The organism is uncultured Thalassolituus sp. (genome assembly GCF_950066645.1).
Taxonomy (GTDB): domain Bacteria; phylum Pseudomonadota; class Gammaproteobacteria; order Pseudomonadales; family Oceanobacteraceae; genus Thalassolituus.
Genome location: NZ_CATMFB010000007.1, coordinates 115,343 through 173,013, shown reverse-complemented (window position 1 = coordinate 173,013; position 57,671 = coordinate 115,343). Strand labels below are relative to the sequence as shown.

The 57,671-nt window shown below is 53.3% G+C and carries 48 protein-coding genes (2 of these 48 running past the window's edge); 17 read left to right on the top strand and 31 right to left on the bottom strand.

Going from position 1 to position 57,671, the window contains the following annotated elements; genetic code table 11:
• Positions 1-155: the 3' portion of an NAD(P)/FAD-dependent oxidoreductase gene (locus Q1L85_RS08320; protein WP_300424842.1), read on the top strand. Its footprint begins 1,075 nt before the window's first position; only the last 155 of its 1,230 coding nucleotides appear in the window; its start codon lies off the left edge, out of view; the stop codon is at positions 153-155.
• A 234-nt stretch (positions 156-389) separates the two neighbouring features.
• Here Q1L85_RS08320 and Q1L85_RS08315 read toward each other — a convergent pair whose 3' ends face one another.
• The 5 genes from Q1L85_RS08315 to nirB all read right to left on the bottom strand — a co-directional run bounded on the left by Q1L85_RS08315 (position 390) and on the right by nirB (position 7,083).
• Entirely contained in the window at positions 390-740 is a 351-nt protein-coding gene (locus Q1L85_RS08315; RefSeq protein ID WP_300424844.1) for a VOC family protein, read from the bottom strand.
• A gap of 24 nt (positions 741-764) precedes the next feature.
• Complete coding sequence (locus Q1L85_RS08310; protein ID WP_300424846.1) at positions 765-2,522, bottom strand: bifunctional protein-serine/threonine kinase/phosphatase; 1,758 nt, start codon at positions 2,520-2,522, stop codon at positions 765-767.
• Positions 2,523-2,604: 82 nt separating this feature from the next.
• Positions 2,605-4,071 carry a NarK family nitrate/nitrite MFS transporter gene (locus Q1L85_RS08305; protein ID WP_300424848.1) on the bottom strand — a complete coding sequence of 489 codons (1,467 nt, stop codon included), beginning with the start codon at positions 4,069-4,071 and terminating at the stop codon, positions 2,605-2,607.
• Positions 4,072-4,131: 60 nt separating this feature from the next.
• Positions 4,132-4,464 (bottom strand): nitrite reductase small subunit NirD, encoded by a 333-nt coding sequence (gene nirD / locus Q1L85_RS08300; RefSeq protein WP_300424849.1) that lies wholly within the window; start codon positions 4,462-4,464, stop codon positions 4,132-4,134.
• Between the two features lie 57 nt (positions 4,465-4,521).
• On the bottom strand, positions 4,522-7,083 hold the full coding sequence (nirB, locus tag Q1L85_RS08295) for a nitrite reductase large subunit NirB (protein WP_300424851.1): 2,562 nt from the start codon (positions 7,081-7,083) through the stop codon (positions 4,522-4,524).
• Positions 7,084-7,602: 519 nt separating this feature from the next.
• Here nirB and Q1L85_RS08290 point away from each other — a divergent pair.
• Together Q1L85_RS08290 and cobA are read left to right on the top strand one after the other, a co-directional pair.
• Entirely contained in the window at positions 7,603-10,272 is a 2,670-nt protein-coding gene (locus Q1L85_RS08290; protein WP_300424853.1) for a nitrate reductase, read from the top strand.
• Between the two features lie 4 nt (positions 10,273-10,276).
• Entirely contained in the window at positions 10,277-11,050 is a 774-nt protein-coding gene (gene cobA, locus Q1L85_RS08285; protein ID WP_300424855.1) for a uroporphyrinogen-III C-methyltransferase, read from the top strand.
• 165 nt (positions 11,051-11,215) lie between these two features.
• On the opposite strand, the gene Q1L85_RS08280 is transcribed toward cobA, so the two are convergent.
• The 7 genes from Q1L85_RS08280 to Q1L85_RS08250 form a co-directional block, all read right to left on the bottom strand.
• Positions 11,216-11,731 carry a hypothetical protein gene (locus Q1L85_RS08280; RefSeq protein WP_300424857.1) on the bottom strand — a complete coding sequence of 172 codons (516 nt, stop codon included), beginning with the start codon at positions 11,729-11,731 and terminating at the stop codon, positions 11,216-11,218.
• Complete coding sequence (locus Q1L85_RS08275) at positions 11,697-12,083, bottom strand: hypothetical protein (protein ID WP_300424859.1); 387 nt, start codon at positions 12,081-12,083, stop codon at positions 11,697-11,699. The genes Q1L85_RS08280 and Q1L85_RS08275 overlap by 35 nt, the downstream gene beginning before the upstream one ends.
• Positions 12,080-12,382, bottom strand: a complete 303-nt coding sequence (locus Q1L85_RS08270) for a hypothetical protein (RefSeq protein ID WP_300424861.1) — start codon at positions 12,380-12,382, stop codon at positions 12,080-12,082. Before Q1L85_RS08270 ends, Q1L85_RS08275 begins: the two co-directional genes overlap by 4 nt.
• Positions 12,383-12,396: 14 nt before the next feature.
• Positions 12,397-13,335: a patatin-like phospholipase family protein gene (locus tag Q1L85_RS08265; RefSeq protein WP_300424863.1), complete on the bottom strand. Its 939-nt coding sequence runs from the start codon at positions 13,333-13,335 to the stop codon at positions 12,397-12,399.
• Positions 13,336-13,738: 403 nt separating this feature from the next.
• The gene (locus Q1L85_RS08260; protein WP_300432835.1) at positions 13,739-13,981 is read right to left on the bottom strand and encodes a hypothetical protein; all 243 of its coding nucleotides are present in this window, start codon (positions 13,979-13,981) and stop codon (positions 13,739-13,741) included.
• A gap of 32 nt (positions 13,982-14,013) precedes the next feature.
• Complete coding sequence (locus Q1L85_RS08255) at positions 14,014-14,595, bottom strand: DNA-3-methyladenine glycosylase I (RefSeq protein WP_300424864.1); 582 nt, start codon at positions 14,593-14,595, stop codon at positions 14,014-14,016.
• The gene (locus Q1L85_RS08250; protein ID WP_300424865.1) at positions 14,595-15,224 is read right to left on the bottom strand and encodes a DUF938 domain-containing protein; all 630 of its coding nucleotides are present in this window, start codon (positions 15,222-15,224) and stop codon (positions 14,595-14,597) included. Before Q1L85_RS08250 ends, Q1L85_RS08255 begins: the two co-directional genes overlap by 1 nt.
• Positions 15,225-15,460: 236 nt before the next feature.
• Here Q1L85_RS08250 and Q1L85_RS08245 point away from each other — a divergent pair, with 236 nt between their 5' ends.
• Positions 15,461-17,203: a proline--tRNA ligase gene (locus Q1L85_RS08245; protein WP_300424866.1), complete on the top strand. Its 1,743-nt coding sequence runs from the start codon at positions 15,461-15,463 to the stop codon at positions 17,201-17,203.
• 53 nt (positions 17,204-17,256) lie between these two features.
• Positions 17,257-17,817 (top strand): lytic transglycosylase domain-containing protein, encoded by a 561-nt coding sequence (locus Q1L85_RS08240; RefSeq protein WP_300424868.1) that lies wholly within the window; start codon positions 17,257-17,259, stop codon positions 17,815-17,817.
• Here Q1L85_RS08240 and Q1L85_RS08235 read toward each other — a convergent pair.
• The 7 genes from Q1L85_RS08235 to Q1L85_RS08205 form a co-directional block, all read right to left on the bottom strand.
• Positions 17,811-18,212, bottom strand: a complete 402-nt coding sequence (locus Q1L85_RS08235) for a hypothetical protein (RefSeq protein ID WP_300424870.1) — start codon at positions 18,210-18,212, stop codon at positions 17,811-17,813. The two genes, Q1L85_RS08240 and Q1L85_RS08235, sit on opposite strands and share 7 nt — an antisense overlap.
• Before the next feature lie 141 nt (positions 18,213-18,353).
• Entirely contained in the window at positions 18,354-18,779 is a 426-nt protein-coding gene (locus Q1L85_RS08230; protein WP_300424871.1) for a DUF5086 family protein, read from the bottom strand.
• Between the two features lie 118 nt (positions 18,780-18,897).
• Entirely contained in the window at positions 18,898-21,774 is a 2,877-nt protein-coding gene (locus Q1L85_RS08225) for a tectonin domain-containing protein (RefSeq protein ID WP_300424872.1), read from the bottom strand.
• Between the two features lie 142 nt (positions 21,775-21,916).
• Positions 21,917-22,348 carry a group II truncated hemoglobin gene (locus Q1L85_RS08220; protein WP_300424874.1) on the bottom strand — a complete coding sequence of 144 codons (432 nt, stop codon included), beginning with the start codon at positions 22,346-22,348 and terminating at the stop codon, positions 21,917-21,919.
• Positions 22,348-25,989: an ATP-binding protein gene (locus tag Q1L85_RS08215; RefSeq protein WP_300424876.1), complete on the bottom strand. Its 3,642-nt coding sequence runs from the start codon at positions 25,987-25,989 to the stop codon at positions 22,348-22,350. Before Q1L85_RS08215 ends, Q1L85_RS08220 begins: the two co-directional genes overlap by 1 nt.
• Before the next feature lie 5 nt (positions 25,990-25,994).
• Positions 25,995-26,939, bottom strand: coding sequence for a DUF4194 domain-containing protein (locus tag Q1L85_RS08210; protein WP_300424877.1), 945 nt, complete (start codon positions 26,937-26,939; stop codon positions 25,995-25,997).
• Positions 26,940-26,941: 2 nt separating this feature from the next.
• The gene (locus Q1L85_RS08205) at positions 26,942-28,402 is read right to left on the bottom strand and encodes a Wadjet anti-phage system protein JetA family protein (RefSeq protein WP_300424878.1); all 1,461 of its coding nucleotides are present in this window, start codon (positions 28,400-28,402) and stop codon (positions 26,942-26,944) included.
• Positions 28,403-28,562: 160 nt separating this feature from the next.
• Between Q1L85_RS08205 and Q1L85_RS08200 the strand changes: the two genes are divergently transcribed.
• Positions 28,563-29,078: a hypothetical protein gene (locus Q1L85_RS08200; protein ID WP_300424880.1), complete on the top strand. Its 516-nt coding sequence runs from the start codon at positions 28,563-28,565 to the stop codon at positions 29,076-29,078.
• Entirely contained in the window at positions 29,062-31,425 is a 2,364-nt protein-coding gene (locus Q1L85_RS08195; RefSeq protein ID WP_300424882.1) for a sensor histidine kinase, read from the top strand. The genes Q1L85_RS08200 and Q1L85_RS08195 overlap by 17 nt, the downstream gene beginning before the upstream one ends.
• A 2-nt stretch (positions 31,426-31,427) precedes the next feature.
• On the opposite strand, the gene Q1L85_RS08190 is transcribed toward Q1L85_RS08195, so the two are convergent.
• A complete protein-coding gene (locus Q1L85_RS08190) occupies positions 31,428-33,464 on the bottom strand; it encodes an NADPH-dependent 2,4-dienoyl-CoA reductase (protein ID WP_300424883.1) in 2,037 nt (678 codons plus the stop codon).
• A gap of 225 nt (positions 33,465-33,689) precedes the next feature.
• Here Q1L85_RS08190 and Q1L85_RS08185 point away from each other — a divergent pair, with 225 nt between their 5' ends.
• Positions 33,690-34,994 (top strand): PAS domain-containing methyl-accepting chemotaxis protein, encoded by a 1,305-nt coding sequence (locus Q1L85_RS08185; protein WP_300424885.1) that lies wholly within the window; start codon positions 33,690-33,692, stop codon positions 34,992-34,994.
• A 10-nt stretch (positions 34,995-35,004) separates the two neighbouring features.
• On the opposite strand, the gene apbC is transcribed toward Q1L85_RS08185, so the two are convergent.
• From apbC to Q1L85_RS08155, 6 genes are all read right to left on the bottom strand, one after another.
• The gene (gene apbC, locus Q1L85_RS08180; RefSeq protein ID WP_300424887.1) at positions 35,005-36,096 is read right to left on the bottom strand and encodes an iron-sulfur cluster carrier protein ApbC; all 1,092 of its coding nucleotides are present in this window, start codon (positions 36,094-36,096) and stop codon (positions 35,005-35,007) included.
• Positions 36,097-36,197: 101 nt separating this feature from the next.
• On the bottom strand, positions 36,198-37,640 hold the full coding sequence (locus Q1L85_RS08175) for a hypothetical protein (RefSeq protein ID WP_300424889.1): 1,443 nt from the start codon (positions 37,638-37,640) through the stop codon (positions 36,198-36,200).
• A gap of 123 nt (positions 37,641-37,763) precedes the next feature.
• Positions 37,764-39,350, bottom strand: coding sequence for an ABC transporter ATP-binding protein (locus tag Q1L85_RS08170; protein WP_300424890.1), 1,587 nt, complete (start codon positions 39,348-39,350; stop codon positions 37,764-37,766).
• Positions 39,347-40,729 carry an ABC transporter permease gene (locus Q1L85_RS08165; protein ID WP_300424892.1) on the bottom strand — a complete coding sequence of 461 codons (1,383 nt, stop codon included), beginning with the start codon at positions 40,727-40,729 and terminating at the stop codon, positions 39,347-39,349. The genes Q1L85_RS08170 and Q1L85_RS08165 overlap by 4 nt, the downstream gene beginning before the upstream one ends.
• On the bottom strand, positions 40,729-41,706 hold the full coding sequence (locus tag Q1L85_RS08160) for an ABC transporter permease (protein ID WP_300424893.1): 978 nt from the start codon (positions 41,704-41,706) through the stop codon (positions 40,729-40,731). The genes Q1L85_RS08165 and Q1L85_RS08160 overlap by 1 nt, the downstream gene beginning before the upstream one ends.
• A gap of 1 nt (position 41,707) precedes the next feature.
• Complete coding sequence (locus Q1L85_RS08155) at positions 41,708-43,888, bottom strand: ABC transporter substrate-binding protein (RefSeq protein WP_300424895.1); 2,181 nt, start codon at positions 43,886-43,888, stop codon at positions 41,708-41,710.
• 254 nt (positions 43,889-44,142) lie between these two features.
• Here Q1L85_RS08155 and rsxA point away from each other — a divergent pair, with 254 nt between their 5' ends.
• Genes rsxA through Q1L85_RS08125 form a run of 6 tightly spaced genes read left to right on the top strand, consistent with a single transcriptional unit; the run spans position 44,143 to position 49,944 of the window.
• Positions 44,143-44,724, top strand: coding sequence for an electron transport complex subunit RsxA (gene rsxA, locus Q1L85_RS08150; protein ID WP_300424897.1), 582 nt, complete (start codon positions 44,143-44,145; stop codon positions 44,722-44,724).
• A gap of 10 nt (positions 44,725-44,734) precedes the next feature.
• Entirely contained in the window at positions 44,735-45,331 is a 597-nt protein-coding gene (gene rsxB / locus Q1L85_RS08145; protein WP_300424899.1) for an electron transport complex subunit RsxB, read from the top strand.
• Positions 45,328-47,520, top strand: a complete 2,193-nt coding sequence (gene rsxC / locus Q1L85_RS08140; protein WP_300432826.1) for an electron transport complex subunit RsxC — start codon at positions 45,328-45,330, stop codon at positions 47,518-47,520. Before rsxB ends, rsxC begins: the two co-directional genes overlap by 4 nt.
• Positions 47,521-47,522: 2 nt before the next feature.
• On the top strand, positions 47,523-48,572 hold the full coding sequence (gene rsxD / locus Q1L85_RS08135) for an electron transport complex subunit RsxD (RefSeq protein ID WP_289083334.1): 1,050 nt from the start codon (positions 47,523-47,525) through the stop codon (positions 48,570-48,572).
• 3 nt (positions 48,573-48,575) lie between these two features.
• On the top strand, positions 48,576-49,241 hold the full coding sequence (gene rsxG / locus Q1L85_RS08130; RefSeq protein ID WP_289083335.1) for an electron transport complex subunit RsxG: 666 nt from the start codon (positions 48,576-48,578) through the stop codon (positions 49,239-49,241).
• Positions 49,231-49,944 carry an electron transport complex subunit E gene (locus Q1L85_RS08125; RefSeq protein WP_300428225.1) on the top strand — a complete coding sequence of 238 codons (714 nt, stop codon included), beginning with the start codon at positions 49,231-49,233 and terminating at the stop codon, positions 49,942-49,944. The genes rsxG and Q1L85_RS08125 overlap by 11 nt, the downstream gene beginning before the upstream one ends.
• A gap of 5 nt (positions 49,945-49,949) precedes the next feature.
• Here the strand turns inward: Q1L85_RS08125 and Q1L85_RS08120 are convergent, their stop codons facing one another.
• Positions 49,950-50,852 (bottom strand): hypothetical protein, encoded by a 903-nt coding sequence (locus Q1L85_RS08120; protein WP_289083337.1) that lies wholly within the window; start codon positions 50,850-50,852, stop codon positions 49,950-49,952.
• 216 nt (positions 50,853-51,068) lie between these two features.
• On the opposite strand from Q1L85_RS08120, the gene Q1L85_RS08115 reads away from it, so the two are divergent.
• Positions 51,069-52,076 carry a rhodanese-related sulfurtransferase gene (locus tag Q1L85_RS08115; protein WP_300428227.1) on the top strand — a complete coding sequence of 336 codons (1,008 nt, stop codon included), beginning with the start codon at positions 51,069-51,071 and terminating at the stop codon, positions 52,074-52,076.
• 38 nt (positions 52,077-52,114) lie between these two features.
• Here Q1L85_RS08115 and Q1L85_RS08110 read toward each other — a convergent pair whose 3' ends face one another.
• Positions 52,115-53,167: an MBL fold metallo-hydrolase gene (locus Q1L85_RS08110; RefSeq protein ID WP_300428229.1), complete on the bottom strand. Its 1,053-nt coding sequence runs from the start codon at positions 53,165-53,167 to the stop codon at positions 52,115-52,117.
• A 187-nt stretch (positions 53,168-53,354) separates the two neighbouring features.
• Here Q1L85_RS08110 and Q1L85_RS08105 point away from each other — a divergent pair, with 187 nt between their 5' ends.
• On the top strand, positions 53,355-54,752 hold the full coding sequence (locus Q1L85_RS08105) for a serine hydrolase (RefSeq protein WP_300432822.1): 1,398 nt from the start codon (positions 53,355-53,357) through the stop codon (positions 54,750-54,752).
• Here Q1L85_RS08105 and Q1L85_RS08100 read toward each other — a convergent pair.
• Positions 54,730-55,941 (bottom strand): oxygenase MpaB family protein, encoded by a 1,212-nt coding sequence (locus Q1L85_RS08100; protein ID WP_300428095.1) that lies wholly within the window; start codon positions 55,939-55,941, stop codon positions 54,730-54,732. The genes Q1L85_RS08105 and Q1L85_RS08100 overlap by 23 nt on opposite strands.
• 103 nt (positions 55,942-56,044) lie before the next feature.
• Here Q1L85_RS08100 and Q1L85_RS08095 point away from each other — a divergent pair, with 103 nt between their 5' ends.
• Entirely contained in the window at positions 56,045-56,635 is a 591-nt protein-coding gene (locus tag Q1L85_RS08095) for a TetR/AcrR family transcriptional regulator (RefSeq protein WP_300428096.1), read from the top strand.
• Between the two features lie 15 nt (positions 56,636-56,650).
• Here Q1L85_RS08095 and Q1L85_RS08090 read toward each other — a convergent pair whose 3' ends face one another.
• Together Q1L85_RS08090 and Q1L85_RS08085 are read right to left on the bottom strand one after the other, a co-directional pair.
• The gene (locus tag Q1L85_RS08090) at positions 56,651-57,229 is read right to left on the bottom strand and encodes a DUF3833 family protein (RefSeq protein ID WP_300428097.1); all 579 of its coding nucleotides are present in this window, start codon (positions 57,227-57,229) and stop codon (positions 56,651-56,653) included.
• A 74-nt stretch (positions 57,230-57,303) separates the two neighbouring features.
• A protein-coding gene (locus Q1L85_RS08085; protein WP_300428098.1) for a permease crosses the window boundary here: on the bottom strand, positions 57,304-57,671 show its final stretch. Its footprint extends 892 nt past the window's final position; 368 of the gene's 1,260 nt are visible here — the last part of the coding sequence; the start codon falls outside the window, past its right edge; it ends in the stop codon at positions 57,304-57,306.

The window sequence follows — 57,671 nt, the reverse complement described above, 5'->3', positions numbered from 1 at the left end:
TGTTGAGAGGCAACCGGATTATCGGGGTTCTCTGTGTCGGGGATGTTGCCGACAGTCACTGGTACTACGAGCTGATGCAGGCGAACACAGACATTTCCCCGTTCAGGGAGAGCGTATTAATGGGTAAGGCATTCTGTGAGCTTGGCGATCAATAAGTGATGGGCCGGTAGATCCCCGCGTTCGCGAGGATGACACAGCTAATAGCTCCTTCAGGATGACACACCCAATAGCACTTGCAGGATGACAACGTCTCTGTCATTTCCACGAACGTGGAAATCCAGCGTAATGAATGTGCTTTGTTATGGATCCCCGCGTTCGCGAAGATGACACAGCTAATAGCTCCTTCAGGGTGTCAGCAGTAATAACACTCTCAGGATGACGGCTGAAATTCAGTGATCTGACCAGACAGCAAATTCATTTCCACTGGGCTCGGCAAAGTGAAATCTGCGGCCTCCCGGGAAGGTAAAGACCGGACGTATCACCTCACCACCTGCAGCGATAATTTTTGCCATCGTACTTTCAAGATCGCGGCTGTAGAACACCAGCAGAGCACCACCCCGTTCTGATCTCGAGGTCAGCTCTGCCTGATAAAACCCACCATTCAACCCCTGATGATCAAACGCGGTATACGCCTCACCATAATCGGTAAACTTCCAGCGGAAGACCGTCGAAAAAAATACTTTTGTCGCCTCAATATCGCGTGCAGCAAACTCAACGTAATCCATTTTTTCATGCTGCATCCGATTCTCCCGGTGTTCGCAGTATCAGTTCTGTATTCCACTGTATACGATATATAAGGCTTCCATCAATGCGATTGCAGCCAGAGCAATCGCAGCGCCTTTCCAGAAATTCAGCCCCTGCCGAGCCAGCAAAGGCTTGCTTTCATACCGGCTGATAAGTGCGCTGTTGGGCTTTTTAAGATCTGCCCAGAATTCAGAATACGCCTGGTGCCGATCATTGAGATCCGGGTCACAGCCCTTCTCCAACGCGAGATCGACCCACTTTGGAATATCCGGCCGGTGTTCAGACAACGGGTGATATCGCCATTCAGAAGTCGAGCTCGCGCCTTTACGGTGCACCTTATCCATCCGGTATGGCTGATGCCCACTCAGCATTTCATAAACCATCACCGCGAGAGAAAAAAGATCACTGCGATTATCCGCGACCCGGTCAATGACATATTCTGGCGCAATGTAGTTAACTGAGCCGACCGGAATATCTTCTTCAAGCGATTTTGGCAGCTCAGCTAATCCACGGACATAGACAGTACCAAAATCAATAATTTTGACCTGGCCCTTACGATTAATCATGACATTCTCAGGCTTCATATCCCTGTGAACCATTCCCAGACGCTGCATAGCACGCAGCCCATGAATAATCTGTTCGGTAAGGTCACGTACTTCAGCCAGAGACGGTGAAGGATGATCATCGATCCATTGTCGTAGCGACTGACCTTCTATCAACTCACAGACATGGTAGAGAAAGCGCCCCCCAGCTAATGGAGGTTCAACCTTCATTACATTAGGATGATCAAGACGGTTACCAATCCACTGCTCGCGGACAAAACCTTCCAGATAGATCAGATCTTCTTCAAAGTTGAGTGAGGGGACCTTAAGAGCATATTGCTTCTGATTACGCAGATTGGTGACACGGTACAGATGACTGCGTGTTCCCGAAAAGATCACACCTTCAACTTCGTAATGATCAATTTTATCTCCGGGCTTCAGTACGGGAGGAATCGCCCGTGCTGTCAGGGCCCGGTGGGTTTCTTCGATATCGGGCTTGGGTACCGAGTTAATGCGGATAACAAGCGCAGTCAGGTTGTCATCCGATTGATTTTCTAATGCGGTATGGACCAGCTGAGTCGCAAGTTTTTCAACCTCATGCTGACCCGGTTTTTTTTCTGCCAGGGGCGCCAGCAATTCGTGTAACTGCTTATCCTGAACAAACCCGTGAACACCATCAGATGTCAGTAACAGAATATCTCCCGGTTCAAGGTCATCGTTCAGATAATCCATTTCCACCCGGATATCCATGCCAAGTGCACGACTGAGATACTCGCGGTTTTTTCCGATACGGTGCGTATGATCGCGTGTCAGGCATTCAAAATTGCCATTACGTAACCGGTAAATACGGCTGTCCCCGGCATGGAACAGATGCATAGTATTCGACTTGAAAATCAAGCCAGAAAACGTCGTCACCAGAGAGTTATGCCGGGCCGTGGCCTGTTGCCCCTGATGGTATAACCAGGAATTCAGAGAACTCAGAACTTTTCCTGCGGCCGTCTTCACATCCCACGAATCGGGGGTACTGTAATAGTCATTCAGAAAATGAGTCACCGCGGTGACACTGGCCTGCTGCGCGTTCTCACTGCAACTGACGCCATCTGCCAGACAGCATCCGATACCTTTGTACTGCGCGATCGCCGAGGTCGGTTGCCAGACAGCAAACGCATCCTGGTTTTCAGGTTTACGCCCTTCCGTACTGTAACCGCCGAAGGTGATATCCAATTGTTCTGCCATCAGGCTCTGCCCCGGTAATTATGTTTCAACTGTGCACAAAAAAAGTGGCCGTAGCCACTTTTTTTGTCAGACCCAGGAAAGATCAGCTCACACTGATCATTTCAACTGAGCCATCTTCATTAACTTCAACCATGTGACCTTTCGGCTCTTCCATAAACAGCAGAGCGATAAAGCCAACAACGGCAGTACCCGCAATCACCAGGAAGAAGGTTGAGTAATCAACAAATGAAAGTACAGTCAGGTAAGTTACCGCACCGACGTTGCCGTAGGCTCCGGTCATACCTGCGATCTGGCCTGTCAGGCGACGTTTAATCAGCGGCACAACTGCAAATACTGCACCTTCACCGGCCTGAACAAAGAACGAACACGCCATCGCAGCAACCACAGCAAGCCACAGCGGCCAGCTGCTACCCACCATCGACATAACGAAGTAACCAACAGCAAGACCAGCCGTAAGAATCAGGAGTGTTGATTTACGGCCGAAACGGTCAGAGATCCAACCGCCGCCAGGGCGCGACATCAGGTTCATAAATGCATAGGCAGAAGCCACCATACCCGCCATTACCGGATCAAGAGTGAACGTCTCTGCAAAGAAGAGTGGCAGCATAGATACCACAGCCAGCTCAGATCCGAATGTTGCAAAGTACAGAATATTCAGAACAGCCACCTGCTTGAATTTGTACTGGTGCATTTCAGGCACCGGCTTTTCAAAGATGCCTTTGTTCACTTTCCAGACATGGCTGACTTCGTAAACAAACAAGAGTGCCAGACCGATATAGCAGAACAGCGCCGTTGTTTCAGACAGAAGCTTTACACCTTCCGGAGACAGTTTCCAGGTCAGCAGGGCGAGCGCTGCATACATAGGAATTTTCATAATCAGCAGGAAGTAAAAATCACCTTTCGAGGTTACTTCCATAGCGCCGATATGTTTTGGCTTGAAGTAAGTAGAGCCCTTAGGTGTATCAGATACGTTCATGTAGTAGATAACACTGAACAGCAGGCTCAGAATACCAGTCACACCCACGGCATAACGCCAGCCATCATCGCCACCAAACCACAGAGCGACAACAGGCAGAGAAAAGGCCGCGGCAGCCGAACCAAAGTTACCCCAGCCGCCATAAATGCCTTCTGCGGTACCCAGCTCGTTGGCAGGGAACCATTCGCTGACCATACGGATACCGATAACAAAACCAGCACCGATAAAGCCAAGCATGAAGCGGGCAATCGCGGCCTGCTCAAAGCTATCTGCCATGGCAAACATAAAGCAAGGAACAGAACACACCGCCAGGAGTGACGAGTACACAATTCTTGGACCGAAGCGGTCGGTCAGCATGCCGATCACAACCCGGGCAGGAATGGTCAGTGCCACGTTCAGGATCAGAAGTGTCTTAACTTCGGAAGGTTCGAGCCCGAGGCTTTTGGCAATCGCCATCAGTAATGGTGCATGGTTAAACCAGACAACAAATGTAATGAAGAAGGCAATCCAGCTCAGGTGTAATACCTTCATTTTCCCTGTAAACGACAACAGGTTGAACTTTTCGGAAGACATAACGCGTCCTATCTTTTTCTTAGCTTATGTTTTATCAGAATCCGGGCGGCAGCCCTGCCCTCAGGCAGAAGCTGCGACTTCGACGACACCATTTTCAATACGGACCGCAAAACTTTCGATTGCTTTGTCCGCATCTTCAAGGCATTCGCCACTGCTCAGATCAAAGTGCTGTTTATACAGCGGGGAAGCCACCACAGGGCGCTCACCGATAGAGCCTACGATCCCCCGGGATAACACATTCGCTTTACCGAAAGGGTCGTAGTTACTGATGGCATACACTGTCTCACCCGCACCATAGCGGAATACAGCAACCTGTTTTCCACCCACCAGTGCACAGACACCAGTATCCGGAGTGAGATCAGTAAGAGGGCAAACAGAAGTCCAGTTAGTCATAACAATATCTCCAGTAATAATCTTTAAGCGTTAAATTAGCGTCTGATGCGGGCCGGGTTACTCGGCCACAGTCACGTCGGTAAGCGCAATACGCTCATCCTCTGTTGCAGGGCGACGCTGCCCACGCTCGCGGACATACAGGAGGTTGTTATCTTCCTGGTCTGCGTTAACGAAGTGCTTGAAGCGCTTCAGTTTCTCTGGGTTTTCAATAGTGGTTTTCCATTCACACTGGAAGGTAGAAACAATCTTCGTCATTTCATCTTCAAGCTCACTACAGATACCCAGTTTGTCGTTAATCACGACGTCTTTCAGGTAATCAAGACCACCTTCAAGGTTCTCAAGCCATACCGAAGTACGCTGCAGACGATCGGCGGTACGTACGTAGAACATCAGTACGCGGTCGATATACTTGATCAGTGTCTCGTCATCAAGATCGGTGGCAAACAGATCGGCATGACGTGGACGCATACCACCGTTACCACACACATACAGGTTCCAGCCGGTTTCTGTCGCAATAACACCGATGTCTTTTGACTGCGCTTCCGCACATTCGCGGGTACAGCCTGACACTGCAAATTTCAGTTTGTGTGGTGAACGCATGCCCTTGTAACGCTCTTCGATGGCCACTGCCATTGAGACAGAGTCGAGAACGCCATAACGGCACCAGGTGCTACCCACACAGGATTTTACGGTACGGACTGACTTACCGTAGGCCTGACCGGTTTCCAGACCAGCATCAATCAGCTTCTTCCAGATAGCCGGCAGCTCGTGCAGCTGCGCACCAAACAGGTCGATACGCTGGCCACCGGTAATTTTGGTGTACAGGTCATATTCTTTAGCAACTTCGCCGATCGCGATCAGTTTATCAGGAGTAATCTCACCACCCGGTACGCGCGGAACGATAGAGTAAGTACCGTCTTTCTGCATGTTACCCAGGAAGATATCGTTGGTATCCTGCAGTGGCATCAGATGATCTTTCAGAACGTATTCGTTCTGGTAGGACGCCAGAATAGAACCGATGGTTGGCTTACAGATCTCACAGCCGTGGCCCTTACCATGAGATTCCATGATCTCTTCGAACGTGGTGTAACCCTTAACGCGAACGATGTCGGCAAGTTCGGTACGGGTGTAGGCAAAGTGCTCACAGAGGCTGTGGTCAACTTCAACCCCCATGGCCTCAAGCTCTGCTTCCATCACCTGTTTTACCAGTGCGGCACAACCACCGCAGCCAGTCGAGGCTTTAGTCGCATCTTTAATATCACCCATAGTGCAGCAACCGCCCTGCACCGCACCTGAAATATCACCTTTGGTGACATCGAAGCACGAACAGATCTGAGCAGTTTCAGGCAGAGCACTTACGCCCAAACCCACTGGTTCAGCGTCCCCCATAGCCGGCAGAATAAGAGCGGCCGGATTGCCCGGAATATCCATGTCATTCAGCATCAGCTGGAGCAGCGTACCGTAACTTTCGGTGTCACCAACAAGAACAGCACCGATGAGTTTCTTGCCATCTGCAGAAACAATCAGGCGCTTATAAACTTCTTCGAGATCATCACTGAAGACGAAAGACTGCGCCCCAGCGGTGTGCCCGTGCGCATCACCAATCGAAGCAACATCAACACCCAACAGCTTCAGCTTGGTGCTCATGTCCGCTCCCTGGAAGGCCATCTTTGGCTCTTCGAGAGTCAGCAGAGTATTGACGATGTGATCAGCGGTCACTTTTGCCATCTGATAGCCCGGTGCTACCAGACCAAAAATTTTGTTATCCCATAGAGCACATTCACCGATGGCATAGATGTTTTCATCAGAGGTCTGACAGAAATCATTAATGACAATGCCGCCCCGCTCACCCAGATCAAGGCCAAACTGACGGGCCAGTTCATCCTGCGGGCGGATACCTGCAGAGAACAGAATCATGTCTGTTTCCAGGTAGGAGCCATCAGCGAAATTCATGCGGTAACGACATTCTTCACCAGCAACAATTTCTTTAGTGTTCTTTTCAGTATGAACAGAAACACCCAGTGATTCGATTTTGTGGCGCAGCAGCTTACCGCCGCCTTCATCCAGCTGCACAGCCATCAGGCGAGGGGCAAACTCAACAACATGAGTATCCAGACCGGCCGCTTTCAGAGCGTTGGCAGCTTCCAGACCCAGCAGACCACCACCGACAACAACACCTGTTTTAGACACGGCGGCAGAGGCATTAATCGCTTCGAGATCTTCAATAGTACGGTAGACCAGACAGTGGTCCTGATCCTTACCCGGAATCGGTGGAACAAATGGGTAAGAACCGGTAGCCAGAACCAGCTTGTCATAGCCCTCTACGCGGCCATTTGCTGTGGTAATGGTTTTATTATCTGCATCAATACCGACAACTTTATCGCTCATGATGTAGTTGACACCGAGGTCGTCGTATTCGGCAGTAGTCGTCAGTGCGAGATCTTCAGCGGTTGCGCCTGAAAAATACTTACTCAGCTGCACACGGTCGTATGCAAGACGTGGTTCTTCGGAAAAGGTGATCAGCTCCAGCTGGGAAGCGTAATCGGAAGTAGCGAGCGTGTTGATGAAGTTGTGGCCAACCATTCCGTTGCCGACAACGATGATGCGCTTTTTGCTCATGATGAACTCTCTCTATTAATTAATCATTAACCAGTTCTCCTAGTAGATGCGCCGTTGCCCTACCTCATCACTACGCCGTTGTAGTGAGAAATATCGAAATTACCTTAGCAATAGAAGTGCCAACTATTCAGACCCCAGTATTTACGCGGCTTTTCTCGCCTGTTTCGTTGTTAACAGTAAATAACCACGTTCAATGACGGGGCTTTTTGCACCATAAAAAGGCATCGTGACGCAAAATCGCACACCGTTAGCCCAATTTTTTTATTTTTGCCCATAGTATTTTCTTAGGTGCGATCATCCCTTACACTCCGCAACCTATGAATCGCAGGGGATTGAGGGCCATTCCAGAAAGTTGGCACTGATATTGAATATCAATCCTCAGACGTTGTGCATGGGCAGGAGCCCACTCATCGCTCTCAGGCACCAATGCTGGTGCCGTCGTTTTTGTGTTGTGTTTATGAGCATTGGCGCTCGCAGTTTTACTGCGGGCGTTTTTTTTTGGCTGAAAAGAGGTTTCTTATGACTCCAGTGACCACCCATACCACTTGCCCATACTGTGGCGTAGGCTGTGGCGTCGAGGTGAAATCACAGGACCTGGACGTCGCTCCCGTTGCAGGACTGCAAGCACATCCTGCGAATTTCGGCCGCCTGTGTGTTAAAGGCTCTGCCCTGCATGAAACAACAGATCACACTGACCGTCTGTTGCACCCTACGCTGAATGGTAAAGAAACCACGTGGGACAAAGCGATTGGGCTGGTCGCAGATAAAATGCGACAGGTCATTTCTACGCACGGCCCTGACGCCGTTGCTTTCTATGGTTCGGGTCAACTGCTGACCGAAGATTACTACGTTGCCAATAAGCTGATGAAGGGCTTTGTTGGCAGCGCCAATATGGATACAAACTCGCGACTGTGCATGGCGTCTGCTGTGGCAGCGTATAAACGGGCGCTCGGCTCCGATACCGTGCCCGGTAGTTACCAGGATCTGGAAGAAGCCGACCTCATGGTGATGGTCGGCAGTAACGCCGCCTGGGCGCACCCTATTCTGTTCCAGCGTATTACGGCAGCAAAGAAAGCTAACCCTGATATGAAAGTTGTGGTCATTGATCCACGCTTTACCGCGACCTGTGATATTGCAGATCTGCATCTGCCTGTCCGTCCGGGATCGGACACCACATTGTTCAACGCTCTGCTCACTTACATGCATGATCAGAACTGCCTGGACAACGACTTTATCGCGGAACACTGTGAGGGCATTACGGATGCTCTTGATGCTGCCCGCGCAGCAGCAGATGACTTTGCCGACCTCGAACAGAAGACAGGCGTTGACGCCAGCGAGCTCGAAACCTTTTTCAGCTGGTTCCGCGACACAGAGAAAACCGTCACTTTCTACTCTCAGGGCGTGAACCAGAGTGTTGACGGAACGGACAAGGCCAATGCGATTATCAACCTCCACCTGGCAACTGGACGCATCGGTAAGCCCGGCGCCTGCCCTTTCTCTATCACCGGACAACCTAACGCAATGGGCGGACGGGAAGTAGGAGGTCTGGCCAATCAGCTCGCAGCTCATATGGATTTCGCGGCGGAAGACAGAGAGCGCATAAAGCGCTTCTGGAACGCACCTTCGGTGGCTGAGAAGCCAGGCTATAAAGCGGTCGACCTGTTTAATGCGGTTAAAGACGGGAAAATCAAATTCCTCTGGATCATGTCCACCAATCCATTGGTCAGCATGCCGGATGCCGATGCTGTTAAGGAAGCCCTGAAGCAGTGTGAGCTGGTTGTCGTCTCAGACTGCATGGCCAATACAGACACGACTGCCGCCGCTCACGTGCTGCTCCCCGCCGCAAGCTGGGGCGAGAAAAACGGCACTGTCACTAACTCAGAGCGACGCATTTCGCGCCAGCGCGGTTTCCTGCCGCCTCCGGGAGACGCCCGCCCAGACTGGTGGATCATCACCCAGGTGGCGCGTCATATGGGGTTTGAAGACGCTTTCCCTTACGAACATCCCAGCGAAATTTTCGACGAACACGCCCGACTGTCAGCGTTCGAGAACAACGGTCGCCGCGACTTCGATCTCTCGGGTCTCACCGGTATGACCCGCGAACAATACGACGCCCTGGCGCCAGTCCAATGGCCGGTTAATGACACTTACCCTGAAGGGCGGGCTCGCTTCTTCGATGATGGCCGCTTTTATACACCGTCGGGCAAAGCCCGCTTTGTCCCGATCAATGCCCAGTTACCTGAGCAGGACGACGCCACCCTGATCATGAATACCGGTCGGGTTCGCGATCACTGGCATACGATGACGCGTACCGCTAAATCTTCCCGCCTGGCACGCCACATCGCCGAGCCCTATGCCGACTTCCATATCAGAGATGCTTCTCAGCGTGGCATCAGAGATGGCGCTCTCGTGGAACTGCATAACGACCGCGGACAGATCATTGTGCGGGCAAAAGTATCTGATGATAAACGCCAGCGCCCCGGCGAAGTGTTTGTTCCTATGCACTGGACCAGCCGCTATGCCAGCAGTGCGCGCATGGGCGTGCTGATTAATCAGGATAATGACCCGGTCTCTGGGCAGCCTGCGCTGAAGATTTCCAGAGTGGAAGCACGCCCCTTCGACATCGAATGGCAAGGCTTCGTCCTGAGCCGCACCGACCTTGGGCCATTAGACGCCGACTACTGGGCCTACAACCTGACCGATACAGGGCATATGTACGAAGTTGCGCACCGCGATAGCCCTGAAGCATTCCTGCAGAAGATCGAACAATCGGAAGGAGAAGGCAGCTGGTTACGCTTCAGCGACGAAGCCAACCATCACTATCGCCTGGCACGCGTTGTCGATGGCCGCCTGGACCTGGTGGTCTTTATACATCGCGATTACGACTTTGGCACACGCCAGTGGCTGATCGATCGCTTCGGTGACGAAGAGCTCGACAGAAATGATCGTCGTGCGCTGCTTGCAGGCCGCGCTCCGGGAGCACAGGTCGATAAAGGCGCCATCATCTGCTCCTGCTTCCAGGTTGGCGAAAACGCCATTAAAGAAGCCATTGCTCAGGGGGCAGATACGGCCGAAGCCCTGGGTAAGGCGCTCTTGTGCGGCACTAACTGTGGTTCCTGTATTCCGGAACTTAAAACCATCATTCAGAAAAGCAGCGTCGAATTTACAGATGCAGCTAAGGCAGGGTAACAAGATGTCCGAGCGTACATTGTCTTTAAAGAAAGAGCGTAACTACGGCAAAGTCTGGCTGGTTGGCGGTGGCCCCGGCGACCCGGAACTGCTCACCCTGAAAGCAATGCGGGTACTGAATGAAGCTGACATCGTGCTGTACGACAGCCTGATTTCAGAAGAAATACTGGCAATGCTGCCGCGTAAATGCACCCGTATTCACGTTGGCAAGCGTTGTGGTGCTCACAAGATGACCCAGGTGGATATTCAGAAGCTGCTGGTCACCAGTGCCTCCAGATATCAGCGCGTAGTCCGCCTGAAAGGTGGCGATCCGTTTATTTTCGGACGCGGTGGCGAAGAACTCGAATATCTGCAGAAATTCGGAATTGACGTCGAGATTATTCCAGGCATTACCGCGGCCGGCGGCTGCGCGGCAGCGGCCAGAATTCCCCTGACACACCGTCACTATGGTAATGCACTGATGCTTGATAGCGGTCATAGCCAGTTCGGTGAATATGAACCCAGTCAGAACCCGACCCGTGTTTTCTATATGGGCGTCAAACAGGCTGGAATGATTACCGCGCGCCTTCTCGGAGATGGCCTGCATGAATCAACGCCGGTGGCTCTGATCATTAATGGCACACTCCCGGATCAGGAAGTGCTGACCGGAGTTCTGATGGATCTGCCAAACATGGCACAGCGACATACGGGTTCGGGCCCAGCGCTGATGATAGTCGGTGAAGTGGCGAAGTTCGCTTCACGAAACCAGGTTCAGGCTCACAGCGAAGCTGTAGCGTGACACTCCCCGGAAGTTATCCGTCTGGACTACGGGTAATAACCGGGTTATCCCAAGTAAGCTGTTGGTCCGTTTCTGCATAAGGCCGAAAATTCTGGGAACATTCAGATATTTTCTATGCGATTGTTTGGACTGCCCCACACCCTTTTGGGTGTGGGGCTTTTTTTTTCAGAACGACGTACCAAATCTCAGCCAGGTAATCCCACCTGAAAGACCATACCCCGTATTCTCAATCAGCGCACCGGTTCCGTAACCAGCCAACCCAAATAAAGCCTTGTCGCCAAGATTGCCATCTGCAATAGCAACTGCCACTCCGGCGTACAGGAAAGGAATCAACTTCTGAGCGCGGGTCTGAAAGACAAATTTCTTAAAGTTGAGATTAATCTGCTCGTACTTAGCATTCAGTTCTCCCTGAAGCTCGCGGCTGAGAAGTATCTTCTCTTCCAGTGCTTCAGCATCGCTCAATGCTCTCTCGATATCAATTTCCTTTCTGTCGACCAGACTCTGAAGCCGGCTCAGCTCATCTCTCATGCGCAAACGATTGGATTCAAAATCGGTGGCGATGAACTCCAGGCTTTCACCATAGTCAATCAAGCGCGCGCCCAGAGCCTGAAAATCCTGCTCGGATTCATCGGCTCTCAGGGAGGAACTACTGATCAGTCCCAGCAGTAAGACGAAGACCAATACTCCTGAGAGTCTGACCGATTTCCAGGATTTTCTGTTCATTAGATACTCCTCTTGCGCTGATGTCAGCAATGTTTGATATCCCTGTCGTCAGTGCCTCATTCAACGCCTTCTGACTCTCAAGATTTTCCTTGAGTCCCTCAACAATATTAAGGTTCTCCTGGCTGATCTGATCAATCTGTTCCCGTAACTGGCGGGCCTCCTCCATCAGTCGCTCGTTCTCTGCAACCACGCCGGAATCACACATGCCGTATATTTCACATGGAAAATATCCGTTAAGAAATGCCGCGCCCGTTGAGCCTGAAAAGCCAATGGCGAGGGCCAGAACTGAGTATATGTAGCGTTTTTTCATACCGCCTCCACTGCGTTACCTGTTTCTGCCATCCGCTTCTTAATGCGATCAGCCCAGTCAACATTCATGTTGTCGAGACAGAACAGATAAAAGTTATCTTCTTTCTTCCGCAGAAAATTGGTCTCTTTGATCTTTCCGGCCATCACTTCAGACAACTGAGTATTCGTGATCGTGTCCGGGCTGTAGCCCTCGGCGATTGCTTCGCGGGCGCAGGCATCAAGAATGCCATCCCAGTTCTTATCGAGAATGTTGTTCACTACTTTAAAAAGTATTTCGAAAATCTGTACTTGCAGGCTCATTCCATTTCTCCTTATCAGGCGATTACACCGTCCGTTGAAAACAAAGACTCAATGACATGTCTGTTCACTTCGAGCAGACGTTCTGCCTCTGCTTCCAACAGCCGGATGTTACCTTTAGAGGCGTTATCCATATCGTCGGCTGCATCTTCCAGAGCAACCTGAAGACGGATGTAGTTCTCACCCAGGAACTGCTCCATCTGATAATCTGCAGCGTTACTGACGCCATCGAAAACGCAATCCAGCACAGGCAGCATCCAACCAGCTTTTCCCCAGTCACACGCCTCCCCATGATCAATCGGTCGGATAAGTTCGCCCGTGCCTATGGATAAGACACGGATGTCTTCGCCTGGAAACAGCTTCAACGCCTCGGCATAGGCAGATACAGCGGGGTTATTAATAAACACACCGCCATCTATCAGCGCTGCCAGAGAGCCACACGTAGGAATAAGCGCAGGTTCGAAATACGTAGGAGCCGCAGACGTTGCGCGCGCGACATGACGCATTTCAGTCTGATAGAAACTCGTTTTCCAACTCTTAAAAAACAGTGGTTTACGATTTCCGAGATCGTAACTTGTGATCATTACATTATTTAATGCGGCCCCCAGGGGTTCGTGTCCCAGATATTCTTCGAGGACCTTCTCAATCCCATCAGTCGGGTATTTCTCATCCATGAGCCCGGCCACCGAAGACATTCCTTTCCAGAACGATCGGGAAAATATGTCCCGGCCTCGCTGTCGATAAATATCAATCAGCTCTTTCGCAGAGAACTGAGGCTCCCCACTTCCGCTATCTTTCACCAGGCCCAGGGCAAGAATGCCGCCAGTCGACGTACCGGTGATCAGATCAAACAGTTGACAGATGGGCTTGCCAGTAACACGTTCTATTTCCGCCAACACAATGGCAGGAATGATGCCGCGTATACCACCGCCATCAATGGATAAAATATTCTTCATGGGACAGCTCCTTGGTCAGCGAGAAACCACCAACAGACTTAATGCGCCAAAACACAAAAAGTGATGGTTAACTTCCACAATGGCGAGGAACCAATATTCTGGGCCGAAAAACGGGAACTGCGCTCGAATACAGCATCGGGACAGACTTCAATATCGGCGAAGCAACGCCGTATTCTCGTTAAGTCTTTGATCTGTATGCAGAAAACTGGCTTTCTGCATGGCGTATTTTCAGCGCCAGAAACTGTCGCTTACGGACAGTATCCATGCGCGACAAACTACAGACGCTCTGACGCTAACACCGGCGAAGATAATGAGGCAAGGGCTAACTAAGGCCAGCTCTGGGGCTGCGGCGAACAGTGTCGCCAAAGATTATTTGCGAAATGGGCACAAGGAGCCGAGAAGATTAAGACTTATTGTCTATGAATTCTCGGAGACTAACATCGGGGATCTTTTTCCAGTTGTGACGTTTTGCATTTGAAACGGCTATTTCTGTTTCTTCAATATCATCCAGGTCAACAGCTTCAAGTCGCTGTCGAATAAGCTTTCGATAAGAGCCGTTCACCCACTTCTTTCTACGGGAAATCGCCCTGTGCGCAATACTGCGGGATTCTGCCACGGCGTTTCGACGGTCCTTCTGGTAGCTCAACGCTTTCTTTTCCTGGGGAGTGCGCCTGCGATTCATTCCGGAAGCACACCAGTTATATTATCTGGATGGCACGGACAGGAAGTCAGATGGTCATTCACCATGCCCATGCTTTGCATAAAAGCATAACAAGTGGTGGGCCCCACGAACCCGAAGCCCATTTTCTTAAGTGCTTTACTCATGGCCGCCGAGGCATCGGTCTGCGCCGGAGCATCACTGAGTGTTGCCAGGCGGTTAATGACGGGCTTCCCTCCAACATAGCTCCACAACCATTCCACCCAGTTGTGGCCCTTCTGCTCTGCTGCAACCCAGGCTCTGGCATTCTTGCGAATCGCCTCCAGCTTGCCACGATGACGGATCAACCCGGCGTCTGACAGGCAGTCATCAATGTCACTGTCGGTCATGGCAGCCACCCGCTGCGGGTCAAAGTTGTGGAATCGCTGACGGTAACAGGGGCGCTTTTTCAGAACAGTAATCCAGCTGAGACCGGCCTGCTGCCCCTCAAGGCAGAGTTTTTCAAAAAGCCTGTCAGGCTGATAACAGGGAACGCCCCATTCAGTATCATGATATTCGAGGTAGAGGTCGCCCTTTGCCCAGGAGCAGGGAGTCAGTTCCATCAGGAGATCTCAGCCTTCTGAAAAATAAGTGTTCGATTATTGGCAGGCATTTCTTCGTCAGCACGCAGAAACAGGTCATGGCTACGTCCGAGTAACACAATCTGCTCGAAGTCTTTTATTCCACTGTCCGGGTTACGTTCACGCAACCACTGATCCAGCGCGATATTTCCCTCGCTGGTAAACTGGCCATCATAGTTGTAGGGGCCGTACAGGATCAGCAGTCCACCGGTGCGTAAGGCCCGCTGTGCTCCCCGGAACAGGCTTTCCACTTCTGCCCAGCTGACAAAATGAACGACATTAGCGCTGAACACAGCGTCGGCTTCGCGAGTGGGCCAGATATCCTGACGCACATCCAGTTCAAGCGGGGCCAGAAAGCCATCACGTTGACAATGTGTCTGCCACAGACGGATATCATTGAGGCGCTCCCGCACTTCAGTCGGCTGCCAACGCACCCCAGGCAGGTGTTCTGTCATATAGGCAGCATGTTGACCCGTGCCGCTACCGACTTCCAGCACGTAACTCGAGGCAGGCAGGTACTTCCCCAGCACGTCAAGGATCGGACGTTGATTCCGCAGGCACGCTTCTGCGACCGGCAGATGTTCGGAAGAGACAAGATCGTTATTAACCACGTGTTGCCCTCTCAGGGAAGCTCGTTCTTGTTATTCAGAGAGGTGTCCAGTATCTCACACCCTGTCATCTTGGCAATCGAACCCGTGCCGAATACGCCAAAATACTGAGTTATTATTGAACCTGTTCACAATTTGACCAGTGCATTTTCTGCCATCTTTAAGCATGGAAATTGCTGGCTGGAGGGTCAGGCTTTAGAATATGGCACTTTGAAATTGCTAACGGCCAATAAGTCACTATGCGCGCTACTGAATTCCTGATCGCTACAGAAAAAGAAACCCCTGCTGACGCGGTGGTCATCAGTCACAAGCTGATGCTCCGCTCCGGCATGATCCGCAAACTCGCTGCAGGCCTGTATACCTGGATGCCTCTGGGTCTGCGGACGCTGCGCAAGGTCGAAAAGATTGTCCGTGAAGAGATGGACCGTGCGGGTGCACAGGAAGTGCTGATGCCGACCGTCCAGCCCGCAGAGCTATGGGAAGAAACCGGCCGCTGGTACCAGTACGGTGGTGAACTCCTGCGCCTGAAAGACCGCCACAACCGTGACTTCTGCTACGGCCCGACCGCAGAAGAAGTGATCACCGATCTGGCCCGCAATAACATCAGCAGCTATAAGCAATTGCCGATGAATCTGTATCAGATTCAGACCAAGTTCCGTGACGAGACCCGTCCTCGTTTTGGTGTCATGCGGGCACGTGAATTTGTGATGAAAGATGCCTACTCATTCCATGCCAGCGAAGAAAGTCTGCAGGACACGTATGACCGCATGCATGCTGCGTACTGCGCGATCTTCAACCGTCTGGGGCTTGATTTCCGTCCGGTACTGGCAGACACAGGCTCCATCGGTGGCGCGTCTTCTCATGAGTTCCACGTACTGGCAGACTCCGGCGAAGATGACATCGCGTTTTCAACCGAGAGCGATTATGCCGCCAACGTCGAACTCGCAGAGGCACTCGCCCCCGCTGGTGAACGTGCAGCACCTTCCGCGGAGCTGCAGAAAGTATCCACACCGGATGTCAGCAGTGTTGAAGACGTTGCAGCTCTGCTGGGAACCGAGACATCCCGCGTGCTGAAGGCCATCGTCGTCCGCGGCGCGTCGGAAGACCCGGACGCAGAAGAAGGCGCCGCGGGTGAACCGGTTGTGCTCTTCCTGCGGGGTGATCATCAGCTCAATGAAATCAAAGCCGAGAAACTGCCAGGTGTGCTGAGCCCGCTGCAGTTCGCGAGCGAAGACGAAGTCCAGAAAATCGGTGCAGTGGCTGGCTTTACTGGCCCACGCAATCTTTCTGCACGCATTTACGTAGACCGCAGCGCCGCTCACATGGCGGACTTCTTCTGCGGTGCAAACGAGAAAGATGCTCACTTCTCTGGTGCAAACTGGGAACGTGATTTTGAAGCTGGCAGCGTCGTTGATATCCGCAACGTCGTGGCAGGCGACCCAAGTCCATGTGGCAAGGGAACTCTCGACATAAAACGTGGTATCGAGGTAGGCCATATTTTCCAGCTCGGCACCAAGTATTCCGCAGCGATGAATGCCAACGTTCTTGATGAAAACGGCAAAGCCCGCACCATGATAATGGGGTGCTACGGCATCGGCGTCAGCCGAGTAGTCGCGTCGGCTATTGAGCAGAACAATGACGACAACGGTATTATCTGGCCAGATGCCATTGCACCTTTCCATATCGGTATTGTGCCTATGAACATGCACAAATCTGAGCTGGTAAAAGAAACGGCTGAGAAGATTTACGCCGAGCTCAAGGCTGCTGGATTCGACGTTTACATGGACGACCGTGACAAGAAAACAAGCCCGGGAGTAAAGTTTGCTGATATGGAACTTATGGGGCTTCCGCACCGCATCGTGATCAGTGACCGGGGTCTTGAAGACGGGACGATTGAGTACAAAAACCGTCGCGCCGAAGATAAAGAGAATATCCCGGCCGGCGATATTATTTCCTTCCTGAAAGAGAAGATCAGCCTGTGATCGTCCGGCAGCGGGTAACAGGTTTACTTTCCGCTTCACTGCGGAAGGGACTGTTGCTCGCTGCCCTTGCACTGCCCGCTCATACTGCATACGCAAACGTCGACAACGAACCCGATCCGCAACTGCGGGCCGCGCTTCTCAATGCGGTCTCTGCCGCAGATTCATTTGGAGACGAGTTCGACGCCCAGGTATGGTTGGTTGATATGTCCAGCCGCCTGAAGCGCTACCGCAGTATGCGCCACGACGAAACCCGGCTGGACCTGCTTCGTATGGTGCATCAGGAAGCCACCAGAGCCGGACTTCAACCAGAACTTGTACTTTCTGTGATTCAGATTGAAAGTGCCTTCGATCGCTTTGCGCTCAGCTATGTTGGTGCGCAGGGATATATGCAGGTGATGCCATTCTGGAAAAAAGAGATTGGACGCGAAGAAGACAACCTGATGGATACCCGTACTAATCTTCGTTACGGCTGTACCATTCTTAAACACTACCTCGACCGCGAAAAAGGCAATCTTACCCGCGCTCTGGCACGCTATAACGGCAGCCTTGGGAGAGTAAAATACCCAGAGAAAGTCCTGATGGCCTGGGACAAACATTGGTTTGTAAATTACTGATTTACCCCTGACGCTCCCTTGGCAGCAATCTTACGCATAAAGGAAATGACCGCGATTTCTTCTCTGCTCAGGGCGGTGCCGCCTATTTCCATGGCCTCATAATTTTCACTTAACGCCAGCTCATAAAGCTCCAGCTCCCGCTCATCCAGATCTGCCCAATAACCATCCCGATTACTATCGATCCGACATTTGCGAGGTAAGCCCTCCTCCAGATGAATAGCCCCGGGGGAGAAAAACAGATTTTCGTAAAGACAACCGTATATCTTTCCGCGATCCAGCACTAAATCCCACGGAAAATCGCCATTGACTTTCTTGCCTTCAATCAGGTTTTCACCAGACCAGCAAAATGAATTAACTACTATTAATGCGACAAAACCAGCGCGTTTGAACGGCATACAGAACCTCCCTTTCTCGTGATATCGGATACTAAACACCTGTCTGTTACAAGGGAAGGACCTGGCTCACAACACGACCACAGAAGAGTAACGGGAGGTAATTCCGGCCTGAAGACTTTCAGGCCTTAATATCAGGAAGATTCAGTAGTCGTTGGCGATCAGTGCGTCGGCGTTCTGCATACAACGCTGAATAGGGCTACGACATACAAAGCGCTCGGTGGGTGCCTGTCGCGCCCATTCAGTCAGGGCCCTTTCATAGGCCTGTCGATCTGGCACACCGATTTCAATGGCCTGCCCTATGCTGTTCAGAAGCGCTTCTTTCTCAATGGCCATATGATCAACAAGACGTTCGTAAAACTCTTCCAGATCGCCATTCTCACGGCGATAGACATCAATATGGTAAATCTGATCCTTGCCCTGGCGCGCGAACTCGCGGATCTGAACCCAACGGGTTTCACCGGCATCACTGCGGATATTCCACAGCGCGTGATCGTTGATGGTCTGGGCGTTTCCAGACATTGAGATTAGCGCCAGCCCCAAAGCCAACGCAGCACGATAAGACGTCATACCTGAACCACTCCCTCAGACACATCCCTGCAGACAGCCACGACAATAAACACAGTCAGCACTGAAGGCAACGGCTTTTGCGGGCCGGTACCCCTGCATCGGGGACCGGCCCTCGCCTTCAGTCGGAAGTCGCGTAAAACAGCTGCCCTTTTTCTGTCAGCGCCCAGACCGTCGAAGCATCTCTGACGGCAATGCGCACCGTGCCCTCAGGCACCTTCGCGCCTTCTGTCCATTTAGACGCCGACGAATGCCAGAGATACAGGCGGTTGTCAGTACCAAGCACCACAACCGCACCGTCAACACCAACGTCTATATCCAGTGCTTTTCCGGGTATTTTCTGCATTTTACTGGACATCAGACGTGAGGCGTCAGAGTCTTCTGAACGGTAGATATTTCCGTTACCATCCACTGCCCATAAGTACCCGCCCTGCTGCGCAATAGCGCGGGCTTTCAGGCCAACTTTCTTCTGCCAGCGGTGATTCTGACGCAGCCAGACTTCGCCTCCAGTGCTGTCCAGTCGTTCGCTGACGACCCAGAGTTCACCCTGAGCATCAGACGTCAGCGCCGACGCCGTGCCGTCAACAGAGATTACTCTGTCGTCCGACCCCGCACTGTAGACCAGTTTATCGTCGTTTTTCAGATACCAGAGACCACCATCGTGTGCCGAGGCAACATCGACATAATCATTGCCAAGGTTTTCCCAGGTCCCACCAGATTTCGAAGGCTTAAAACGCTGCAGAGTTACACGCCCCCGGTTCTCAATAACGCGGAAGGCATCACCTCGTGTCGTGACGATTACGTTACTGACATCGTCACCTGCCGTTGCGAATCGCAATGCGCGGATCTGTTTCTGCATGGCAGCTCCCCCTGATGTTGCCACCATACGCGCCGCCTGCACCTCTTTCACCGCAGCCTGAATCTGTCTTTTGTCCTGCGGCAACGTTTCTGCGCCAAGAACGGTACTCCACTGGCCTTCGACCTCCTGACTTCCTTCGCCAGTAGCCAGAAGACGGGGAACATCAAAAGGACGACGCGCCTCAGCCAGCAGCGCATTCAGGGTTGGCTCCGCATTTGCGCGCTCGATCTGCATTTCTACCCAGGCAATCACAGTCTCTATTGCCAGATCGACAATGATCTGCGGACCTGCTTTGGCGACTGCAGACATCACCATTTTCGAGGTCAGTGTTGCCCCTTTTGCTGCGGCTTTTTCTGCAGCTTTCTTTGACAGAGTCTGTAGCGCATAACGGGCAACCGCCTGCTCTGCTTTTTCTGCGCCTTTAGTGAGGGTTTTACGGATGGTTTTCGCAGCAGTTTCCGGGAAGAGTTTATTAAGAACAGGCTTCGACAACAGTACTTTGCCATAGACAAAGCCAACGGCTTCGCCTTTTACCTGATCCATCAGCACACTTTCGAGGGTGATATCGGTGAAATCCGGCAGTGGCCACAGCTCGTTACGCACCGCTTCGACTCCCATACCCGCCAGAGCCGCCGTCGTACCGAAGGTGGTGGCCGCGGCAGCAACAGTGACACCAGCTACCATCACAGTGCTGTACACTTCGTTTTTCTTTCTGTCGGCTTTATCCCAGGCCTGATAAGCCTGCAGAGACTGCTCTGCCAGGAATGTGCGGAAGTGAACAACGGCCTCGGCAAAACTTTTCAGCAGTTTTTTATCCGCCTCGCTGGCTTCCTGCGGGCGCATCGCTGCGACTTCCAACCGGGACATCACGGCAAGCGCCAGAATTGCGCTGGTATGGGGAGCGTCATGAATCTCCTGCCAGGCCGCATCAATGGATTCTTCTTCCGTCATTTTTACCGAGGAAGCCACATCTGCGGCGATGGTCTCAATCGTCGTACGATTGCTGATTAACTCCAGTACGACCGTTTCTGCACCATCAAGACCGAACAGACCGGGCTGCTGGTATTCCGGAGCCTTCCAGGAAATACCATTCGATTCACAGGCTGCTCTGTCCCAGACTGCAAGCACCGTACGGCGGTACCCCACGGGGCAACTCCAGCAGCTGCCACCACCACTTTTACCAACCTGCGCAGGAAAACTACCGTTGTATTTTTTCTTAACCTGATTACGCACCCGGGTGTCTCTGGCATTAACGAAGTCGAACATCTGGCCGACCGGACAGGTCAGTGCAGACGTCTGAGTTGCCCGGGCAAAATCGAATCCGCCGCCTATTTCACAGGCTTTGGCGCCATTGATCGGATAGACGGTACGATCAGCCGACTGAGGACACGTCCAACACTCGCCTCCATTGCGGATATCAAAAATCTCACCGACCTGACATTTGGCTTGACCAGTGAGTGTCGCTTTCGATTGTTGTGCCTGAACAACCTGAGAGCAGGCACGCGCGTGATCCACTGCGTAACCTGTACGGTTGTATCCTCCCGGACATGAATAGCAATGTCCGTCTTTAGGGTCCCAGAACTGACCTGAAGGACAATCAGTACCCAACAAACCGGTGGCCCGTCCGTGCCGGCTGATGCGCTTAAATTTTTCTTCCGCTGGCTTTACACACGCATCTGCCCATTCCACCGGAGCAGCAGAACGATTAAAGCCTGAAGGACAGCTCCAGCATTCGCCCCCACGTGTCGGATCGAAGAAACTTCCATCCGGGCAGATTCCGCCCTGTAACGTTGCCCGGACAAACTGCCCTCGCCTGGACGGGTTGGGTTTGGCACACGCCCGGTCTGAATCTACTGCGGCGGCCGATCTGTCATACCCTTGCGGGCACGACCAGCAGCTCCATAACCCAACATCAAAGAAGCTACCGGCCGGACATTCGCCCACCGCATCGCCTTCGAAAATTGCTTCTTTTACCGAACACGGTGGCTGCAATGAGCCGTCAGATTTCAGGCCACCGCATTCGGTGTGGCCTGCAGTTCCTGCGGCGCCGTAGTCACCGGCGGAGAGTCCGGACGCGCAGATCGCCGACGAGAAAAGACATGCGCTCAGAATGACCATCGCGCGTAAAATTACAGACATGCTCACACTCCTTGTCGCCGGCCTCGGACAGTGTCAGAACACAGATTCAGGGAGGCAGCTGAGATAGATTCAGGGAGCGGAAAATATAAAAAAGTCAGATGGCAGGAACCACCATCTGAAAGTATGAAGATTCGTAAAGTATTTACTGACGCACGGCCTGCGAGGCCAGTCGGCAACGCTCAGCGGGGACAAACAGCTGCGTCATCAGATATTTTTTAAAGCCCTCTTCGTAGGGCACCTGTTTCAGCGCTTCGTCCATGCAGGTCAGCCAGGCATCCCGCTCAGCCTCCTGAATATCCAGGTGTGCGTGCGCTCTGGGAATCGCAATCGGTCCGTATTTTTCGCGGTACAGACGCGGGCCGCCCAACCAACCACAAAGAAAGCGGGTCAGTTTATCGCGCGATTCACTGAGATCCACCGGGTGCATCTCCCGGATCTTTTTTGCCTCAGGGAGAGTCTCCATCGCATCGTAAAATGCGTCGACCAGCGCGCGGATTCCGTCGAACTGACCGGCAGCCTGATAGGAGGCGTCTCCGACGCCCCAGACGGCTTCCGGCTGACCCGAGTCGGCCATCAGGCGAACTCTTCCATAAAGTCAAGTGAGGCCTGATGACGGATCGTGCGACGGTGGTTAGCCCACAGTTCTTTGACTTTTTCCTGGTTGCACTGCTGCCGGTCGACCAGAACACGGGTCTGCAGCTCACCTTTACTCTGTCCGCCCGTCAGCGGCACTTTCGAGAAGACAAACTGGTTAGACACCAGATCCATAAACGGACCAGATTTACTGGTCGGCATAATAAACAGCAATTGCAGACCGAGACTTTCCGTGAGGTAGTTAATAACCTCTTTCGATCGGGTTTCATCCATTTTCGAGAAGGCTTCATCCACGAGTACAACTCGCAGGTGTGTATCACCTTCATTAAAGCGGAAGGCCGAAGTAATCGCCGCAGACCGGATAATATATGCCGGAGTTTCAAGCTGACCACCCGAGCCCGTACCGTACTGGCTCAGCGCAATCGGATCTTTATTCGCCGGCTGCTTATAAATCTCGTAAGAGCGGTAATTACGGTAATCTGAAATACGCTCCAGCTCGCGCATGGCCTTCTGCTCGTCGTCTTCCAGCAGCATGGTCATCAGGTGATCACGCACGCGTTTGGAGGCTGCAGACAGGTCAGCGGTAAAGAGTGTCGCACCGTCGCCCAGTGATGGGTTTTTAATGACCTCATCAAAGAACTGCCAGTATTCCTTGTATTCAGGCACCCACTCCCAGTCGAACCAGTAGGTTTCGCGGTCTGCACCAAACTGGTGGTGTGCAAGCTCTTTATTCAGGTCTTCAAGGATGCGCTTACCATCATTAATTGCCTGATATATTGAGTGACAGAGGTTTGTCACAAACACGTTATTAAAGCTTTCACGCAACTGATGCAGCTTATCCTGCTTCTCTACCAGAATATTATTTTTCAGGCGGTTGTGAACACGCTCAACTTCGCGCTGAAGACCGCACACTGAAGTGAAGAATTCCGCGCCATGCTCATCCCGGTAATCCGGGGTGTAGACGATTGAGTCGATGGTCTGACAACGCTGGTTATGCTCGGTGATATTGCGCTCAATCTCGTACGCCGTGGAGTTAAGCTCCTGAGACACACTTTTGCGCAGATTTTCGATGGCATCTACCGGGCTTTCTTCAGCTTCTTTGTCGGCCTGTGCCAGACGGGCTTCAAGATCGAAGTCTGGCCAGATGCTGACGATGGAACGTAACGCCGCCTCTTTGGTTTCGGCCACATCGGAGGTCTGCTCCTGATGCTCACTCAGAGCCTTAACGGCTTTTTCGGCATCGTTCAGCTGCTGTTGCAGGCGTCCGAGTTCACCATCCAGCTCTTTGATCTGAGCATCCAGATCATCTGCTTTTTCTTTCAGAGCGGTGAATTCGTGTTCAATGTCCCCGAAGCTGGTGACATCTACCCCGTTAAGGGAGTTTTCGGCCTGTTGCATCTGATACTGCGTATCCAGCATAGCCTGCATCTGATCTGCGAACGTCACATGACGCAGGAGATTAACGGCATCCAGCAGCTGCTGCGCCTGACGTAGCTGGTAGTTCGCTTCGTTCGCCTGGTCTGAGAGTGCATTCAGTTCACTGCGCTTAGCCGCCAGAGCACGCTCACGCGCACCAAGACCAAATACCAGCTCAGTATCTTCGAGGTCACAACGGTAGATAGAGTACGCACCGGAACCCAGACCCTGACGGGTAACACCACGCCGGGTCATCCGCAACGCCTGCAGGTCTGGTACCTGCTCTACTGAGCCATAACTGGCTTCGAGATAAAAACGCGCGGTCGCGTGTTCGAAATCCATCAGATGAATGATGGAGTTTTCCGGAATCCGCATCCGCTCGCTGTCTTTTTTGGCCTTTTCGCCCTGAATAACACGAGCGCGGCTTCCGCCCGGAATCTGGCGCAGAATATGTGCGGCTTCCGCTTCGAACGCGGGCTCAACAATAATGCTGAAACGGGCACCGCCGATGTAACCTTCGATAGCGCTCTGCCATTCCGGATCGGTGACCTCGACATAATCTGCAAGCACCCGTGGGTCTGCCTGTGGGCACTCGCGCATAATGACTTCGATCGCCTGACGGACATATCCCGGATAGTTAAGCTGACGGGCTTCCAGGCTGGCGATATCGTTCTGCTTCTGCGTCATACGATGCTGCGCCTGCTGCAGCTTCTGCTCGCGGCGATCGGCAACCCGGGCGATCTGGTCACGCAGAGAAATACCCGAGCTTTCCAGTTCTGTATCATGAAAACGCTCACGCCACTGATTCACCAGTGACTGCTGCTGACGGGCCTCATCGAGGTGCGCTTCAAGAGGAGAAAGATCGACCCAGTCTTTGCCAAGCAGTTTGCGGAAGTCAACCGCGCCCTGATCTTTAATGGCGAGAACTTCGCGAGCCTGCTCAGCGATACGCTTACTGCCCAACGAAGGAATTTCAGCCGCGACATTGGTTTTCTGTAACGCGCCATAAAGCAACTCAGTCGCGCGCAGAGAAGCCTGCAGCATCTGATCCTGCTCGAGGAGAGGAATGGCCTGCTGCTGAAGTTTCTTTTTGCCTTCGGCAATGGCTTCTTCGGCAGCGTCTTTGTCCTGCAGGGCAGAAATGCCCTGCCGGCGGGCCTCCATCGTAATCAGTTGCTCGCGCACCTGTTTCCGACGATCCTGAGCAACGTCACGTTCTTTCTGAGTTTTACTCAGTGCCTCACGGACCTGCTGCTGAATTTCCTTAGCATTAAGATAATTAGCCTGATCATTCAGGTAGCGGCTACGCGCCCCTGTGTATTCCAGAACGTTGTAGTCGATCCATTGATCAATATAGCGCCCGGCGGCACCACGCGTTGTGCTGAGCATGGAAATGGTTTCAGCCAGGGTATCGGCTTCAGATTCCATCGCATAAATGGTTTTCATCAGATCAGAGACGCTGCGGATCGCATCGCCCATATCTTTGGCTTCGAGGATTTCGTTGGCCACAAAACCATTAATACTTTTCACCGGTTTGTATGCCATAAAACGCGAGAACGTCCGGGCAGCGTTCATTGCCTCCCGTTCTGTCACAGCATCGTGACGGCCACGCAACGCACCATAAAGGCGGCGAAGATATTGTTTTTTGGTGTCGTACTTTTCGATGTTATCGGCATTAACCCGACGGGCCAGATTACGGGAAAGCTTATTCAGCGGGATCACTTCTTTCTGGTCATCACCCACCGTAATCAGAAAATCATCCTGAACCAGCTCTTCACCTGCAACAATAAAAAACTGCAGATCGTTCTGACGCGCTACTGGCTGACTACCGGCACGGTCAATGGACGCGCTGACACCTATAATTGCGGTAAACGGCTCACCGCTTTCGCCCTGAGTCGGATGAAATACTGCACCAAGATACCCGACAGCACCATTAGGACGAGCGTAGCTGCCGTCATCACAACCCAGCACGTAAGACGCCAGCGTCCGGACGTTTTTCCCACGACCACGCTGGGTCGCTTCATCCTGACCGGGGTTGTAATGAAACAGAGTATCGTGCGCGGCGGTCATAATGGTCTGAATCGCATCCGCTGCGGTTGTCTTGCCCGAGCCGTTACCGCCGGAGAGCAGATTAATCGGACCAAACTCAAATTCTGTCGCTGGGATGTTGCCCCAGTTAACGTAAATAAATTTTTTCAGAAACATCGTTTTTATTCTCCGAACAGGCTGACCGGCTGCTTGTTATCTGTTGCCTGCTCTGGCGCGTCTTCGTCTTCCGACGCCTCGGCAGAGTCAGTCTCTTCTTCATCAGCGACCTCTGCGGTCACTGCAGGCGACTCCGGCAATTCCTCAGAAGCAGTGTCCTGAATCTCAGCGGCATCGCTATTATTTTCACCGTCATTATTTTCTGAGTCATCATCACTCTCAGAAGATTCATCCTCTGCAGTCGGTTCACCCGGGACGTCTGTCGTCATCTCAGCTGTTCCAGCATCGGCTTCGGCAACAGCCTCGCCCTCAGCGTTTTTTTCCTGAGTCTCTGCCATCAGCTCCGACAACACCTGATCACTGACGTAAGACATAATCATCGGACGGATACGAAGCCACAGGTCACCATCTTCAACACTGTCTTCATTCTGCAGTTGAATCAAACGCAGCTGACGCAGTTTTCTGAAGAGAGCTTTCCGGTCTGTCACGTTCTCCGGCAGGCTGCGCTTCAGCAGATTTTTCATCGCGATACTCAGGCCTTCAAACGAGACCATGACACAACCCTGCTCATCCACCGCACCTTCGCGCAGGGCTTTGTCGTACTGCGCACGCAATACAAGAATTAATGCCACTTCGTTCTGATTCAGACGCTGACGGAAAGATGGGCTGCCAGTATTCTGCTGATCCTCTTCCATTCCCGGAACCTGCGCACCTGGCGGGAACAAGCGGACAAACTGAAAACGGCGATCATGCTGAATACGGATACCAAGCAGCGACAGATAATCACCCACCAGTTCCTCAAGACGCACATAACGGTCATACAGAGTCTGTTCGATCTGTGACTCATCCCGGCAGATAACGCCATAATCCAGCAGGCGGACCAGTAACTCTGAATATTCCTTCTGGCTCAGGCCTTCTTTTTCCAGGTCTTTTTCAATCTCGTGCAACATAATCAGGACTCTTTCTGAACCAGTTCGAAGGTGAAGTGGTCTTTTTTGATGAAGTAACCGTCGCCATTTTCTTCACGAGGGTTTTCATCATAATCAATGCGGAATTCAAACTCTGATGACAGCCCATCAGCCGCGCCAAGGCCAATCGCATGAGCAACGGCAAGAAAATCTTTAGCGCTTTCAATCGGAATATCGCGGGTAGAAACGCGGCGTCCGGAACTCAGACGTGAGGCCATAAACTGACGCAATGCCTGCTGGTTAACCAGAAACGCCTGATCAAGTACCTGCTGAACATAGATTTCGCGGCGGGCATCGACATCGAAGTCCCCTTTTCCATCGTCCAGAGAGGCTTCAATTTTCTGACGCTGACGCGGCCCGGCCAGACGCACCTGTGCGGGGTCAACAAGACGTACCTGAGGCACCGACATCAGCTCGCCAGCACGCTCGAGCATACTGGCCTGCTCTTCTTCCGGCAGATCGGCCAGATGACGACAGACAGCCAGTACATCGTTGTGTTGCTGCGATGCCAGATAGCTCATCTGACGAATGATAATATCGGCCCGCTTGGTAAAGCTCTGCAAGGCCCGGCGCAATGCCGGCAGCATAATGTCACTGGCGTTGCGGAGACGCAGTTCAATGCCATCCAGCAGGCTCCAGAGGACGGACTGACCTTCCTGAGTCAGATCTGGCAGAAGCTCCCGCAGGCGGCGCTCGGCGGTCGCTTTGAAGGCGACATCTTTCTTGCGGATGCCGGTGATCAGCCCCTGAATCTGATCCCGGTGCTTTTCAACGTTGTCTGCAGAAAGACGCACAGAGAGATCGGGCTGAAAACGGTTTTCCATAAAATCAAAGAAGGCTTCACTGGCACGTTGCACCAGCATCTGATCTTCCATTTCACGGACCAGATCACGCTTACGCTCTTCCAGCTCGGCGATGACATCGGTGAAGTCGCTGATAATCCGCTCAGAGTACTCATAAGCATCCAGAAGATCGTAGATATCACCGCGATCCAGGAACGATTCGAGCGAGTTACGGGTGTTGCGGGTGTTGCGATGACGGGTCCGCGCAATCGCACGGGTCTCACTGATGAACGGCTCGGTAAACTGCCGGCCGTACCGGGTAAACGCAAAGGTGCTCTGCAGATTGGCTTCATCCACCTGCTTTTCCAGCCAGCCGTGATCCAGCAGCTGGTTCAGTACCCAGCCTGCCTGCTCGCGACTGCTGCGGAAGCGTGATTCGCTGCCATCGTCTTCACTGTCATAGCCGTCAGCCAGCACAGGTGCACGGACCAGCGCTTCCTGAAATATCTCAACGACAGTATCCCGCTGAATCGACTGGCCATAGTCAGCACTGCTGGAGCTGTATAGCCGCTGATACAGCTCGCGCAGGCACTCCATTACCTGAGCCCGGTACTTACCGGTCAGGGGGCGGAAAAACTGGCCCCTCTCCTGATCAAAAAACATACGATTTCTTATTGTGACAGCGCGATTCAAAGGCCGTAGATTACTGAAACCCAGTGTGCTTTGCCAGCCTCATGAGACCTTCCTCACAGTGTCGCCGCCGGAGGCTGCATATCTGATCCGCTTATGCCTATACTGGCCTTGTAGAACAAAGGATGGGCCTATGTCTAAACCCAGGGAAACTCGCGAACAGGCAGTATTCTTTCAGATCAGCAGCGAAAAGCTCATTGAGCTGTCGCTCGCTACTTTCGGGCTGTTTGGCATTTACTGGATCTGGCGCCACTGGCATCAGCTGGCTTACCGTGGTGAGCGACTTTCACCGGCGCTGCGAACACTGATCTTTCCCGTTACCCAACTCGACCTTTACCGCCGGGTCTGGAATGGCGTCGACGCAGATGACGAGCGCCCCCGCTGGCACCCGATGCGGTTTTTTATCCTCCACCTGCTGTTCACTCTGTTGCCCATCTACATGATCGCGACAGATCACGCCTGGGGTGCCCTCACTTTTATGCTGACATTGCTGCCCAATCTGCTCGTCAATCAGACGGTCAACCGGATTCATGACCGCCACCTGCGGTCATTTGCCCGTAACTCGGATCTCGACGCCGTTGAGTGGACCATTCTTGTGGCTGGTCTGGTCGCCTGGCTGACATTACTGGCGTATGGACTTCAGAGTTAGTCAGGCACTCGCGCTCGTTATCATGATGCTCTGGGGCTCATTTAGCGCACGGGCAGAGATACTGGTGCTGGACAGCAAAGGCAGTTACACCACAGGCCCATACTGGCAATATCAGGTCGTGCCCCAGACGGATTCCGACCTGCTGCCAGCCTCACTCTCCCGTGTGATGCACAGCCAGTCCTGGTACCAGAGTACCGAAGACTCCATCAATTTTGGTTTCCAGCGGCACGCCTACTGGCTGAAGCTCCGGCTGACCAACCAGGCTCCGGGGCCCTGGTTTCTGTGGAATCACTACTCACTGCTCGATACGGTTGTCCTGTATCAATGCCCGTCCGGGAGCATCAGCGTTCACGAGTGCACGCGCAGCACCGGCGGCGATCTGCGAGCCTACAGTGAGCGGGCCATCGATCACCCTAATCTGATTCTGCCCCTGGGCCTGAGCACTGGTCAGAGTTACGACCTGTACCTGTACGTCTCAACACAGGGGGCCTATCAGCTCCCGGTTGAAATTCTGGATCAGGAGGCACTGCAGCAGAAATTGCTGAACAACAATATTCTGCGCGGCGGTTACTACGCCATGATGCTGATTATGGGGCTCTACAACCTCATGCTCTTCTTTGCCATCAGAGACCGGACGTACCTCTGGTACTCGTGCTTTGTTCTGAGCTTCCTGTTCTTCCATATGAACTTCGAGGGCTCTGCGTTCGGCTATTTCTGGCCGGAATCCCCAGATCTGAACAAAGTGATGATGCCGCTGGCCTTTGCGATAACTCAGTTCTTTTTCTGTCTGTTCCTGCCCAGCCTGCTTAATCTGAAAGAACTCAGCCCGGCAGCACTGCGCCTGTACCGGGCCTATATCCCGGTGACCCTACTGTTCGGCTTGCTGTCTCTGATCGCACCCTATCAGTTGTCCGTGTCACTGCAGAATCTTGTGAATGCACTTGTGGCGCTTTACAGCCTGATGCTGGGTATCCGCCTGTGGCGACTTGGCTATGCGCCCGCGCGTATGTTTACTATCGCCTGGATCCCTTTCATCATCGGGACCGTCGTCGGCAATATGTCGTCCCTGGGGCTTCTTCCCGGAAATACCCTGAGCCTCCACGGCTACCAGATCGGCTCAGTCATTGATGTTCTCCTGTTGTCGCTGGCCCTGGGGTCGCGCATCCGCTTACTGCAGCAGGAACGCGACCGCAGCCAGCAACACCTGCAGCACAGTCAGCAGGAAGCCATTGATCACCTTAAAAATTACGAAGACCTCTACCAGAACTCGCTATCGGGCCGGTTCCGCCTTGATGGTAAAGGTATGATCACTGGAGGAAACCCTGCACTGTCCCGTATGCTGGGTTTCGCCTCTGTCGACGATCTCGTTAAACAGAACGTCCATTTCGATCAGTTCATCAAGCACCCACAGACCGCTCTTCAGCTTTGGGAAACACTGGACAGGCAACAGAAAGTTCAGGGACTGCGGGTCTCCATGATGCCTCGTCGCGGCGACCGGCTTGAGGGGCTTCTTACGATGAGACGGGAGTTCACTGCGCCTGACCGGCACTGGGTGGGTGCCATCACGGATATCTCAGAGGCGCACCGCAAAGAGCAGGAGCTGAAGCAACTGCAGACCCACCGGGATCAGTCGATGCGTCAGCTGGTGATGGGCATTTCTCATGAAATGAATACCCCCCTCGGAAATATCCGTCTCGCGGGTACTCATCTGGAAAGTCAGATGTCGGCGCTTTCTCCTGCAGAAATCAAAGACCAGTTTGCAGCAGGTCTCACACACATTAATCAGAATACTGAGCGTCTCGCTGACCTGAATGAGTTAATTCAATCCTCCCTGATCGACAATTCAGAACGCACACCAGAAGCAATTCAGATGAAATACTGGTTAAGAGACTGGAAGATCAGAGCGCAGGAAACGTTCGGGCAGGTCGACATTGAAGTGTATTCCACACCAGAGCACGCCGGGTGGTATGGGTACCCAGAAGCATTAGACAAAGTATTGATGCAATTGCTGGATAACACCCTGTTCCACAACCCTGAAAAAGTTTCGCAGCTGTCTGTGAGAGTTGTGGCCCATTGTGCTGACCGTCGGCTATCAATCCGCTATCAGGACAACGGAAAAGGCATCAGTAAGCCGGATCAGGAGCGGGTATTTCTGCCGTTCTATACTACCCAACGGACAAAGGCGAAAAAGAAAGGGCTGGGCCTCTACGAAGTCCATAACCTGGTAACGGGACACATGCAGGGAAGCATTGACTGGCCGGGTGTATCAGAGGGGTTTGCAATCACTCTGCACCTGCCGGATATTCATCCGGAGGATGCAGAGAGACGCACGTCAGACGCTGACTGATCTCAGAGTGAGGCAGCCAGTTCACTGGCCTTACGGATCGCGCGTTTGGCATCCAGCTCGCCGGCAAATTCAGCACCGCCCACCAGATGGGTACGGAACGCTGTATTTTCTTTCAGCGCTTCGAACAGCCCATTCACAGACTCCTGACCCGCACATACCACGATGTTATCGACATCCAGCACACGCTGTTCAGACTGCTCACCTTTGGTGATGGTGATGTGCAGGCCCTGATCATCGACTTTGTCGTAGTTCACGCCACCAATCATTTCAACGCGCTTCATTTTGAGAACAGCACGGTGAACCCAGCCGGTGGTTTTATTCAGACCCTTGCCATGTGCACTCGCCTTACGCTGCAGCAGATAAAGTTTGCGATGAGATACTTCCATCTCGCCTTTTACCAGACCGCCGCGTTCCTTATTTGAAACATCCACGCCCCATTCTTTCATCCAGGCCTGAGTATTAAGCGTGGTAGATTCGCCTTCATGAGCAAGATACTCACCCACGTCGAAACCGATACCGCCAGCGCCCATAATGGCTACTTTTTCACCCAGTTTGAGTTCTTTTGACAGGAGGTCCTGATACGACACTACTTTCGGGTGATCAATGCCAGGCATGGAAGGGATACGCGGTGCCACACCGGTTGCCACAACAACATCATCAAAGCCTGCGGCAGCCAGCTCTTCACTGCTCACCTGATGATTCAGTTTCAGATCAATACCAAGGCGCTCAATCATGGTGCTGAAATAACGGATGGTCTCTTTAAACTCTTCTTTACCCGGAATTTTTGACGCGTAAGTAAACTGACCCCCGATTTCGCTACGACCTTCAAACAGAGTCACCTTATGTCCACGTTCTGCGGCAACAGTGGCAGCAGCCAGACCAGCCGGACCCGCACCAATCACAGCGACTTTACGAGCCTGGGTGACTTTCGTGTAAACCAGTTCAGTTTCGTGACAGGCACGTGGGTTAACCAGACAGCTGGCGCGCTTGTTTTCGAATGTATGATCCAGACAGGCCTGGTTACACGCGATACAGGTATTAATTTCATCAGCCCGGCCTTCTTCGGCTTTCTTAACCCAGAATGGATCTGCCAGCAGAGGACGCGCCATCGACACCATATCGGCCTTACCGGAGGAGATAATATCTTCGGCCACATCCGGCATATTGATACGGTTCGATGCAACCACCGGAATTTTCACCGCGGCTTTAACCTGCGCCGTCGCATCGACGAACGCAGCGCGAGGCACGGAGGTCACAATGGTCGGTACACGGGCTTCGTGCCAGCCAATACCTGTGTTAATGAGAGTGACACCGGTTTCTTCCAGGGCTTTTGCTAACATGATGACTTCTTCCATTGTCGACGCATCTTCTACCAGGTCGAGCATTGAAAGACGGAACATCAGAATAAAGTCGGGCCCCACGGCTTTGCGGACAGCGCGAACCACTTCCAGTGGGAAGCGCATGCGGTTTTCATATGAACCACCCCACTCATCCGTACGTTTATTCGTTCGGGCATTCAGCATCTGGGTAATGAAGTAACCTTCAGACCCCATGATTTCGATACCGTCGTAATTCGCTTTCTGCGCCAGTTTAGCCGCACGGGCGTAGTGACCGATCGTCTTATAGATCTGCTTAGTCGTCAGTTCACGAGGCTTAAACGGAGTAATCGGTGACTTTATCGCTGTCGGGGCGACATTAAAAGGCGTGTAGCCATAGCGCCCGGCGTGCAGGACCTGAAGCAGGATTTTACTGCCCGCGTCATGAACAGCGGTGGTCACTTTCTTGTGAAACGGTACCTGCCAGCCACTGATCAGCTTGGAACCAAAGGGCAGCAGATCGCCTGACCGGTTAGGAGAGAACCCACCAGTGACCAGCAGACCTACGCCACCACGGGCGCGCTCTGCAAAGTATTCTGCCAGCTCAGTAAAGTGCCATGGACGATCTTCCAGGCCCGTATGCATAGAGCCCATCATGACGCGGTTTTTCAGCGTGGTAAAACCCAGGTCCAGAGGCTGAAGCATGTGAGGATACTGACTCATAGTGTTCTCTCATAAATTGTTATTTGCTAATCACTGGAGTCAGTTTAGCCAGTTGGCCAACAAATGAAATGTCTGCAGATAACACATAAGATACTTTATATAACAAACGATACATCAAGCACCACGCCAATTCGCTCTCTACGCCTTGAGAGTCTCCAACCATGGTCTAGGCTTAAACCAATATCCGTTCCTCAACCAAGATTCTTTGAAAGAAAGGTGTATCCCATGTTCTTCTCCCGCAAAAGTGCCCCGAGCCAAACGAAAGAAGATCACCGAACTGCCCTGCTTGATGCAATTTACAACAGCCAGGCCGTTGCGGAGTTCAGTACAGACGGCGTCATCCTGTACGCAAACAGTCTGTATCACGAACTGATGGGTTACCGCGAAGGTGAGTTACTGAACAGACAACACTCCAGCCTGTGTGATGAGCGTGATATTTCTGGTTCTGAGTACCGCGATTTCTGGAACAGGCTGAAGAACGGTGAGCGCATGAATGGACAGTTCCGACGCAAGAGCGCGGATGGCCGCTTACTCTGGCTGGATGGGTCCTATGCTCCGGTAAAAGACGCGTCCGGGCGCGTAGAAAAAATCGTGAAGATCGCCCACGATGTCAGTGACCTTATGGCAGACAATCATAAGTATTCTGATATCAACGCGGCGGTGGAACGCTCGATGGCAGTGATCGAGTTCGATGCCACCGGAAATATCAAACGCGCGAATGCCAACTTTCTCGGGGCAACCGGCTACACAGAAGCCGAGGTAATCGGTAAACACCACCGCATGTTTGTCACAGCCGAGAATGCTGAAAGCCAGGACTACCGGGATTTCTGGAAAAAGCTGGGTTCAGGGCAGTTTATCAGCAGCCGTTTCCATCGCGTGAAAAAAGACGGCAGCGATCTCTGGCTGGAAGCCTCCTATTCACCGCTGATCAACGCCGACGGTGACGTCTATGGCGTGATTAAATTCGCAACCGACATCACCGAAAGTGTAGAGAAAACGAACCGGGAAATTGAACGCGCCACCAGCGCCTATCACATTACAACAGCCACCGAGCAGACGGCCGAAAAAGGGACTGAAATTATTCAGGAAGCCGCGCGGGAAATGACACTGATCTCGGAAGCTGTCTCAGAAACATCGTCGGTAATTTCAGAACTCGATAAACAATCCGATGCCATCACCTCGATCGTAAACACCATCCGGGGGATCGCGGATCAGACTAACCTGCTGGCGCTGAACGCGGCGATTGAAGCTGCCCGCGCTGGCGAACAAGGACGCGGTTTTGCGGTCGTCGCTGACGAAGTCCGCCAGTTGGCCGCAAGAACCAGCACTTCAACCGAAGAAATTTCTGCCATGATCGGCAAAATGCAGGCGGGAACGGTGAAAGCCGTAGACAGCATGGAAGCCTGCAGAGAACAGGCTGGCCACGGTATGGCTCTGGCCAACAAGGCCGGTGAAGTCATCCTCGAGATCCGGGATGGCACTCGCAAAGCAGTAAGCGCAGTCAGCATTTTTGCCGACGCGCTTCGCTGATTAAGGCCCGTCAGTCTTCGCTGATCTGAATATCCGGGATGGCGCCAGAGGTTTCCTTGCCAGCCAGGGCAACCGCGAGGCGTCGGGCCGTATGACGGTACATCATTGATACTTCGCAGCAATCATCTTCTGCAACGACCGGTGTCCCCTCATCGGCTTTCTCACGGATAAACTTCGACAGTGGCAGAGAACCCAGTACGTTAGTCTCATAGCGTTCTGCCAGGGTATCCGCACCATGTTCACCGAAGATGTGCTCGGCGTGCCCACACTGAGAGCAGATATGAATGCTCATGTTCTCAACCAGACCAAGCACAGGGATATTCACTTTATTGAACATCTCTATGCCCTTTTTAGCGTCCGCCAGAGCGATGTCCTGTGGGGTCGTTACGATCACGGCGCCTGAGACCGGAAACTTCTGACTCAACGTCAGCTGAATATCGCCTGTGCCGGGCGGCATGTCGATCAGCAGATAATCCAGTTCACCCCATTTGGTCTGGGTCAGAATCTGCATCAAAGCGCCTGACACCATTGGACCCCGCCACACCATCGGCGTGCTTTCCGTCACCAGATAAGCCATGGACATACTCTTGATGCCATGGGCTTCGATGGGAATAAACCAGCGGTTATCTTCTGTCTCCGGGCGGGTACCGTCTTCAATACCCAGCATGATCCCCTGACTCGGCCCGTAGATATCTGCATCAAGAAGGCCAACTCTGGCTCCGTCTTTTGCCAGGGCAATCGCGAGGTTCACAGCCGTGGTGGACTTGCCTACCCCGCCTTTGCCTGAGGCAATCGCGATGATGTTCTTCACCCCGGTAATGGCTTCAAGGTTATTCTGAGACTTATGCGCCTGGACTTCCCAGCTAATGTTGACCCGGGCGCCGGTGCAACCATCAAGGTTCTCAAGGGCAACCTGAAGCATCTGAGCAATCCCGTCTTTCAGAAACTCGGATGGATAATCCAGATGAATATCAACCTCGATAACACCGGCATCCACACGTATGTCGCGTACGCAGCCCGCGCTGATAAGATCGGATTCAAGGTAAGGATCGATATAACCGGCCAGCGCCGCTTCAATCCGGGAGTGAGTTAACTCTGACACAATCTGCTCCGGCAGGAAGTTTAAACCGGGGCAGATTGTACGCTGAAGGCCTGCCGAAGTCAGGCCGCAGAAGAGAACAGTCTGTTATCTCTTTCAGAGTTTCAGTGAACTACGCCAAAGCGTTGAGTGACGTTGGTGACACCTTCCTCAATATCAGGCTGGAATAAGGTACCACTGAAGTACACATCACCATTAGCGCTCATAAACACATCTTCTACTCTGTAACCCGGTGTCGAGCCGCGCAGTGTCACGTACTTGCTCCAGAACCAATGCAACTTGCGTATAGAGCGTCTCTCGTGGAACTGAAAATGTGCATACATGGACAGATCTGCATTCAGAATAAGAATGTCATTCGCGTAGGTTTCGTCCTGCTCGGCATCCCACGGGGTACTGATTCCGGTACTGTCACGCGAACTACCAATAATGACACCCAGACGACCTGCTGGCAGTGGCTTCATTTTGACAATGTAGCCCGGAAAAGAATCCGACCTGGCGGGCAACCGATACTCTGCCAATACATTGTCGTCTTCATCCCGGTGCTGAATCACATGCACTTTAGGGTCCCGTTCGCTGCCAATAACGGCTCCGTAGTAATTATTGTTGTCTTCAATCCAGTCAACACTAAAATTACAGCCGATTTTTTTCCGTTGCCAGACACCCTGATCGTTATACTTGAGAAGCGTTCCAGTACAGCCATTTTCATCGGACCAAGTATTGATAAAAACGCCCTCATCATTCACAACAAAGTCATGGCCATTAATGACATCAGCAGTGGGGTCGATTGAAGAATGCCATAAGGCAACCGGGTTACCAATTTCATACATACTTAAGTAGGCAGCGATATAACCATCGGAACCCGAGTTATTGCCCTCGTAGACGTAATACAGCCGAAACATGTGTTTTCCAAGACGCTCTGCAAACCACGTGGTGTTCTGACCGGTATTGTGGGAAGGCCCTTCATAGGAGAAAGAATAGTCATTGACTGGAACGGTATCGGCAGCCACAACGGAATCAGACGTAATCGCCCAGCCCCCCTGACGGGTAGTCAGATAAACTACGCCATTTTTATCTACTGGTTCTATACGATTCAAAGCATCATAGGTGATCCCTTTGTCGGTGAGATCTTTGCTGAAACGGTGATGACTCTGGTCAGTGACCAGATAATAGTCCCCTACCACAGTATGAAAATTTCCGTCGGGATTTCCTGCGACTACGGAAGCTGCCACACCTTCATTGACGGTTCCGGGATTAGCGAGTTTTACGCTTTTAAATGAACTGGCCGGCACTGCAATCTCGCCAGACAGGTCGGATATTCCATCATGATTAATACGTTCTATCTGGTATTCGAGACCACCCTGAGAATCTGATTGTAGATTAATCAGATAACTACCTGTTAGCGGGCTGAATATATCGTCACTAAGCACGCCCGGTTGGTACCAACGAATGAGCCCTCCATCACTGTCAACATCAAAGTCATCCTCTGTCGTACCACCACAAGCCACTAATGTCGCCGATACCGTCAGCAGCGATAGATATTTCCACATAGATAAGTCCTGTTCATTAAGAAATCCATTTCCTGAGAACAGCGCTCTCGCAGGAAAGAGGCCTTATCTAACTGTGTTGTGAGCGCACGAACAAGACGCAACACACGCCAATCAGTTAACTGATCAGGCGTGCTGCGGAATCACAGGCACTGCAGCCAGCAGGTGCTGAGTATATTCATGTTGCGGAGCCGTCATCAGCGAACGGGTGTCTCCCTGCTCAACAATCACGCCCTGTCGCATCACCGCCACGCGATGCGCCAGGTGAGGAATAATCGAAAGATCATGCGTGATAAACAGGTATGACAGGCCCATTTCATTCTGCAATTCCTGCAGCAATTCGAGAACCTGCCCTCGTATCGACACATCCAGTGCGCTGGTAGGCTCATCGCAGATGATCAGTTCAGGCTCAACCGCGATGGCTCTGGCAATCGCGATCCTCTGGCGCTGACCACCGGAAAACTCATGTGGGAAACGGTCAAGATGACCAGCTTCAAGCCCAACCCGCTCAATCAGGCGACGTATTTTCTGCTCTCTTTCCTGAGCGGCTGAACGGATCCCCAGACTTTCCATTCCTTCTTCAATAATCTCCCGCACTGTCATACGCGGATTCATTGACGAAAAAGGGTCCTGAAAGATTACCTGGATACGTTTCCGCAGTGGATGAAACGCTCCCTGACTGAGGTGATCAATCCGATTTCCAGCAAACCAGATTTCACCACCAGCAATATCCTCAAGGCGCAATATCGCGCGCCCGGCAGTGCTTTTCCCTGATCCGGATTCGCCCACCAGTGCCAGCGTTTCACCACGACCAATGCTCAGCGTAATCCCATCCACCGCTTTGGTATAACCAGCGATTCGCTGCAGTATCCCTTTGCGCTGCGCGAACCAGACACGCACATCCTTCAGCTCCAGAAGCGGATCATGCCCGGACTCCTGCAGGTACTCCCCCGGCTGAGGCAGAGAATGAATCAGCTGCAGGCTGTACTCATGAGAAGGCTGACGGAAAAAATCTTCACAACTTGCCTGCTCCAGAATTCTGCCATGACGCATAACCGCAACACGGTCAGCCATCTCAGCAACGACACCCATGTCATGGGTGATCAGCAGGATGGCCAGATCACGGGACTTTCGCAGGGTATTCATCAGATCCAGAATCTGTTTCTGAATGGTCACATCCAATGCTGTTGTAGGCTCATCAGCAATCAGTACATCGGGCTCACAGGCAAGCGCCATCGCGATCATCACCCGCTGTTTCTGGCCCCCTGACAACTGGTGTGGATACCAGTCGACACGATCACCAGGGTCTGGAATGCCGACTTCACTCAGCAGCTGTACGATATCCTGCCGCTTCGCCTGCCCCCTGTGCAGCTTCAGTACTTCGCCAATCTGCTGCCCGATCGTATGCACCGGGTTCAGTGAACTCTGAGGTTCCTGAAACACCATCGCGATCCGTCGACCGCGAATACCATTCATCTGAGTTTCCGTCAGAGCGAACAGTGAGTCCGAGCCCAGGCGGACATCTCCCCCGGTAATCTGCAGCGCATCAGCAAGCAGGCGCATTACTGCAAGGCTTGTCAGAGATTTACCCGAGCCACTTTCACCGACCAGTGCAAATACTTCGCCGGGAAAAAGATCAAAACTGATGCCATCAACCAGCCTCGTACCCGCCGCTTCAATACGGAGGTCTGTCACGCTTAATAATGGTTTCATTTCTGCTCTCCACTACCACTCATGCGTGGATCAAAGGCATCGCGCACGCGATCAGAAAACAGGTTCGCCGCCAGCACCAGAACAAACATCAGAATAAATGCGGCGGTGACAGACCACCAGACAACGGGATCTCTCGCTAACTCTGCACGGGCCTCATTAATCATGTTGCCCCAGCTCTTCATCGACGGATCAACCCCCACCCCGATGTAGCTGAGAACCGCTTCTGCCAGCACAAAGCCACTGAAGTCGAGTACCAGTGCAATCAGGATAATATGCGTGGTATTCGGCAGAATATGCCGCATCAGCACCCGCCAGTGGCTGACTCCGAAGGCGTGGGCAGCCTGCACATATTCGAGTTGACTGAGCTTCAGTGTCTCAGCACGCAGCAGACGACATAATCCTGTCCAGCTGGTCATCCCCAGGATGAAACAGAGCGCAATAAACTTGAAGTCAGCTCTGTCACTGAGCAGTTTGAACTGTTCCGGATGGGTTTCGATATAGACATCAATCAGAAGCACAGACGCCGCGATCAGAAGAATACCCGGAATGGAATTAAGCGTGGTGTAGATATACTGAACGACATCATCGACCCACCCCCGGAAATAGCCTGCGGATATCCCCAGCAGCACGGCAAGGGGCAGCGTGACAAGAGTGGCCAGGGTTCCGATCAGAACACCGGTCCGGACGGCTTTCAGACTCTGATACAGCACGTCCTGTCCGACTTTATCGGTACCCAGAACGTGATAATAGCGACTCATCTCCAAGGCCCAGGCGCAGACCAGAACGATGGTGGTAAGCGTCACATAAATAACCGGCCATGGCAGTCGCGAGGCGGCGTTGCGCACAAATACATGATGCAGGCTGATGAGTACCAGACAGGGAATCAACCACCAGCCAATCACGCTGAGGCTTTTCACCACAATATCTGCCGTGTGCTCACTGGTGTTCTCCAGATGTGCACCTCCATGTTTCAGTCGCGGATACACCCGCGCGATCGTGCCATCTGCCATTTCTTCGGTTTCTTTGGCAAAGGAATAAATCGCAAAGGGGGCTGAGTAAGTTCGTTCATCGTTGCCCTGCATAGGCGCCAGCGCGACATCCAGAACACTGCGTACTTCCGGCGAATAATGCTCTGCTCCGCTCCCTGTCGTATCTTCCAGGCGAGTCTGGAAATGCAGAGAGTCGAGAAGAGCAATCACGACATAAAAGCCGATAATCAGAAATGAGGAGGCACCGATACGGGAGCGGAACACCTGAGACCAGCGGGCACGCGCAAGAGGGTTTCTCACCACCGACACAACAAATGCGACCAGTGCCAGCACCAGTGCAAAAATCAGGTAATCGCTCCAGAGGAAGGCGAGACGGATATCATTAAACATCAGGACAACCTCACCCGCGGATCAACCAGCGTGTACGAAATATCGGTCAACAGCAGCCCCAGAATGTATAGAACAGAGCCGAGAAACACCATGCTGCGGACAATAGCAAAATCCTGCGCCTGAATGGCATCCAGGGTATAACTTCCCAGACCGGGAATGCCGAAGAAAGATTCGATCAACAGGCTCCCCATAAAGAGCGACGGAATCACAACCACGACACTGGTCAGGATTGGAATAAGACCGTTCGGCATAATATGCCGGAACAGCACCGTCAGTTCAGAAACCCCTTTGGCCCGGGCTGTACGCGCGTAATCTTTACTGGCCTCTTCGAGGAACAGCGTACGGTATAAACGGGTGCCGCCCCCTATGCCGGAAATCACACCAATGACGACCGGCAATACCAGAAAACGCCAGGCATCTGCGCCGGGAAGGTAGCCGGAAATTGGAACAAGATTCCACTCACGGGCAAAGAAGAACTGGCCGGCAATCACGTAGAAAACCCCCGATATCGACATCAGTGCAACACAGAGAATCATCGCCGACGTATCAAAAATACTGGCCCGGAACATAACGATAAACAGTGCGAAGGCAATGTTCACGCTGATGCCAATGATAAAAGTAGGCAGAGCAACAGCCAGACTTGGCCACATCCTCTGTTCAATATCGGCGGCAATACTGCGTCCGGCATCCGACTTGCCGAAATCAAACGCAAACAGACGCAGTGACTTTTCGTAAAAGATAGTGTCTGTGACAACGTCAAGGCCACTGGCCTCTGAATTCAGTACCAGAGGTTTATCATAGCCCCTCTGCACCTTCCATTCGGTCACCGCTTCTTCAGTCACGTGTTTGTCGCCCAACTGAACGCGCGCCATCTGGTCAGGGGTATTTACGACGAAAAATAAAGCGAACGTCAGCAGGTTCACCCCAATCAGGATAGGCACCGCATAGAGCAGACGACGAATAATATAAGCGAGCATATCAGTGGCCCCCATCCGGTCGGATCCGCTGCTGCAGACGACGGCGATAGGCAATATATCCCGGAGTTGCAAAGCCGATAAGAATGAACAACACCACCAGCAGAGGCCAGGTCACAGGCGTATTCCACTGGTCCTGCATATCAAGACGCTGCTGCGGGTCAATACGCAGGTATTTGAGTAAGGCCTTTGAAATTCCATGAGGTTTGGAGTTATACACCCAGGCATTATTCAGGGTATAGCCGTGGGGATGAAACGCCGAAGCCCAGGGAGTATCTTCGTGGATAATGTCCAGCATCCGGCGGATGATTTCCATACGCTCTGGGGTGTTTTCCATCAGTTTCATTTCTTCAAACAGACGGTTGTATTCGGCATTGTTATAGTTGCTCGAATTCACTCCGGCACCTTTCGTGACTACCTGGCCATTGGGGCCGTATAGCAGAAACAGAAAATTCTCAGCATCCGGGTAATCGGCCATCCAGCCCCACTGGAACATCTGCGCGTTGCCTGAACTCATTTTTTCTTTAAAGCGGTTGTAGTCTGTTCCGCGGAAATTCAGCTGGATACCAAGTTTTCTAAACTGTTTCATCAACCAGTTCTGAGTAGCGCCCGCGCCTGCACCAACCGTATCGAGATTCAGAATCAGCGGCTCGCCGGTCTTTTCGTGGCGCCCTTCAGGGTATCCGGCTTCTGCCAAAAGTTGACGCGCCTCTTCAACCGACTTACGTACGGGCTTACCATCCACCCAATCAAAAGCAACCGGGTTAATCCCCTCTTCGCCCTGCTGGTATCCGAAAATACCCGGCGGTACCGGACTCATTCCGGTTTCGCCACGACCATTCTGGAAAATAGAAATGTATTCCTCCTGATCGTAAGCAATTGCAATGGCCTGACGTAACTTACGCTTTTTCAATCGCTCAGCGGCGGTACCGGTATCACCGACGACCGGATCGAGCATGTTAAAACCAAAATAGAAGGTCCCGGGAACGACAGTCCGCTCGAGTGTTATCCCGCGCTCGCGCATCTCATCACTGAGACCGATCCCTTCTGAACCGACTTTGATTGCCTGATCAAAACTGTCGCTGGAAATGCCTGAACGGTCGTAATAGCCCTGCAGAAATTTACTCCAGAGGGGAATAGACTCTTTCTCAAGGCGATAGACCACCTTATCGATAAACGGCAGTGGTTTACCGGCGTCAGCCAACAGGCCTGCCTCAGAATCTCCGATATCGCCTTCTGAGGGATAGAGGTCTTCGCGATAGTTCGGGTTGCGCTCAAGGATGATGACCTCGTTCGGATCATTTCTGGTCATCATGTAGGGGCCGGTCCCCACCGGATACCAGTCGAGCGTCAAGTTACGGTCTGCCATGCCCGGCATGCTGTAAAAGCGATCAGCCTCCCAGGGCACAGGCGCAAAGAAGTGGAAAGCCAGCCAGTAACTGAACTGTGGGTACTTACCTTTCAGACGCACTCTGAGGCGATAGTCAGAAACCACCTCGACACCCTCGAAAGGCAGTGTCCGGAGGTCCAGCCACTCGCCGTCCTTCAGTCCGGCCCGCGCCTCTTTCGCAAGCGCGCCAAATTCATTCATGCCAAGAATGTACTCTGACAACAGTCCCCGGATCGGCGACAGAAGCGTCGGATCGGCCAACCTGCGGATCTGGTAGGCATAGTCTTCAGCGGTAAGCTCACGACTGCCCGTCTCTGCGAAATCACTGAGTACGGTATAAGGGGCTGCTTCTGCCGCCTCATCGAAAAGATAAACCGGGGAGCCGTCTGTCTGTGTCGCAAACGCTGGGTGCGGCTGATAACGGATACCCGGGCGTATATCAAGGAAGTAATCGCTGAAGGCAGGTTCGCCGCTGTCATCAGTCATCACCTCACCGTCCTGATTGAGATAAACAATCTCCGGCATCCGGATCAGGGTGGCAGGCTCCAGCTGAAACGGTCGCTTAAGATAGTGGTACTGCAACGGTGGATCGTAGATCTGATCGATAAACCGGCCTTCATCAGAGCTGTACGAGATCACAGGGTCCAGATGCTTCGGCCGTTCAGAAAAGCTCGAATAAAGAATATTGCTGCCTGTCTCATCGGCATGATGCGGGTTATTCCAGGCATCCTTCCCACAGGCGCTCAGAAGCGTCGCCAGTAGTATTCCCCCGATAAGTTTTCCTGCTGTTCTCATCGTTTCCCCTGTTATGCGGCCCGTTTTCTTGTTGTTGCCGCGAGTCTGAGTCTGCCACTTTTTTCCGGACACGCAAGTCGTGTTACTGCCCAGAGTGGTAACAATAGCTTCTCTTATTCCAAACGGCTATTACTACTAGTGACTTATGTTCTTGTAAGAAATAACGCTATTTTGGGATAATGCGCGCCCCAAAATGCCGAACCCTCCCGTATTTCCTGATGTTCAGTGAGGGTATTATCGCTGCGGAGCCGTTAATGACAGAGTACCTGCTGATTCTGGTAAGCACTATCCTGGTGAACAACTTTGTACTTGTTCAGTTTCTGGGCCTGTGCCCGTTTATGGGCGTTTCCAACAAACTGGAGACCGCCATTGGTATGGGTGCAGCCACCACCTTTGTACTGACTCTGGCATCCGTCTGCAGCTACCTGCTGTATACCTATCTGCTGGTGCCCTTTGATCTGACCTATCTGAAGACCATCAGTTTCATCGTGGTTATCGCGGTAGTCGTCGGTTTCACGGAGCTGGCTATCCGTAAGACCAGCCCGCTGCTCTACCGGGTACTGGGTATTTTTCTTCCGCTGATCACAACAAACTGCGCAGTTCTTGGTGTCGCCCTGCTGAACATCAAGCGTGAAAATACCTTCGTTGAGTCGATCCTGTATGGCTTCGGTGCCGCGGTAGGCTTTTCTCTGGTGATGGTTCTGTTTGCTGCCATGCGGGAAAGAATTGCAGTGGCGGATGTTCCGGTACCGTTTCAGGGCTCGGCCATTGCGATGATCACCGCAGGCCTGATGGCTCTGGCATTCCTCGGTTTTACCGGTCTGGTGAGCATCTGAGGAGTATGACATGAGCAGTATCCTGATCGCCGTTATCGTCCTCGCCGCTCTGGCTCTTCTGTTTGGTGCACTGCTTGGCTTTGCTGCCGTGCGCTTTAAGGTGGATGGCAATCCGATCGTCGACCAGATCAACGACCTCCTGCCGCAGACCCAGTGCGGCCAGTGTGGCTACCCTGGCTGCAAGCCGTATGCAGAAGCCATCGCGGATGGCGATAAAATCAACAAGTGTCCGCCCGGCGGCGAAAGCACCATCGATGCGCTTGCAGATCTTCTTGGCGTAGAACCTGAGCCTCTCGACGCAGAGCACGGTGCTGAGAAAGCCGTCCCAACCGTCGCTTATATTCGTGAAGACGAGTGTATCGGCTGTACCAAATGTATTCAGGCCTGCCCTGTGGACGCCATTCTCGGTGCCGCAAAACAGATGCACACCGTCATCACCGACGAATGTACCGGGTGCGACCTGTGTGTTGAACCATGTCCAGTGGATTGTATTGATATGATTCCTGTCGCTACAGACCGGAGCAACTGGTACTGGGAAGCTCCCACCGCCGGTGTTGAACTGATTGCGACTGACCGTCGTCCAGCAACGGCAGGAGGTCACGCATGACGCACCTGATTCAGCTGCATGAGTTCGACGGTGGCATCCATCCGCCTGAAAACAAACATCAGTCGACTGGCCGGGCAATCAGAACTGCCCCCCTGCCCGACGAACTTGTCCTGCCCCTGCATCAGCATATCGGCGCGCCTTCCCGTCCGGTTGTCAGTGCCGGCGACAGCGTCCTGAAAGGTCAGGTGATTGCAGAGCCGCACGGCTTTGTTTCTGCACCGTTGCACGCGCCAACCTCGGGTGTCGTCGCAGCCATTGAAGACCGTCAGGTGCCGCACGCTTCCGGCATGAGCGAACTCTGTATCGTCATTACGCCAGATGGCAAGGACGAGTGGCAGCCTCATCAGAGCCTGTGCGCCGAACTCGGAGTGGATGACTGCGACGACATCAGTGCCGCAGATCTTGTCCGCCGGATCCGTGAGTGCGGCATTGCCGGAATGGGCGGCGCAGGCTTCCCGACCTCGGTTAAGTTATCGGTCGGTGACAACAGGATCGACACCCTGATTCTGAATGGCGCCGAGTGCGAACCTTACATTACTGCAGACGATATGCTGATGCGTGAGCGCGCACGCGATATCGTGCGCGGCGCTCAGATCCTGCTGCAGATCACCGCCGCAGAACGCTGCCTGATCGGTGTGGAAGACAACAAACCCGAAGCGATTGCCGCACTGGAAGACGCTCTGCTTGCGCTGCATGAAGAGCATCATATCGATGTCGTGACCATCCCCACGAAATACCCGTCGGGTGGAGAAAAGCAACTCATCCAGATCCTTACCGGACGCGAAGTTCCCAGCGGTGGAATACCGGCGCATATCGGCATCGTCTGCCAGAACGTCGGAACAGCGGCGGCCATTGCCGACGCCGTCGATATCGGCCGACCTCTGATCAGCCGTATTACCACGGTCACCGGAGACGCAGTGTCTGACAAAGGTAACTGGGATGTCCTGTTGGGCACACCGGTCAGCCATCTGCTGGCGGTGTCAGGCTATCAGCCTCAGAAGCGTGAGCGCGTAATTATGGGTGGACCCATGATGGGCTTTGCCCTGCCGACCACCGCACTTCCGGTTGTAAAAACGACCAACTGCCTGCTTGCTCCCACTGAAAAAGAACTGCCGACCAACAAGCCATCGATGGCCTGTATCCGCTGTGGTCTTTGTGCCCAGGCCTGTCCGGCAGAACTGTTACCGCAGCAGCTCTACTGGTTCAGTAAGGCTGAAGAATTCGACAAAGCCGAGCAGCACAACATCTTCGACTGCATCGAATGTGGCGCCTGTTCATACGTCTGCCCGAGTGAGATCCCACTGGTGCAGTACTACCGCTTTGCCAAAGGGGCTATCCGCGAAGAACAGGCGGCCCAGGAAAAGGCCGAGCAGGCCCGTGAGCGTTTCGAAGCCCGTATCGCCCGTCAGGAGCGTGAGCAGGCGGAGAAAGAAGCTAAGCGTAAGGCCCGGGCAGCAGCGGCAGAAGCCGCTCAGAAAGCGAAAAAGGCCGCTCCGGCTGCTGCCACAGATGCGCCGGCAAAAACTGCTGCAACCAGCTCTCCTGAACTGGAAAAACTTCAGAAACAACTGGACGGCGCTCAGGCTGCGCTGACTAAAACCAAAGAAAAACTTGAAGCAGCGAAAGCCGATCCTGCGATGGCGGAAAAAGTGCCGGTATTCGAAGCGGCCCTCACCAAGACCCAGGATAAAATCAAGACGCTGGCAAAAGACATCGCCGCTGCGAAAAAAGCAGCCAAAGCCGCACCGGCTGCAGCTGATGACAAAGGCGACCCGAACAGTCCTGAGCGTCTCAAGAAAAAATGGGAAATGGCTCAGGGGCGTCTGGACACCGCGATCAAGCGTCTGGAACAGGCAGAAGCTGAAGGCTCAGACAAAGTCGAGGCATTGCGCGATGGTCTCGAGAAGCAGAAGGTCCGCGTTGAAGAGGCACGCCAGGCCTGGGAAGCCGCGACCATCGGGCAACCTGCAGCGAATGCCGCTGCCCAGGGGACACCCGAGCCGGCCAACGATGACCTTAAGCGCAAAATACTGGCGCAGAAGGATCGGGTCGACAAAGCACGGGAGCGATTAAGCATGGCTCAGGCCGAAGGCCTCGATACGGTTGAAGCCCTCACCACGGCGCTCAGCAAACAACAGGATAAACTGAAACAGCTTGAACAACAGGCTGATGCGGCGGGAGAAGTATAACTATGGCATTGTTAACCCTATCCTCACCGCACGCGCATGGTCCGAATGCCACCAGTCGCATCATGCTGACGGTCGCGCTGGCGACTCTGCCAGGCCTTGCGGTCATGACCTGGTTCTTTGGCCCGGGCACTCTGATCAACGTTATCCTGGCCGGGCTGACGGCAGTCGTTTGTGAAGCCCTGGTACTGAAAGCCCGGAAGTATCCGGTCGGTTTTTTCCTGAAAGACAACACTGCGCTGGTCACCGGTGTTCTGCTGGGTCTGGCACTGCCGCCTCTGGCACCCTGGTGGATCACAGTGATTGCCACGGCCTTCGCCATCATATTCGCCAAGCAGATCTATGGTGGAATGGGCAACAACCCGTTTAACCCTGCCATGATCGGCTACGCGCTTGTGCTCGTTTCATTTCCGGTACAGATGACGACGAACTGGGCTGTCTCATTTCAGATGAGTGGTTCCGAGGTCGCGGGACTCACTGATACCTTACGTGCTATTTTTGCCGGTTCAGCCGATGTTGCAGATGTGTATACAGGTGCCACACCTCTCGATGATTACAAGCATCTGATCAGCAAAGAGACCTCTGATGAGCTTCTCACCCGCGCTACCTTCAATGGCTGGCTGAATGGGGGCTGGGAGTGGATGAACCTCGCCTTCCTCGCGGGCGGCGTATTCCTGATGTTGAAGAGAATCATTACCTGGCACATCCCGGTGTCTATGCTCGCGGCGCTGACTCTATGTTCGCTGGTCTTCGGCTGGGATCACGATCTCTATACCCCAACCTGGCTCCACCTGTTCAGTGGCGCGACGATGCTGGGCGCTTTCTTTATCGCTACAGACCCGGTGTCCGCTTCAACGACGCCCAAAGGCAAACTGATCTATGGCGCAGGCATCGGCATTCTCCTTTTTGTTATCCGTACCTGGGGGGCCTATCCCGACGCCGTGGCGTTCGCCGTGCTGCTGATGAACTTTGCAGCGCCCTTCATCGATGCCTACACACAGCCGCGTACGTACGGTCACAGCAAGGCCCGTCGTGGCCTGAAGACGGGGAAGTAACCGATGCATGAACTGATTTCGTCTATCCGTCGTAACGCCGTCGGCCTGGCAATCTTTGCCACAGTGACCGCCGGGGCCATCGCCACTGCTCAGATGCTCACGGCTGAGCGGATTAAACAGAACATCCGCATGGCGGAGTCCCGCGCGCTGAACCAGCTCGTGCCGACCAGTAGCTACGACAATGACCTGCTGAATGACACCCTGACCGTCGACTCCCGGTTTAATCAGCAGTTGCTCGGCCCCCTGCCGGAAAATGCGCTGATTTACCGCGCCCGCAATGACGGCGAAGTCAGCGCAGTCATCCTTCCTGCGGTAGCGCCGGATGGTTACACCACTAGCATTGATCTGATTGTGGGTGTTAACCGTGATGGTACTCTGGCTGGCGTCCGGGTAGTTGCGCACCGGGAAACCCCCGGGCTTGGCGATAAAATTGAAGCCCGCAAGTCTGACTGGATCACGTCCTTTACCGGTAAATCGCTGCAGAACCCCGTCGCTGAACAATGGGCAGTCCGCAAAGATGGTGGAGAATTTGATCAGTTTACCGGCGCCACGATTACGCCCCGGGCCGTTGTCAGAGCGGTTAAACGTGCTCTGCTCTTTTTTGACATGCACCGCGATCTGCTGCTGAATGGCCGTGCACCTTACCAAGGAGACTCCAATGGCAACTAAGTCACTGAGTGAAATTTCTCTTGATGGTCTCTGGAAGAATAACCCGGCGCTGGTTCAGCTGCTGGGCCTCTGCCCACTGCTAGCCGTGACCGGCTCAGTCGTCAACGCCCTGGGACTGGGCCTTGCCACTATGATGGTTCTGGTGGGTTCTAACCTGTCAGTATCGTTGATCCGGAACCATGTCTCCGATGCCGTGCGTCTCCCGGCGTTCGTCATGATCATCGCGTCCTTCGTCACCGTCGCCGAGCTGGTAATGCAGGCGTTTACTTACGAGTTATACGAAGTTCTGGGCATTTTTATCCCATTGATCGTTACCAACTGCGCCATTCTGGGGCGTGCAGATGCCTTCGCCTGCAAAAACCCTGTGCTGCCTTCTGTCGTTGACGGCGTCATGATGGCGATTGGTTTTACTGTGGTTCTGGTTGCACTCGGTGCCATGCGCGAAATTCTGGGGCAAGGAGTAATCTTCGGAAATATGGATCTGCTGTTTGGCCCGGCCGCGGCGGACTGGAAGATCACCCTGTTCAGCAACTACCCTGACTTCCTGTTTGCGATTCTGCCGCCAGGCGCATTCGTCTGCATGGGTCTGTTAATCGCGGTGAAAAACCTGATTGATGCGGACATCAAAAAACGCGCCGATGCCCGTAAGGCCCCGGTTGAAACCGGCAGTAAGCGCGTACGGGTGACGGGTAAGATCAGCTGATGACCTCAGCCGTCGTAAGCGACGGCCTGAGTATCAAACGTCTGCGCTGAAACATGCACCATCTCCAGCGGTTGCTGCACTGCGCGATCTGCGTAGATGGTAACGAATGCCCCAAGCATGCTGATAAAAAAGAGTTCAGCAAACATCTTATGGTTGCGTAAACCGTCGCGCATAAAGCGCAGCAGAACAACCGCCAACGCAACCGACACCAATCCGCCAAACATGATGGCCTGAAGCAGAACTTCCTGCGACATCATAGGCGTACCTGCGTTGATCCATTCAATGATCCCTTTGCTGAAGAAGCCCAGCGCAATCAACAGCATCGCCACAGCAGGGACGGCATATCGGTCGGTACGCTGCTCACTCAGAACGCCCTGAAACCGCGTCATCGCCTCGGCAAACTCGGCCATCACCGGTAACGCATTATCTGCAAGCTCCCGCATGTGTGCACCATCCTGTGCGTGATCCTCTACCAGAGCCCACAGGCGTCCACGGCGGCACACGATCTTTTCTACCCGGGCGCCGGAATCATCACCCATATCAAAGACACGCAGAATTTTATCACTCAGCCCCGGCGTACCAGCCAGCACCTGGGAAGCAAGGAAGTCATCAGAGAGGATCAAAAGAGAAGAGTCAAACGCCTGATTACAGATTACCTTATCACTGACCAGGCCAATGTGTTCGAGTGATCTGTCGACTTTACTGTATCGGCGGATGACAAAGTCGTAGCGTCGGGAAGTTGGCATTCCCACTTTGATCTGTCGGCCGCCTGACGCGGAATAGACACGGTATTCATAAGAAATATCACCGTGAGTCGCTTTACTGCCCCGCCACTCTGCTGAGTAGCGATGAAAGATCATGATCGCTGAAAAGCCGATCAGAGCAACAAAACCGATAGTCATCCACATAAACGAACATCCTTATCATAGAGTTGTTTATCTCAGGTCTGACTTCATTCTAGACCCGCCTGTCATTCAGGGAGTTACATGCAAGTAGTTTGCCGTAATAAACTCCCCTCCGTGCCGTAAAAGCTACATTCCTGTATCATTTACGCCGGTACGATGCCTTCCTGGCCTCGTAATACACCCAAAACTGCCCCGGATTTACGCTCCGGAAAGCAAGGTATGCATATGAAACATGAATCTCAGTACGTTGTCTGCGCAATGTACAAGTTTGTCACATTAGACAATTTCCAGGACATCCGCCAGCCACTGTTTGAAACCATGGATCGCCTCGGCGTGAAGGGTACTCTGCTGCTCGCCAGTGAGGGGATCAACGGTACCGTTGCCGGAACCCGCGAAGGAATCGACGGCTTACTCGAATGGCTGCGCAAAGATGAACGCCTCAGCGACATCAGTTACAAAGAGTCATACGAAAGCGAGATCCCTTTCTATAGGACTAAAGTCAAACTCAAGAAAGAAATCGTCACTATGGGGGTCGAGGGCATTGATCCTCTCAAGGTGGTCGGCACTTATGTCAAACCGAAAGACTGGAATGCGCTTATCTCCGATCCGGATGTCGTTCTGGTCGATACCCGCAACGATTATGAGGTCAACATCGGGACCTTTGAGGGCGCGCTTGACCCCAACACCCAGACTTTCCGCGAATTTCCGGACTACGTTCAGAAAAAACTGAATCCGGAGAAACATAAAAAAGTTGCCATGTTCTGTACCGGTGGTATCCGCTGCGAGAAATCGACCGCCTATCTTAAAGAACAGGGCTTTGATGAGGTCTACCATCTTGAGGGCGGTATTCTGAAATATCTCGAAGAGGTGCCCGAAGAAGAGTCAATGTGGAAAGGCGAATGCTACGTCTTCGATGGTCGGGTCACCGTCGATCACCAGCTGAACAAAGGGACGTTTGATCTTTGTCATGCCTGCCGCCGCCCTATCGTCGAGGCCGACAAAGCCCATAAAGACTACGAAGCCGGTGTCAGCTGCCATCAGTGCATTAACGAATACACTGAAGAGCGTCGTGAGCGCTTCCGTGCCCGCGAGCGTCAGATGGAGCTGGCACGAGAACGTGGTGAGGAACACCTGGGCTCGCGCCAGGCGGAAATCCGCAAAGAGCGCCGCGAAGAGAAACTACGCAAGCGCGAAGAAGACCGTCGGTTCTCGAAAAAGCAGGGATAACCTGCGGCGCACTTCTGATGCAGTGAAACAGGACGACGTTATCGGACGTCGTCCTGTTTTTTCTCAGACAGCGGTTGTGTTTCGCCATGCTGGAAAACCACAAAACTGTCCAGTGGCAGTTCCTCACGACGCATTGCAGCGCGAAGACGTTCCGGTGGCGCCGTCATTTCTTCGTCGGTCAGAATAAAAGTCCCCCAATGCATTCCTATCGCCCGCGTAGCCTTCAGGTCTTTGAAAACCTGAACAGCTTCATCCGGGTCCATATGGGCGTCCTTCATAAACCAGCGGGGGTCGTAAGCACCCACCGGAATCAACGCCAGATCAATCCCGGGAAAGCGCTCAGCAATGGCGGGAAAATCTGCGCTGTATCCGCTGTCTCCGACATGCACAATCCGCTGACGGGGAAAGTCGAGAACCCAACCCGCCCACAACGAGGTATTGCGGTCAAACAGTCCGCGGGCTGACCAATGCCTGACCGGGACCGCATGAATCTTCAGGTTGCCAAGTCCGGCACTCTGCCACCAGTCGAGTTCAACCACGCTCTCTACCCCCAGATCCCGGAACCACTCACCCAGTTTCAGAGGAACGAAAAACCGGGGAGGATGATCGGGCTGCCGGGCAACCAGCTGGCGTACCGTCTGCTCATCCAGGTGGTCATAATGGTTGTGCGATATCACGACGGCATGAATATCCGGCAGATCGTCCAGGGCAACCGCCGGAGGTACAACGCGCAACGGCCCAGCGAACGAAAAAGGCGAGGCACGCTCACTGAAGTGCGGATCTGTCAGCACATTAAAACCTCCGGACTGTATCAGGAACGTACTGTGCCCAATCCAGGTAATCTGGTGCAGTTCCTCTCCTCTGAGCGATTCCGGCTCTGGGAAACGCACCGGAAATTCTGATCGCTCGGGCTCAGTGCGTTCCCAGTTCCAGCGAATAAGATCGCTGAAACTTTTATTGATGGCCACACCGTCGGTATTCACAAAGGTGCCGTCTTCCAGATGGTGCGCGGGACGACTTCCCTCCAGCGGCAGTGCAGCACAGCCCGAGGCCAGCAGAGTGGCAGTAAAAAATATCAGAAGGTGTTTCAAGATAGTTTCCAACCAGAGATGACAGCATTCCAGAATCAGTGAATTCACTCCGGATTTCAATACTGCCCCGCCACCAGAGTGTTGCGGATATGCAACAGTCGTCCGGATATTGGCATCGGATGGCATTGTGGCTTGGCGCCCCGACGTGGGACACTCGGCTGATAACAATAACAAAGTGATATTCTGCATGACTCCACATCTGCGCCTGCTCGCCACCCTGACAGCCTCAATGACGCTCTCCGGATGTATTCTTGACGATATTCCCATTGGCACCGGCTATGCAGCCAAATACATGTGTTCAGGGCTCTGGGTCAGTGGCCTGAATGAAGCGCGGTTGCGCGATGATTTTATTGCGCCGCAGATCAGCCCTCTGCCGTTAATCTGGAAAATTGAAATCGATGAACGACAGCAAACGGTGACCGTTCGCGATCGCCTGTTCGGGTCGCGCAACGCAAAGACTGCCTATTACCGCGAAGGAATTGGCTGCACTCTGACTCACGACACCAGCCTTGCCGATCTTGATCGCCAGGCCCCTGTGAACCTGATCACCCCTCAGACGGACTATCACGCCCCCTGGCCAGCCGGCGAAGCCAGTATTGACCGCCTCAGGTCCGATATTGATTACCCACTTCTCGACGAAAGCATCGGACTGGCTTTTGCAGAACCGGAGAGCAGTGTCCGCAACACTCTGTCGGTTGCGGTTGCTTATCAGGGCGAACTTATTGCTGAGCGTTATGACGACGACGTAAATGCAGCCAGCCCGCTGTTGAGCTGGTCAATGGCGAAAACCATTACCTCGACCGCGGCGGGCCTGATTTATGACCGCGGTGATCTGCATCCTGACGATACGGCGCCGGTCAGCGCATGGGCCGGCACAGACAAAGCCACGGTGACACTCCGACATCTGCTACAGATGAGCGCCGGCCTCGACTGGAACGAAGCCGCTCAGGGCAACGACCCGGATCAGGGCTTTGGTCTGTTCGAAGTTCCGGATATGGCGGGCTATTATGCCAGTCAGTCCCTCACCGCAGAGCCAGGTACCGTGTTCAATTATTCGACCGGTGCCAGCAATCTGATCGCCAGCATGGTGCAGGACAAGGTGGGAGGCTCTCTTGAAGACTATTACCGGTTTATTCAGCAGGCATTGTTTCTGCCTCTGAATATTCACAGCGCCGTGATCGAATTCGATACCACCGGCCAGCCTGTCGGCGGTGCATTTCATTATCTGACCACACGTGACTGGGCGCGCCTTGGACAGCTTTATCTGAACAGGGGTAACTGGAACGGTGAGCAGTTGTTGTCTGAAGACTGGATCAACCAGACGCTCACACCTTCAGCGGCGAACCCGCTTTATGGTTACCAGATCTGGCTGAACACCGATCAGGGCTTCTGGCCGCAACTTCCGGCGTCGACCTATGCCTTCCGTGGCTTTCAGGGACAGATTGTAATGATGATCCCCGAGCATGAACTGGTACTGGTGCGCACAGGTGTCACCTTCAACAACGAAGGAGCATCGTCCACCTCAGACCCTGCTGGCATTGAAGCCCTGGCCCTGGGGGTCATCAGTGCTCTGCCAGCTGAATAATATCCGGACGAGCACTGCCGAACAGAATCGTCAGCATCTCTTCCTGAGCCCGGCGGCCCCGCCGGGCTAACCAGTCACGCCCACCGGGGAAAAGCCGGATAACGCTCTGAGCCAGAAAGTTGCAGGGAGTAAATACCATCGGATACCAGGGCACTACCCAGCCCGGAAGCCCCAGAGCCCTCATGCCTTCGGAACCGATAAACAGACGGATAATACTCAGATGAACCTGCTTGTCCCAATGACTCCGTAACCACTGAAAATCACCGTAGTAACGCTGCAGCGGTTCATCCATCAGTGCCCGGGCGAGCTGTATTGAGGTACCATCGGCCTGTGCCTGGCTGAGCAGATTCCGGTACAGCGCCACCCGCCCTTCCTGCTCTGACCCGCACAACAGACTCTCATCAACCCCCATCAGCCAGCCAATGTAGCGCCAGAGCGCCATGACATCTGCCGCCTCAGATTGAGTGACAGGCACACCGAGTACCCGCTGCCCGAGCAGGAACATGACAGAGAAAGCCAGCCAGGTGACCTGCATATCGAGCTGGTTAACCGGCAGCCCCAGATAATGAGCATCCCAGTCTTCGCGCTGACGCAGACGCTCCCGGACCATCGCGTGAATCACCCTGACTCTGAGTGTGGTATTGAACCCCGCCGCTCCCGGCGTCAGACCGCCTTCGGCCGTACAGTCCATCCACCACTTGGTCGTTTCCGCTACCCGGCGCTGTGCCCCCTTTTCCAGAGCACCGGTTTTCACCAGCGTCTGGTTAATGGCACTGGCCTGATACCCCGCCATCAGGCCAAAATCGCGCAGAATCCGCATGCCGGTTTTCCCCGAACGGGCAACCACCTTAGCTCCCCTAGCCATCGCGTCTTCATCGACCCAGCCGGGGGCGTGCGTACAATGTGAAAACAAGGTCCGGACAGCGCTGTCTGGGGCCAGCTCGTGCCAGCGCCCCTGGGCGGCAATCTCCATTTCACCCCATCCTTCGCGATGCCCGACCTGTGAAAAATAATCCACGACACGATCTGCCAGAGGGTCGCCTTTCAGCAACGCCAGTCCCATGCGGGTCCATTCGGCGGCATCCGGTTCTGCGCGGCGTTTATCGCGGATCAGCCACAACAGAGGAGATGCGATTCTGCGCGCCACCGGAAGGTCAATTCCGTGTCTTTCGGGGTAATCGGGAGCCATAGTGAATTCTCATTGGTACCAGTCAGTACCAAAATTAATCAGCCACACTGGTACTGTCAAGTACCAAATGCTAAGCTGATGTCATCAAGAAAGGAGAAGTTGAATGGTAAAAGCAGCAACGGACCATCGTGAACGCCTGCTGGAGGGGTTGACCGACAGCCTCGGCCGCAAACCGTACCGGGAAGTCACACTGACGGATATCACCGCGGCAGCACGGGTATCCCGACGTACCTTTTACCAACACTTCGCCAACAAGGATGAATGCCTGCTCGCCCTGGCTGCTGACACCAGTGTCCGTATGATGCGGGTGGTGCTGACAGCGGTTCAGAATTCGTCAGACTGGCAGGAGACCGTCGAGAGGGTCACGGATGCGTACCTGAGCTTTATCCACTCACAACCCCCGCTGATGAAAGCCCTCTATATTGAAACCAGCTCAATGGGGCTTGAAGGACTGAAAGCGCGCCGCCAGATCGCCGAGACATTTGCCGCGTTTCTGGTGCAACAGGTCGATGATCGGCGCCGGCATGGCGAGAGTCTTCAGGCAATAGATCAGAACTGTGCAATCGTTATGGTTGCTGGTATCAACGAACTGATTCTTCACACTCTGATTGACGACAGAGCGCACACCCTGATGGAACTTGCTCCCGTTGCGGTGGGCATAATCAATCGCTTTGTTATGCCGCCAGCCCGATAGTCACTACAAACCAAATCAGAGACAGGAATGCGATTCTGGCACCTTGCGCATCACCAGTAAGATCTGGCCCACATGCAGACCAAACTTGGACATACGGGTTTCATTAACGACTACCCCGTCCGCCACCTGAAACATCCAGTCATCCATATGCAGATCGATGGTGTCTCCCGGTTCGCCGTAGCGCAGTGTGTAGCTCATGGAAATTGCGTTACCTGCCCAACGCATCAGAGTAGGTTCAGGGACATCACCCGCGCTCGCCTGCAGTGCTGGCCCCTCTTCCGTGGTGACAGGTGAGAACGTCCAGATCCGGGTTTCTTCGACAGGCGCTGCCCCGGGCTCATCGTAAAAATAGAACACCTCATCAAGGGTTCCTTCACCCAGATCATTCCAGCTGCCGTACAGAACCGCATTAAAGTGGCGTATTTCGGCGCCTGAACGGTCCCGCACAACGCCGTCGGCACAAAGCTTCCCGTTGAAGAACTCCTGCGGGATTAATGCGGGCTCGCGACCATCAGCATGATTGACATCCAGGGAGCTGCATGAAGCGATGATCACCGACGAGGCGAGTAAAGACAGGGACGTTTTTATCGACATGTTACACCCGGAATATTAAACACAAGTTATTCAAAACCTATACAGAATATCCCGAGCGTAAAACCTATAGCAAGTTAAAGGCCGTAAGTATTCATCAACCAACCGATAAGAAGCACTTGCGGTACCGTTACCAACGGCAGAAACAGGGCAATCTTCCAGCTGCGGGTCGTTTCTTTGAGAGCCATGATCTCAGTGTAATCGGTGGCCGCCCCTGCCATCAGAAAGGTAAAGGCGTTACCCGGAGCACCCGCACGATTGAACAGGTCTGCTGCAATCGGGCTTGAGCCTTCCGAACAGACCTCAATCAGAGTGGTTGCCAACAGAGTCAACAGCAGCCCTGTCATACTGGCCCCGAACCACACACCAAAGCTCTCGGGGGGAACAAACGCACGAATAAGCGCCACCAGCACAACGCCAAACACCACCCAACGCAGCACCATCT

Bases quoted from the DNA above. Each gene is read 5' to 3' on its own strand.
- Q1L85_RS08315 (WP_300424844.1), bottom strand. From the start codon at position 740: ATGCAGCATGAAAAAATGGATTACGTTGAGTTTGCTGCACGCGATATT.
- Q1L85_RS08310 (WP_300424846.1), bottom strand. From the start codon at position 2,522: ATGGCAGAACAATTGGATATCACCTTCGGCGGTTACAGTACGGAAGGG.
- Q1L85_RS08305 (WP_300424848.1), bottom strand. From the start codon at position 4,071: ATGTCTTCCGAAAAGTTCAACCTGTTGTCGTTTACAGGGAAAATGAAG.
- nirD (WP_300424849.1), bottom strand. From the start codon at position 4,464: ATGACTAACTGGACTTCTGTTTGCCCTCTTACTGATCTCACTCCGGAT.
- nirB (WP_300424851.1), bottom strand. From the start codon at position 7,083: ATGAGCAAAAAGCGCATCATCGTTGTCGGCAACGGAATGGTTGGCCAC.
- Q1L85_RS08290 (WP_300424853.1), top strand. From the start codon at position 7,603: ATGACTCCAGTGACCACCCATACCACTTGCCCATACTGTGGCGTAGGC.
- cobA (WP_300424855.1), top strand. From the start codon at position 10,277: ATGTCCGAGCGTACATTGTCTTTAAAGAAAGAGCGTAACTACGGCAAA.
- Q1L85_RS08275 (WP_300424859.1), bottom strand. From the start codon at position 12,083: ATGAAAAAACGCTACATATACTCAGTTCTGGCCCTCGCCATTGGCTTT.
- Q1L85_RS08270 (WP_300424861.1), bottom strand. From the start codon at position 12,382: ATGAGCCTGCAAGTACAGATTTTCGAAATACTTTTTAAAGTAGTGAAC.
- Q1L85_RS08265 (WP_300424863.1), bottom strand. From the start codon at position 13,335: ATGAAGAATATTTTATCCATTGATGGCGGTGGTATACGCGGCATCATT.
- Q1L85_RS08255 (WP_300424864.1), bottom strand. From the start codon at position 14,595: ATGGAACTGACTCCCTGCTCCTGGGCAAAGGGCGACCTCTACCTCGAA.
- Q1L85_RS08245 (WP_300424866.1), top strand. From the start codon at position 15,461: ATGCGCGCTACTGAATTCCTGATCGCTACAGAAAAAGAAACCCCTGCT.
- Q1L85_RS08235 (WP_300424870.1), bottom strand. From the start codon at position 18,212: ATGCCGTTCAAACGCGCTGGTTTTGTCGCATTAATAGTAGTTAATTCA.
- Q1L85_RS08230 (WP_300424871.1), bottom strand. From the start codon at position 18,779: ATGACGTCTTATCGTGCTGCGTTGGCTTTGGGGCTGGCGCTAATCTCA.
- Q1L85_RS08225 (WP_300424872.1), bottom strand. From the start codon at position 21,774: ATGTCTGTAATTTTACGCGCGATGGTCATTCTGAGCGCATGTCTTTTC.
- Q1L85_RS08220 (WP_300424874.1), bottom strand. From the start codon at position 22,348: ATGGCCGACTCGGGTCAGCCGGAAGCCGTCTGGGGCGTCGGAGACGCC.
- Q1L85_RS08215 (WP_300424876.1), bottom strand. From the start codon at position 25,989: ATGTTTCTGAAAAAATTTATTTACGTTAACTGGGGCAACATCCCAGCG.
- Q1L85_RS08210 (WP_300424877.1), bottom strand. From the start codon at position 26,939: ATGTTGCACGAGATTGAAAAAGACCTGGAAAAAGAAGGCCTGAGCCAG.
- Q1L85_RS08205 (WP_300424878.1), bottom strand. From the start codon at position 28,402: ATGTTTTTTGATCAGGAGAGGGGCCAGTTTTTCCGCCCCCTGACCGGT.
- Q1L85_RS08200 (WP_300424880.1), top strand. From the start codon at position 28,563: ATGTCTAAACCCAGGGAAACTCGCGAACAGGCAGTATTCTTTCAGATC.
- Q1L85_RS08195 (WP_300424882.1), top strand. From the start codon at position 29,062: ATGGACTTCAGAGTTAGTCAGGCACTCGCGCTCGTTATCATGATGCTC.
- Q1L85_RS08190 (WP_300424883.1), bottom strand. From the start codon at position 33,464: ATGAGTCAGTATCCTCACATGCTTCAGCCTCTGGACCTGGGTTTTACC.
- Q1L85_RS08185 (WP_300424885.1), top strand. From the start codon at position 33,690: ATGTTCTTCTCCCGCAAAAGTGCCCCGAGCCAAACGAAAGAAGATCAC.
- Q1L85_RS08175 (WP_300424889.1), bottom strand. From the start codon at position 37,640: ATGTGGAAATATCTATCGCTGCTGACGGTATCGGCGACATTAGTGGCT.
- Q1L85_RS08170 (WP_300424890.1), bottom strand. From the start codon at position 39,350: ATGAAACCATTATTAAGCGTGACAGACCTCCGTATTGAAGCGGCGGGT.
- Q1L85_RS08165 (WP_300424892.1), bottom strand. From the start codon at position 40,729: ATGTTTAATGATATCCGTCTCGCCTTCCTCTGGAGCGATTACCTGATT.
- Q1L85_RS08160 (WP_300424893.1), bottom strand. From the start codon at position 41,706: ATGCTCGCTTATATTATTCGTCGTCTGCTCTATGCGGTGCCTATCCTG.
- Q1L85_RS08155 (WP_300424895.1), bottom strand. From the start codon at position 43,888: ATGAGAACAGCAGGAAAACTTATCGGGGGAATACTACTGGCGACGCTT.
- rsxA (WP_300424897.1), top strand. From the start codon at position 44,143: ATGACAGAGTACCTGCTGATTCTGGTAAGCACTATCCTGGTGAACAAC.
- rsxB (WP_300424899.1), top strand. From the start codon at position 44,735: ATGAGCAGTATCCTGATCGCCGTTATCGTCCTCGCCGCTCTGGCTCTT.
- rsxC (WP_300432826.1), top strand. From the start codon at position 45,328: ATGACGCACCTGATTCAGCTGCATGAGTTCGACGGTGGCATCCATCCG.
- rsxD (WP_289083334.1), top strand. From the start codon at position 47,523: ATGGCATTGTTAACCCTATCCTCACCGCACGCGCATGGTCCGAATGCC.
- rsxG (WP_289083335.1), top strand. From the start codon at position 48,576: ATGCATGAACTGATTTCGTCTATCCGTCGTAACGCCGTCGGCCTGGCA.
- Q1L85_RS08125 (WP_300428225.1), top strand. From the start codon at position 49,231: ATGGCAACTAAGTCACTGAGTGAAATTTCTCTTGATGGTCTCTGGAAG.
- Q1L85_RS08120 (WP_289083337.1), bottom strand. From the start codon at position 50,852: ATGTGGATGACTATCGGTTTTGTTGCTCTGATCGGCTTTTCAGCGATC.
- Q1L85_RS08115 (WP_300428227.1), top strand. From the start codon at position 51,069: ATGCATATGAAACATGAATCTCAGTACGTTGTCTGCGCAATGTACAAG.
- Q1L85_RS08105 (WP_300432822.1), top strand. From the start codon at position 53,355: ATGACTCCACATCTGCGCCTGCTCGCCACCCTGACAGCCTCAATGACG.
- Q1L85_RS08100 (WP_300428095.1), bottom strand. From the start codon at position 55,941: ATGGCTCCCGATTACCCCGAAAGACACGGAATTGACCTTCCGGTGGCG.
- Q1L85_RS08095 (WP_300428096.1), top strand. From the start codon at position 56,045: ATGGTAAAAGCAGCAACGGACCATCGTGAACGCCTGCTGGAGGGGTTG.
- Q1L85_RS08090 (WP_300428097.1), bottom strand. From the start codon at position 57,229: ATGTCGATAAAAACGTCCCTGTCTTTACTCGCCTCGTCGGTGATCATC.